This is a genomic window from Salinisphaera hydrothermalis C41B8 (genome assembly GCF_000732535.1).
GTDB classification, from domain to species: domain Bacteria; phylum Pseudomonadota; class Gammaproteobacteria; order Nevskiales; family Salinisphaeraceae; genus Salinisphaera; species Salinisphaera hydrothermalis.
Genome location: NZ_APNK01000003.1, coordinates 57365 through 115035, shown reverse-complemented (window position 1 = coordinate 115035; position 57671 = coordinate 57365). Strand labels below are relative to the sequence as shown.

52 protein-coding genes (1 of these 52 cut by a window edge) are annotated in these 57671 nt (G+C 63.2%); 20 read left to right on the top strand and 32 right to left on the bottom strand.

The features are described 5' to 3' along the window. From C41B8_RS03625 to C41B8_RS03580, 10 genes are all read left to right on the top strand, one after another. Positions 1-225 carry the 3' portion of a succinate dehydrogenase/fumarate reductase transmembrane subunit gene (locus C41B8_RS03625; RefSeq protein ID WP_037334210.1) on the top strand. It extends 114 nt beyond the left edge of the window, so 225 of the gene's 339 nt are visible here — the last part of the coding sequence; the start codon falls outside the window, past its left edge; the stop codon is at positions 223-225. Further along, on the top strand, positions 222-566 hold the full coding sequence (gene sdhC / locus C41B8_RS03620) for a succinate dehydrogenase, cytochrome b556 subunit (protein WP_037334208.1): 345 nt from the start codon (positions 222-224) through the stop codon (positions 564-566). The genes C41B8_RS03625 and sdhC overlap by 4 nt, the downstream gene beginning before the upstream one ends. A gap of 16 nt (positions 567-582) precedes the next feature. Then, positions 583-2358, top strand: coding sequence for an L-aspartate oxidase (locus C41B8_RS03615; RefSeq protein ID WP_037334205.1), 1776 nt, complete (start codon positions 583-585; stop codon positions 2356-2358). Between the two features lie 22 nt (positions 2359-2380). Next, complete coding sequence (argH, locus tag C41B8_RS03610) at positions 2381-3895, top strand: argininosuccinate lyase (RefSeq protein WP_037334202.1); 1515 nt, start codon at positions 2381-2383, stop codon at positions 3893-3895. Further along, complete coding sequence (locus C41B8_RS03605) at positions 3892-4827, top strand: hydroxyacid dehydrogenase (protein WP_037334199.1); 936 nt, start codon at positions 3892-3894, stop codon at positions 4825-4827. Before argH ends, C41B8_RS03605 begins: the two co-directional genes overlap by 4 nt. Continuing rightward, positions 4824-5831 (top strand): Ldh family oxidoreductase, encoded by a 1008-nt coding sequence (locus C41B8_RS03600; protein WP_037334196.1) that lies wholly within the window; start codon positions 4824-4826, stop codon positions 5829-5831. Before C41B8_RS03605 ends, C41B8_RS03600 begins: the two co-directional genes overlap by 4 nt. Before the next feature lie 97 nt (positions 5832-5928). Further along, complete coding sequence (locus C41B8_RS03595; RefSeq protein ID WP_037334193.1) at positions 5929-6903, top strand: tripartite tricarboxylate transporter substrate binding protein; 975 nt, start codon at positions 5929-5931, stop codon at positions 6901-6903. 56 nt (positions 6904-6959) lie between these two features. After that, entirely contained in the window at positions 6960-8477 is a 1518-nt protein-coding gene (locus C41B8_RS03590) for a tripartite tricarboxylate transporter permease (protein WP_037334192.1), read from the top strand. Further along, positions 8461-8955, top strand: a complete 495-nt coding sequence (locus C41B8_RS03585) for a tripartite tricarboxylate transporter TctB family protein (RefSeq protein ID WP_198025038.1) — start codon at positions 8461-8463, stop codon at positions 8953-8955. Before C41B8_RS03590 ends, C41B8_RS03585 begins: the two co-directional genes overlap by 17 nt. A 283-nt stretch (positions 8956-9238) precedes the next feature. Further along, positions 9239-10414, top strand: a complete 1176-nt coding sequence (locus tag C41B8_RS03580) for an enolase C-terminal domain-like protein (protein WP_037334186.1) — start codon at positions 9239-9241, stop codon at positions 10412-10414. Positions 10415-10432: 18 nt separating this feature from the next. On the opposite strand, the gene C41B8_RS03575 is transcribed toward C41B8_RS03580, so the two are convergent. The 3 genes from C41B8_RS03575 to C41B8_RS03565 all read right to left on the bottom strand — a co-directional run bounded on the left by C41B8_RS03575 (position 10433) and on the right by C41B8_RS03565 (position 12799). Further along, positions 10433-11314 carry an NAD(P)-dependent oxidoreductase gene (locus tag C41B8_RS03575; RefSeq protein ID WP_037334183.1) on the bottom strand — a complete coding sequence of 294 codons (882 nt, stop codon included), beginning with the start codon at positions 11312-11314 and terminating at the stop codon, positions 10433-10435. Between the two features lie 64 nt (positions 11315-11378). Further along, entirely contained in the window at positions 11379-12245 is an 867-nt protein-coding gene (locus C41B8_RS03570; protein ID WP_037334180.1) for an MBL fold metallo-hydrolase, read from the bottom strand. A 131-nt stretch (positions 12246-12376) separates the two neighbouring features. Continuing rightward, positions 12377-12799, bottom strand: a complete 423-nt coding sequence (locus tag C41B8_RS03565; protein WP_037334177.1) for a cupin domain-containing protein — start codon at positions 12797-12799, stop codon at positions 12377-12379. A gap of 200 nt (positions 12800-12999) precedes the next feature. On the opposite strand from C41B8_RS03565, the gene C41B8_RS03560 reads away from it, so the two are divergent. Then, the gene (locus tag C41B8_RS03560) at positions 13000-13767 is read left to right on the top strand and encodes an SDR family NAD(P)-dependent oxidoreductase (protein WP_037334499.1); all 768 of its coding nucleotides are present in this window, start codon (positions 13000-13002) and stop codon (positions 13765-13767) included. A gap of 46 nt (positions 13768-13813) precedes the next feature. Here the strand turns inward: C41B8_RS03560 and C41B8_RS03555 are convergent, their stop codons facing one another. Together C41B8_RS03555 and C41B8_RS03550 are read right to left on the bottom strand one after the other, a co-directional pair. Beyond that, positions 13814-14170 carry a hypothetical protein gene (locus C41B8_RS03555; protein WP_037334174.1) on the bottom strand — a complete coding sequence of 119 codons (357 nt, stop codon included), beginning with the start codon at positions 14168-14170 and terminating at the stop codon, positions 13814-13816. Positions 14171-14379: 209 nt separating this feature from the next. Then, positions 14380-15273 carry a LysR family transcriptional regulator gene (locus tag C41B8_RS03550; RefSeq protein ID WP_037334172.1) on the bottom strand — a complete coding sequence of 298 codons (894 nt, stop codon included), beginning with the start codon at positions 15271-15273 and terminating at the stop codon, positions 14380-14382. Positions 15274-15424: 151 nt separating this feature from the next. Between C41B8_RS03550 and C41B8_RS03545 the strand changes: the two genes are divergently transcribed. After that, entirely contained in the window at positions 15425-16183 is a 759-nt protein-coding gene (locus tag C41B8_RS03545) for an SDR family oxidoreductase (protein ID WP_037334169.1), read from the top strand. A 48-nt stretch (positions 16184-16231) separates the two neighbouring features. Here the strand turns inward: C41B8_RS03545 and C41B8_RS03540 are convergent, their stop codons facing one another. Continuing rightward, positions 16232-16975: a dienelactone hydrolase family protein gene (locus C41B8_RS03540; RefSeq protein WP_037334166.1), complete on the bottom strand. Its 744-nt coding sequence runs from the start codon at positions 16973-16975 to the stop codon at positions 16232-16234. A gap of 114 nt (positions 16976-17089) precedes the next feature. Further along, the gene (locus C41B8_RS03535) at positions 17090-17554 is read right to left on the bottom strand and encodes a DoxX family protein (protein WP_051882955.1); all 465 of its coding nucleotides are present in this window, start codon (positions 17552-17554) and stop codon (positions 17090-17092) included. A gap of 128 nt (positions 17555-17682) precedes the next feature. Here C41B8_RS03535 and C41B8_RS03530 point away from each other — a divergent pair, with 128 nt between their 5' ends. Next, the gene (locus C41B8_RS03530) at positions 17683-18594 is read left to right on the top strand and encodes a LysR substrate-binding domain-containing protein (protein WP_037334163.1); all 912 of its coding nucleotides are present in this window, start codon (positions 17683-17685) and stop codon (positions 18592-18594) included. Positions 18595-18609: 15 nt separating this feature from the next. On the opposite strand, the gene C41B8_RS03525 is transcribed toward C41B8_RS03530, so the two are convergent. Further along, positions 18610-19233: a LysE family translocator gene (locus C41B8_RS03525; RefSeq protein ID WP_037334160.1), complete on the bottom strand. Its 624-nt coding sequence runs from the start codon at positions 19231-19233 to the stop codon at positions 18610-18612. Positions 19234-19430: 197 nt separating this feature from the next. On the opposite strand from C41B8_RS03525, the gene C41B8_RS03520 reads away from it, so the two are divergent. Further along, complete coding sequence (locus C41B8_RS03520) at positions 19431-21164, top strand: glycerol-3-phosphate dehydrogenase/oxidase (RefSeq protein WP_037334158.1); 1734 nt, start codon at positions 19431-19433, stop codon at positions 21162-21164. Positions 21165-21447: 283 nt separating this feature from the next. Here the strand turns inward: C41B8_RS03520 and C41B8_RS03515 are convergent, their stop codons facing one another. From C41B8_RS03515 to C41B8_RS03455, 13 genes are all read right to left on the bottom strand, one after another. Continuing rightward, positions 21448-22209: a DUF3800 domain-containing protein gene (locus C41B8_RS03515; protein WP_037334155.1), complete on the bottom strand. Its 762-nt coding sequence runs from the start codon at positions 22207-22209 to the stop codon at positions 21448-21450. A gap of 3 nt (positions 22210-22212) precedes the next feature. Further along, entirely contained in the window at positions 22213-23481 is a 1269-nt protein-coding gene (locus C41B8_RS03510) for a restriction endonuclease subunit S (RefSeq protein WP_051882951.1), read from the bottom strand. Further along, positions 23471-25117, bottom strand: coding sequence for an HsdM family class I SAM-dependent methyltransferase (locus C41B8_RS03505; protein ID WP_037334152.1), 1647 nt, complete (start codon positions 25115-25117; stop codon positions 23471-23473). Before C41B8_RS03505 ends, C41B8_RS03510 begins: the two co-directional genes overlap by 11 nt. A 16-nt stretch (positions 25118-25133) precedes the next feature. Beyond that, the gene (locus C41B8_RS03500; protein WP_037334149.1) at positions 25134-28217 is read right to left on the bottom strand and encodes a type I restriction endonuclease subunit R; all 3084 of its coding nucleotides are present in this window, start codon (positions 28215-28217) and stop codon (positions 25134-25136) included. Positions 28218-28375: 158 nt separating this feature from the next. Next, positions 28376-29473: a Fic family protein gene (locus C41B8_RS03495; RefSeq protein ID WP_037334145.1), complete on the bottom strand. Its 1098-nt coding sequence runs from the start codon at positions 29471-29473 to the stop codon at positions 28376-28378. Between the two features lie 230 nt (positions 29474-29703). Further along, on the bottom strand, positions 29704-30318 hold the full coding sequence (locus C41B8_RS03490; protein ID WP_037334143.1) for a LutC/YkgG family protein: 615 nt from the start codon (positions 30316-30318) through the stop codon (positions 29704-29706). Continuing rightward, the gene (locus C41B8_RS03485) at positions 30315-31805 is read right to left on the bottom strand and encodes a lactate utilization protein B (protein WP_037334139.1); all 1491 of its coding nucleotides are present in this window, start codon (positions 31803-31805) and stop codon (positions 30315-30317) included. Before C41B8_RS03485 ends, C41B8_RS03490 begins: the two co-directional genes overlap by 4 nt. Then, positions 31802-32545, bottom strand: coding sequence for a (Fe-S)-binding protein (locus tag C41B8_RS03480; RefSeq protein WP_037334136.1), 744 nt, complete (start codon positions 32543-32545; stop codon positions 31802-31804). The genes C41B8_RS03485 and C41B8_RS03480 overlap by 4 nt, the downstream gene beginning before the upstream one ends. 154 nt (positions 32546-32699) lie before the next feature. After that, the gene (locus C41B8_RS03475) at positions 32700-35417 is read right to left on the bottom strand and encodes a M16 family metallopeptidase (protein WP_051882949.1); all 2718 of its coding nucleotides are present in this window, start codon (positions 35415-35417) and stop codon (positions 32700-32702) included. An 88-nt stretch (positions 35418-35505) separates the two neighbouring features. Next, a complete protein-coding gene (dsbG, locus tag C41B8_RS03470) occupies positions 35506-36270 on the bottom strand; it encodes a thiol:disulfide interchange protein DsbG (RefSeq protein ID WP_037334487.1) in 765 nt (254 codons plus the stop codon). A gap of 119 nt (positions 36271-36389) precedes the next feature. Further along, the gene (locus C41B8_RS03465; RefSeq protein WP_037334134.1) at positions 36390-37100 is read right to left on the bottom strand and encodes an SHOCT domain-containing protein; all 711 of its coding nucleotides are present in this window, start codon (positions 37098-37100) and stop codon (positions 36390-36392) included. Between the two features lie 98 nt (positions 37101-37198). After that, a complete protein-coding gene (locus C41B8_RS03460; RefSeq protein WP_232225985.1) occupies positions 37199-37948 on the bottom strand; it encodes an SDR family oxidoreductase in 750 nt (249 codons plus the stop codon). An 85-nt stretch (positions 37949-38033) separates the two neighbouring features. Further along, complete coding sequence (locus C41B8_RS03455) at positions 38034-38774, bottom strand: sulfite exporter TauE/SafE family protein (protein ID WP_037334130.1); 741 nt, start codon at positions 38772-38774, stop codon at positions 38034-38036. A 160-nt stretch (positions 38775-38934) separates the two neighbouring features. On the opposite strand from C41B8_RS03455, the gene C41B8_RS03450 reads away from it, so the two are divergent. Both C41B8_RS03450 and C41B8_RS03445 read left to right on the top strand, forming a co-directional pair. Next, a complete protein-coding gene (locus C41B8_RS03450) occupies positions 38935-40188 on the top strand; it encodes a Glu/Leu/Phe/Val family dehydrogenase (protein WP_037334129.1) in 1254 nt (417 codons plus the stop codon). A gap of 1069 nt (positions 40189-41257) precedes the next feature. Next, complete coding sequence (locus tag C41B8_RS03445; RefSeq protein ID WP_037334126.1) at positions 41258-42514, top strand: MFS transporter; 1257 nt, start codon at positions 41258-41260, stop codon at positions 42512-42514. A gap of 433 nt (positions 42515-42947) precedes the next feature. Here C41B8_RS03445 and C41B8_RS03440 read toward each other — a convergent pair whose 3' ends face one another. The 5 genes from C41B8_RS03440 to C41B8_RS03420 all read right to left on the bottom strand — a co-directional run bounded on the left by C41B8_RS03440 (position 42948) and on the right by C41B8_RS03420 (position 48792). After that, complete coding sequence (locus C41B8_RS03440; protein ID WP_037334123.1) at positions 42948-43946, bottom strand: PDR/VanB family oxidoreductase; 999 nt, start codon at positions 43944-43946, stop codon at positions 42948-42950. Positions 43947-43990: 44 nt separating this feature from the next. Then, positions 43991-44719 carry a GntR family transcriptional regulator gene (locus tag C41B8_RS03435; RefSeq protein ID WP_198025036.1) on the bottom strand — a complete coding sequence of 243 codons (729 nt, stop codon included), beginning with the start codon at positions 44717-44719 and terminating at the stop codon, positions 43991-43993. Positions 44720-44741: 22 nt separating this feature from the next. Then, entirely contained in the window at positions 44742-45824 is a 1083-nt protein-coding gene (locus tag C41B8_RS03430) for an aromatic ring-hydroxylating dioxygenase subunit alpha (protein ID WP_037334118.1), read from the bottom strand. 524 nt (positions 45825-46348) lie between these two features. After that, on the bottom strand, positions 46349-47866 hold the full coding sequence (locus C41B8_RS03425) for an AMP-binding protein (protein WP_037334115.1): 1518 nt from the start codon (positions 47864-47866) through the stop codon (positions 46349-46351). A 92-nt stretch (positions 47867-47958) separates the two neighbouring features. After that, the gene (locus C41B8_RS03420; protein WP_037334113.1) at positions 47959-48792 is read right to left on the bottom strand and encodes a p-hydroxycinnamoyl CoA hydratase/lyase; all 834 of its coding nucleotides are present in this window, start codon (positions 48790-48792) and stop codon (positions 47959-47961) included. 133 nt (positions 48793-48925) lie between these two features. On the opposite strand from C41B8_RS03420, the gene C41B8_RS03415 reads away from it, so the two are divergent. Continuing rightward, positions 48926-49426 (top strand): DUF3237 domain-containing protein, encoded by a 501-nt coding sequence (locus C41B8_RS03415; protein WP_051883028.1) that lies wholly within the window; start codon positions 48926-48928, stop codon positions 49424-49426. Next, the gene (locus C41B8_RS19330; RefSeq protein ID WP_051882947.1) at positions 49423-49902 is read left to right on the top strand and encodes a MarR family winged helix-turn-helix transcriptional regulator; all 480 of its coding nucleotides are present in this window, start codon (positions 49423-49425) and stop codon (positions 49900-49902) included. Before C41B8_RS03415 ends, C41B8_RS19330 begins: the two co-directional genes overlap by 4 nt. A gap of 166 nt (positions 49903-50068) precedes the next feature. Here the strand turns inward: C41B8_RS19330 and C41B8_RS03405 are convergent, their stop codons facing one another. Then, complete coding sequence (locus C41B8_RS03405) at positions 50069-51037, bottom strand: TerC family protein (protein ID WP_037334111.1); 969 nt, start codon at positions 51035-51037, stop codon at positions 50069-50071. Positions 51038-51192: 155 nt separating this feature from the next. Here C41B8_RS03405 and C41B8_RS03400 point away from each other — a divergent pair, with 155 nt between their 5' ends. Beyond that, a complete protein-coding gene (locus C41B8_RS03400) occupies positions 51193-51771 on the top strand; it encodes an LOG family protein (RefSeq protein ID WP_037334477.1) in 579 nt (192 codons plus the stop codon). Between the two features lie 3 nt (positions 51772-51774). Next, positions 51775-52404, top strand: a complete 630-nt coding sequence (locus tag C41B8_RS03395; protein ID WP_051882945.1) for an exonuclease domain-containing protein — start codon at positions 51775-51777, stop codon at positions 52402-52404. A 375-nt stretch (positions 52405-52779) separates the two neighbouring features. Here the strand turns inward: C41B8_RS03395 and C41B8_RS03390 are convergent, their stop codons facing one another. The 5 genes from C41B8_RS03390 to C41B8_RS03370 all read right to left on the bottom strand — a co-directional run bounded on the left by C41B8_RS03390 (position 52780) and on the right by C41B8_RS03370 (position 57628). Next, positions 52780-53895, bottom strand: a complete 1116-nt coding sequence (locus C41B8_RS03390; protein ID WP_037334109.1) for a 5-methyltetrahydropteroyltriglutamate--homocysteine S-methyltransferase — start codon at positions 53893-53895, stop codon at positions 52780-52782. Positions 53896-53917: 22 nt separating this feature from the next. Next, positions 53918-55105 (bottom strand): 4-hydroxybenzoate 3-monooxygenase, encoded by a 1188-nt coding sequence (pobA, locus tag C41B8_RS03385; RefSeq protein WP_037334106.1) that lies wholly within the window; start codon positions 55103-55105, stop codon positions 53918-53920. A 71-nt stretch (positions 55106-55176) separates the two neighbouring features. Further along, complete coding sequence (pcaG, locus tag C41B8_RS03380) at positions 55177-55827, bottom strand: protocatechuate 3,4-dioxygenase subunit alpha (protein WP_037334099.1); 651 nt, start codon at positions 55825-55827, stop codon at positions 55177-55179. Positions 55828-55836: 9 nt separating this feature from the next. Further along, positions 55837-56571, bottom strand: a complete 735-nt coding sequence (pcaH, locus tag C41B8_RS03375) for a protocatechuate 3,4-dioxygenase subunit beta (RefSeq protein ID WP_037334091.1) — start codon at positions 56569-56571, stop codon at positions 55837-55839. 115 nt (positions 56572-56686) lie between these two features. Continuing rightward, positions 56687-57628: a LysR substrate-binding domain-containing protein gene (locus C41B8_RS03370; RefSeq protein WP_051882943.1), complete on the bottom strand. Its 942-nt coding sequence runs from the start codon at positions 57626-57628 to the stop codon at positions 56687-56689. Positions 57629-57671 lie beyond the last annotated feature (43 nt).

Sequence of the window (57671 nt, the reverse complement as noted above, 5' to 3'; positions counted from 1 at the left end):
CTGAGCGCCGAAGAGATTCTCGCGCGCACGCGTGGATCGGTCGCTTGGCTCGTGTTCTACAGCGTGTTCGTGGTCGTCGCTGCCATTCATGGCTCGATCGGGCTGCGCAACATCGTGCGCGAGCACACCGCCTGGCGCGGCAACAGCCTGACCATCGCCGCGGCCGTGTTCTGTGTTCTGTCGTTATGGCTCGGCCTGCGCGCCGTGCAGGGGTTGTTCGCATGATCGCCGACGGGCCACGCCAGCATCTGCCGTACTGGGGGTTCGTCGCGCATCGCGTGTCGGGCCTGTTGCTCGCCTTGTTCCTGCCGGTGCATTTCTGGGCGCTCGGCCTGTCGCTGCGCGGGGCCGCCAGCCTGCAGGGCTTCATCGGCTGGACCGATCTGCCGCTGGTGCGGTTCGCCGAAACCGGGCTGGTCGTCCTGCTGGCCGTGCATCTGGCCAGCGGCCTGCGGATTCTGGCGCTCGAGATGCTGGGCTGGAGGGCGGCCCAGAAGAATCTGGTCGCGGTCAGTTTCGGGGTGGCGCTGGCCTGCGGGCTGGCTTATCTGCTGCGTGCGTTCTGAGTACGAAGGTAACGTCATGAAAGAGATCACGACCGATATTCTCGTACTCGGCAGCGGCGGCGCCGGGTTGTTGGCGGCGCTGCATGCCAAGCAGGCCGCACCCGATCTGTCGGTGACGATCGCGGTGAAGGGCCTGCTCGGCAAATGTGGCTGTACGCGCATGGTCCAGGGCGGCTACAACGTGGCACTCGCGCCAACCGACTCCACCGAGCGTCATTTCATGGACACGCTCAACGGCGGCAAGTGGCTCAACAACCAGGACGTTGCCTGGACGCTGGTCGAGCAGGCGCAGGTCCGGATCCGCGAACTGGAAAACGTCTACGGCTGTTTCTTTGATCGCAACGCCGACGGCACGGTGCATCAGAAAGCCTTTGCCGGCCAGACTTTCGATCGCACCGTGCACCGCGGCGATCTCACCGGCATCGAGATCATCAGTCGGCTGGCCGAGCAGACCTGGGCCACCGGGGTGGATCGCCTGGAAGAACACCGGGCGGTGGCCCTGATCAGAAACGAGTCCGGCGATGCGCTCGCCGGCGTGTTGATGATCGATATCCGCAGCGGCGAATACGTGTTCTGCCGGGCCCGGGCCGTCATGCTCGGCACCGGCGGCGGACCGACCATGTACAAATACCATACGCCGTCCGGCGACAAATCCTGCGACGGGCTGGCGATGGCGCTGGCCGCCGGGCTCGCCCTGCGCGACATGGAGATGGTGCAGTTCCATCCCACCGGCCTGCTGGCCGGCGAGCACACGCGCATGACTGGCACCGTGCTCGAGGAAGGGCTGCGCGGCGCCGGCGGCTATCTGTTCAACGGCGACGGCGAGCGCTTCATGGAGCGCTACGACGAACGCGGCGAGCGCGCCACCCGCGATATCGTCAGCCGCGGCATCTTCAGCGAGATCCAGGCGGGTCGGGCCACGCCGAACGGCGGCGCGTACATCTACATGGCGCATCTCGGGCCGGACAAGGTTCGCGCCCAGTTCAAGGGCATGGTCAAGCGCTGTGCCGACTGCGGTTTCGATCTGGCCGGCGAGCGCGTGGAAGTGATTCCGACCGCGCATTACATGATGGGCGGGGTGGTCTTCGACGAACGCTGTTTCACCTCGCTCCCCGGTCTGTTCGTGGCCGGCGAGGATGCCGGCGGCGTGCACGGCGCGAATCGGCTCGGCGGCAACGGCGTGGCCAACTCCACGGTGTTCGGCGGCATTGCCGGCGACACCATGGCCGCCTGGGTGGATCGTGCCGCGCCGTTGGCCGAGCCGAGCCAGGCCGAGCTCGAAGCGGCGGTCGCGCACTGCGAGCGCCCGTTCCAGCACAGCAGCGAATCGCTGCAGCCGATTCGCGAAGCGCTCTACGACCTGATGTGGGAGAAAGTCGGCATCGCGCGCGAAGAAACGGCCATGCACGCCGCGCTGGACGAGCTCGACGTGCTGGCCGGGCGCCTGCGCGGGGTGGGTGTGGACGCGTCCAGCCGCGCCTACAATGTGACCTGGCACGACTGGCTCAACCTGGCGAGCCTGATCACCGTAAGCCGGGCGATCACCGAGGCCGCGCTCGCCCGGCGTGAATCGCGCGGCGCGCATTTCCGAAGCGATTTCCCCGAGATGGACGAAGATCAGGCGAAGACGTTCACCGTGGTCCGCGCCGAGGGCGAACGCCTGGTCGCGGGCCGCGAGCCGGTGCAATACACGCGTCTCATGCCCGGCGAGAGCCTGCTCGTCGAGGACGCCACCGCCGACGAACCCATGCCGCTGGCCGATGCACCGGGACCCGGTACCAGTACGGCCTGATTCAAGATCATTGGAGGAGACCATGTCCGAAGACCGCCGTATTTCCCGCGAACGCCTTGAAGGCCACCCGGGCGAGATCTATACCCGCACGATCCTGAAGCCGAGCTACGACTTCATGCTCGAGCATTATTTCGAAGGGCTGATTCAGGCCAACAAGGCCTGGACCGTGATGCTCGCCGAGCGCGACATCATCCCGGAGGATACCGCCGCCGGGCTGCTCGACGCGATCCGTTCGCTGGAAGCCGACGGTCGCGACGGCATGGGCGAGTTCGATCCCCAGGTCGAGTATTTCTATTCGACCATGGAGCGCTATCTGATCGCCCGTGTCGGCGAGACGATTGCCGGCGACATCAACATCGGCCGGACCCGGCCCGAGCCGCTGGTGCGTATCGTCATGCGCGATCGCCTGATCGAGACCATGCGCGGCGTGCTGGCGCTGCGCGAACAGTTGCTCGCACTGGCCGAGGCGCATCGCGATACCGTCATGCCGCTCGGCACGCACATGCAGCATGCCCAGATCACCACGCTCGGCCATTATCTGGTGGGCATGATCAACGCCTTGGAGCGCGATCTGGACCGGCTGCTCGCGGCCTGGCACCGCTGCAACTTCTGTACCCTCGGCTGCGGCGCGCTGGCGGGCTCGTCCTACGATATCGACCGCGATCGCGTGGCCGAACTGCTCGGTTTCGAAGGGCTCATCGAGAACACCAACGACTGTGTGGGCGCCGGCGACTACATGCTCGAATCGGTGGCCGCGCTGGCCAACCTGATGACCACCGTCAGCCGGCTCTGCCAGGACTTCTATATCTGGCATACCCAGGAATTCGGCTACATCAGCATCGGCGACGATTATTCCGGCTCGTCGAGCATGATGCCGCAGAAGAAGAATCCCTATCCGTTCGAATATTCGCGTTTCACCGCCACCCATGTGATCGGCGAGATGACCGGGGCGTTCGCGAGCCTGCACAACGTCAACTACCAGGACACCAAGGACGTCGAGGAAGGCCTGGCGCCGCCGGTGTTCCGCGCGCTGAGCGAGACCACGGCGATTCTCGATCTGCTGACCGGCGTGTTCTCGACCGTCGAGGTCGACGCCGAGGCGATGAAGCGCCAGGCCGCCCGTCATTTCGCCAGCTGCACCGAGCTGGCGGCGGTCATCCATCGCGCCACGGATCTGTCGTTTCGCAGTGCCCATCGGATCGTCGGCAATCTCGTGCTGCGTGCGATCCGCCAGGGCAAGGACGCCACCCAGGTCGATGCCGCGCTGGTCAACGAGTCCGCACAGGATGTGCTGGGCCGGGACCTGCCGCTCGACGATGCCATGGTCAGCGGCGCGCTGGACCCGGAGAGCTTCGTTCAGTCGCATACCGTCAAGGGTGGGCCGGCGCGCGAGCCGCTGCAGGCCGCATTGGCCGAGGCCGGCGAACGCGCCCGGGCCGATCGAGAGCGCGTCGATGCCTTGGCCGACGGGCTCGATACGGCCGATACCACACTGAACACCGCCGTCGAACAATGGCTTCAAGGGAGAGTGGCGTGAGCGACATCATCATCACCGAATTCATGGACGAAGCGCCGCTTGCGGCACTGCGCGAACGGTATTCGGTGCGTTTCGAACCGACGCTGGTCGACGACCGGCCGGCCCTGCTGAACGCCGTGGCCCAAGCCCGGGCGATCATCGTGCGCAATCGCACGCAGGTGGATGGCGAACTGCTGCAGGCGGCGCCGCAGCTGCGCGCGGTCGGTCGGCTGGGCGTCGGGCTGGACAATATCGACCTGGACGCATGCAAGACACGCGATGTGCGCGTCCTGCCAGCCACCGGGGCCAACGATGTGGCCGTGGCGGAGTACGTGATCGCGGCGGCGCTGATGCTGCGCCGCGGCGCCTACGAACACCGGGCTTCGATGCAGGCGGGCGACTGGCCCCGTTCGGCGTTGATCGGGCTGGAAGTGTCCGGCGCCACAATGGGTCTGGTCGGTTTCGGCGGCATCGCGCGCAAGGTGGCCGTTCGCGCGAAAGCGCTCGGCATGCGTGTGATCGCCCACGATCCCAATCTGTCGCCGCACGACGAATGCTGGGCCGAATACGACGCCGAGCCGATGGATTTCAAGTCGCTGGTGGCCGAGTCGGATGTGATCAGCCTGCATGTGCCGCTCGTGGCCGGCACCCGGCACCTGATCGATGCGGCGGCGCTGGCACGCATGAAATCGAGTGCGGTGATCGTCAACAGTGCGCGCGGCGGTGTGATCGATGATGCCGCTCTCGCCGACGCTCTGGCCGAGGGCACGATCGCGGCAGCCGCGCTCGACGTGTTCGAGGACGAACCGCTGCCCGCGGGCTCGGTCTATGCCAGTCTCGACAATGTACTACTCACGCCGCATATCGCCGGGGTGACGGTGCAGTCGAACGTGCGTGTCAGCCAGGTGACGGTCGACAATGTGCTGGCTGCGCTCGAAGAGGCCACGGCATGAGCCTGGTCACTGCGCAAAAGGCGCGCGAACTGGCCAGCGCCGTGTTGTGCAACAACGCTGTCAGCCAGTCCAATGCTAATGCGGTCGCGCGTGCGCTGGTGGCCGCGGAACTGGATGGGCTGGCCTCGCACGGCCTGTCGCGGCTGTTGGCATATGCCGATCAGGCAATGGCGGGCAAGGTGGATGGCTACGCCAAGCCGCGGATCCGGCTCGACGCGCCGGCGGCGCTGTCGGTGGACGCGGGCCATGGTTTTGCCTTCCCGGCGATTGGCTTCGGCATCGAGCACGGCATGGCGCGGGCACGCGAGGCCGGCAGTTGCACGGTGGCCATCGGGCATTCGCATCACGCTGGCGTACTCGGCCACCACGTGGAAGCCGCGGCCGAAAACGGCTTCGTCGCCCTCGGTTTCTCCAACTCGCCGGCGGCGATGGCGCCGTGGGGCGGCTCGAAGGGGGTGTTCGGCACCAATCCGATTGCCTGTGCGGTACCACGCAGCGGCGCGCCGCCGATGGTGATCGATCTGTCGTTGAGCGGCGTGGCGCGCGGCAAGGTCATGCTCGCCAATCAGCGCGGCGAGTCGATCCCCGAAGGCTGGGCGCTCGACGAAGCCGGCAAGCCGACCACCGAGGCGGCAGCCGCGCTCGGCGGCACGATGGTGCCTGCCGGCGGGGCCAAGGGTGCGGCTTTGGCGCTGATGGTCGAGATTCTGTCGGCCACGCTCACCGGCTCGAGCTATGCCTTCGAGGCCAGCTCTTTTTTCAACGCCGACGGCCCGCCGCCCAATATCGGGCAATGCTTCTGGCTGATCGATCCCAGCCGCCTGGCGGGCGCGGAGTTTGCCGCGCGGCTCGAGGTGCTGTTTGCCGCTATTGCCAATCAGTCTGGCGCGCGTCTCCCTGGTGTGCGGCGCCACGAGCTGAGGGCCGCTAACGAGCAGAAGGGTGTCGAAATCGCCGATAGCCTGATCGCAGAGATCCGGCGGCGTGCGGGGCTACATGAATAGGTGATAACCCACGCCCCGGCCACAAAAGCTCCACTCAGAGAGCGGTCGCACTGCGAAATAATTTTAAACAACGCGAAAAAGCGAAACGGAGGAACACATGAGAAACAGAACCATGGTAGCCACCCTGGTGCTGGCGGGCACGCTCGTCGTGCCGAACCTGATCAAGGTCACACACGCGGCTGATGCCTCGAATTATCCATCGCGGCCCGTGCACTACGTCATTCCGTTCGGTCCGGGCGGCGAGTCGGACATCACGGCCCGACTGCAGCAGCCCATCTTCCAGAAGATGACCGGTCAGAACATGATCATCGAATACAAATCCGGTGGCGGTGGTGCCGTCGGCTGGTCGCAGCTCAATTCGATGAAGGGCGACGGCTATACGATCATGGGCACCAATCTGCCGCATATCATCGTCAAGCCGATGATGGGCAACGTCGGCTTCAAGACCAAGGACATCACTAATGTGTACATGTTCGAGTACACGCCGGACGCGATCCTCGTCGCCAAAGACAGCCCGTTCAAGACACTCGACGATCTGATCGCCTATGCCAAGAAACATCCCGGCATGCTTACGATGTCCGGTTCGGGCAGCGGTACGGCGAATCATCTGGCGAACGTGCGCTTTGACAACATCACCGGGGCCAAGACCACCTATATCCCTTTCAAGGGGACGGGGGCGGCCTACACTGCGTTGCGCGGCGGGCAGGTTAAGGCTGAGTGGGGTTATTCGACGGTGGCGGCCAACCATCCGGGCGAAGTTCGCATGCTGGCCGTCGCCACCGACAAGCGCATGGAGATCTTTCCCAAGGTGCCGACCTTCAAGGAAAAGAAGATCGATATGGTTGGCGGTGCCTATCGCGGTGTGGCGGTGCCCAAATCCACATCCGAGCCGATCCGCAAGAAGCTGTCGGATCTGATTGGCAAGATCAATGCCGATCCGCAATTCAAAAAGTCGCTTGCCAAGCGTGGCTTCGTCGAACTGAACGTGCCATACGACAAGATGGACGCGTTCATGAAAAAGCAGACGGCCAAGTATACCGAACTCGTTAAGAAAGCCGGCCTAGTGCACTGATACGCAGCCCGGTTCGGGATGCCGGGTCGGGCGGCTTTTTCGGAGTCTGAGTGACGATGAGTCATATCAACGACATCTTGGCCGCGTTGACGCCACTGCACTTGGCCCTGGCCGTGCTCGGCGTGGCCGCTGGCACCATTCTGGGTGCCATCCCCGGCCTGACGGCCACCATGGCGATCGCCGTGCTGGTTCCGCTGACGTTTTCGATGGATCCGACCACGGCACTGCTGCTGATGGGGGCGATCTACACGGGGGCGATCTATGGCGGGGCCTATGCAGCCATCCTGCTGAATACGCCGGGCACGCCCTCGGCGATCGCCACCACTTTCGACGGCTATCCGATGGCCAAGCGCGGCGATGGCGACCTGGCCGTCACCATCGCCTGTCTGTCCAGCGTATTCGGTGGGCTGGTGGGCGCGGCCGTACTGCTGTTCCTGGCGCCGCCGCTGGCGAATGTGGCGCTCGCGTTCGGGCCGGTCGAATACTTCTGGCTGGCGATCTTCGGCCTGACCCTGATCTCGGCGATCTCGTCCGGTGCTCTGCTGAAGGGGCTGATCGGCGCGAGCTTCGGTCTGCTGCTGTCCTGTGTGGGCGTGGCGCCGATCTCCGGCAGTCCGCGCTTCACCTTCGATTCGACCACGTTGCTCGGCGGGATCGATGTCGTCTCCGGGCTGATCGGGTTGTACTGCATTCCCGTGCTCATCAATCTGGTAGCCCGGCCGGAGCGTCATCTGGAAATCCAGGAGGCCTCACGTGGCTTTCGGCTGCCCGAGGCGATCCGGCTGTGTTTTTCCGGTGGGATCAACCTGATCCGCTCTTCGTTGATCGGGGCGTTCGTGGGTATTCTGCCGGGCGCCGGCGGGTCGATTTCCGGGCTGGTGTCGTATTCCGAGGCACGCCGTGCTTCGAAAACGCCCGAGCGCTTCGGTAAGGGCGAACCGCGTGGTATCCAGGCCAGCGAATCGGCCAACAACGCGACGGTCGGCGGCGGCATGGTGCCTACGTTGGTGCTCGGCATCCCGGGCACACCGCCGGATGCGGTGATTCTCGGCGCGCTGCTGGTGCAAGGCATCCAGCCGGGGCCGGCGATGTTCTCCGGGCACAGCTCGATCGTCTATACCTTCATCTACGGGCTGTTCATCGCCACGATTCTGATGCTGCCCATCGGCCTGCTGATCGGCCGCTATGCCTTCAAGTCGATCGTGACTTTCCCCAAGGCGGTGTTGGTGCCGATCGTGGCTTTCATGACCATCATCGGCACCTATGCGATCAATAATTCGATCTCGGACGTCATGGTGATGATCGTGCTGGGTATCGTGGGCTGGGTGCTCGAGCGTCTGGGCTTCCAGCCGTCGCCGATCGTGCTCGGCCTGATCCTCGGCCCGATCGCCGAACAGGGCTTCGTCCAGGGCTGGATGATCGGCGGCGCCACCGGCGACCCGTTGTCGATCTTTTTCTCCGGGCCACTCGCGATCGGGATTTTCGTGTTGATCCTGGCCTCGCTGTTCTACCCGATCATCGCCGGTCGTCTCACCCGGGGTGCCAAGGAGTCCGATGATGCCCGCAGTCTCTAAGCAAACCTCGCGCGACACCCGTGACCTGCGGGGGACCATCGGCGCCTTGATTTTCGTCGCGATCGGCGGCGTGTGTTGGTGGGATATCAGCCAGACGCCTTCGCCGCAGGCGTCGGTGTTCCCGCAGACCGTCATCGGGTTGATGGTGGTCTTCAGTGCCCTGCTCATCCTGAGGAATCTGCTGGGCTACGCCTCGCCCGAGCCGGCCGGCTCGCCCGGCTCGGTCACCCGGCGTGTACTGCTGATCGTGGTCATGATCGCCGCCACCCTGGCCATGCCGTATCTCGGCTTCGTCATCGCCGTGCTCGTGGCCTACATCGCGATCATGGCGATCGCGATGTACGAGCGCTGGACGTTGATGCGGCTATGCCTTTATCCCGCGTCCGGCGTGATCGTAGTGCTGGGTTTCTACTTCATCTTCAAATACGTGTTCCAGGTGCCGCTACCCGATCCGTCGGTGTTCGGCTCGCTGTTTTAGGGCCTGCTGATGTTTCGTACGAGTCCGCGCCAAGCGCTGTTTTGCGGCAAGACGAGGCGTAGTGCGCGCCGTGCAGTCACTCTGCACAAGCGTGCTAGAACGCTGGATTGCCGCAAAACAGCGCTTGTCCCGAAGGGTTGGGCCGCAAATTGCGCCCTGCGGCGTTGCAAGTCTGGGTCGTGGCACGCCACGACGCGGCGACTCACGCCTTGCAGGACACTATTTGCGGACGCCAACGCGGCGCTCGTACGAAACATCAACAGGCCCTAACCGAGGAGAATACATGCGCATTCTGGAAATCCGCGACGCGGTAGCGCCTATCGCATCGCCCATTCGCAACGCGTTCATCGATTTTTCCAAGATGACGATCAGCGTCATCGCGATCGTGACCGACGTGCAGCGAAACGGCGAGCCGGTGATCGGCTATGGCTTTCATTCCAACGGCCGTTATGCACAGCAGGGCATTCTCCGCTCGCGTCTGATCCCGCGGCTGCTGGAGGCCGACCCCGACAGTCTGCTGGATGAAACAGGCGGGAATTTCGATCCCAAGACCATCTGGCAGGCCTTCATGCACAACGAAAAGCCCGGCGGGCACGGCGATCGGGCCGTGGCGGCCGGGGCGCTGGATATGGCGGTGTGGGATGTCGTCGCCAAAGTGGCGGAGCAACCGCTGTGGCGGCTGTTGTCCGATCGCTACAACGACGGCCGGCACGACGAGGAGATCGTGGTCTACCCCGGCGGCGGCTATTACTATCCGGGCAAGGAAGTGACCGGTCTCAAGGACGAGATGCGGCACTACGACGAAGCCGGCTATCGCGTCGCGAAGATGAAGATCGGCGGTGCGGATATCGCCATCGACCAGGCGCGCATCGAAGGCGCGCTCGAGGTACTGGGCGAGGGCCAGCGCCTGGCTGTCGATGCCAATGGCAAGTTCGATCTGCCAACCGCGATCGACTATGCCCATATGCTCGAGCCCTACGATCTGTTCTGGTACGAAGAACCGGGCGATCCGATCGACTATGCGTTGCAGGCCGAACTGGCCGGCCACTACGAGGGGTCGATGGCCACCGGCGAGAACCTGTTCTCGACGCAGGATGTCTGCAATCTCATACGGTTTGGCGGCATGCGACCCGATCGTGACTGGATCCAGGCCGATCCCGCGCTGGCCTACGGCCTGACCGAATATCTCAACCTGATCGAGGCGACCGAGCAGCTCGGCTGGCCGCGCCGCCGGTTGATGCCGCACGGCGGCCATCAGCTGGCGCTGAACATCGCCGCGGGACTGCAGATCGGCGGCACCGAATCCTATCCGGCGGTATTCCAGCCCTACGGCGGCTTTGCCGACGATATTCCGATCATCGATGGGCGCGTCCGGCTGCCGGACGCGCCCGGTATCGGCATGGAGCGCAAACTGGTGATGTTCGAGGCTCTGCGAAAAGCGCTCGAACTGGCCGACTGAGCGGGTTGAGCCCGCCCGCTAATCGTCCAGATGCGCGCCGCGCCGGGAGACTTCGGCCAGCGCCGACAGATCCTGATCACCGGTGCCCGCCGCCATGGCTTCCGACAAGCGCTGGCGCGCGGCCGCGCCCATCGGCATCGGCACGTTTTCGGCCGCGGCGGCCGCCAGCGCCAGATCCATGTCCTTGGCGCCGAGCGCGAGCTTGAAGCCTTCCGGATTGTCGTAGTCGCGTGCCTTCATCGCCGGGGCATAGCCCTGGTACGCCGGACTGGCGAAGACCGACTGTGTGATGATTTCGAGGAAATCGCCGGGTTCGACGCCGTATTTGGCCGTCATCGAGGCGGCTTCGCCCATGGTTTCCACGGCTGCTACCAGCATGTAGTTGGTCGCCAGTTTGATGACGTTGGCGCGCTCGGCCTCTTCACCGGCGGGCCAAACCTTGGCGCCCATCGTCTCCAGCGCCGGGCGCGCGGTCTCGATGGCCGCGTTTGGCCCGGCGGCCAGCACCTGTAGCTTGGCCGCCTTGGCCATATCCGGCCGGCCGAGCACCGGCGCGGCGACGTAGGCCTTGCCCGCGTCGGCATGGCGCCGGGCCATGTCGCGCGCGGTGTTGATCGAAACGGTGGCCATGTTCACGTGCACGGTGTGCTCGCCGAGGGCCTCGATCAGGCCGTGTTCGTCGACCACGGCAGCCAGTGCCGCGTCGTCGGCGAGCATGGTGATGAGCACGTCGGCGGCGGCGCAGTCGGCCGGCGTGTCGGCCTGCTTGGCGCCCGCCTCGACCAGCGCCTTGCATTTGTCGGCGCTGCGGTTCCAGACGATGACGTCGAAATCCGCATTGACGAGATTGGTCGCCATGGCCCGTCCCATGGCGCCGAGTCCGATGAATCCGATCTTCATGATTTAATCCTGTGTCGCGGGGACGCGCCGCGCGCGTCCCGGGATGAATGAGGACGGCGCGTCTTCAGACCGTCGGCTGCCAGACATGCGGCAGAAAACGATAACCGTCGCCGTCGGCCTCGACATAGCCGATGCCGGGGAAATCCAGGTGATGTCCGCCCACCATTTCGCCGGATTCTGCCAGCTCGGCCATGATCGCGTGGCGGGTTTCGCGCGCCTGCGCGATGTCGGTGTCGAAAGCCACGCCGGCGTCCGGGCAGGGGAACTGGATCTGCGGCATGTGCACCACGTCGGTCCAGAGCAGGATGCGCTCGTGTCCCGACTCGATGCGATAGCCGGAATGATCCGGCGTATGCCCGGGCAGCGGCACGCGGGTGATGCCGGGCAAGACCTCGGTGCCTTCCAGATGCTGCATCTGCGAGCCGACCGCGGCGATCACCCGGTGTGCGGCCTGGAACTGGCCCTTCTGGGCGTCGGACACGTCGTCCGGAATCTCGCCGCCCCAGTAGTCCAGCTCGCCGGCCGGCACCAACACGGTGGCCTGCGGGAAGATGGCGTTGTCGTCGGCGTCGATCAGTCCGCCGACATGGTCGGGGTGGACATGCGTGATCAGCACCGTGTCGATATCGGCCGGCGCTACGCCGATCGTCGCCAGATTCTCCAGCAGATACGGCCCGGTATCGCCGGCCAGCCCGCCGAGCCCGGTGTCGATCAGGATCTTCCGATCGCCGGTATCCAGCAGATAGACATTGAGCGTGATGCGCGGGGGCGTCGGGCGCCGGCTTTGCTGGTGCAAGCGGCGGGCCTCGGCTTCATCGATGTTCTGCGGCAGCGCGAAGCTGGCTTCCATCTGGGCGTCGAGCAGCGTGGTGAGCATGAAATCGCCGATGCGCAGCTGATGCACATTGGCGGGTTGGGTCGATTGCGTCATCTCGAAAATCGATCGCGAAAGATTAGGTTGCCCACGGTACACCATGGGCAGTCTACGATCGGCAAACGCGGCGACGTCATGGCGTAGGGCTCGACCCAGGCGCTGCCGATCGCCGGGCGGGACGCCTGCGATCAGCTCGTCGCGACGTCCTGTTTTTCCAGCTCGGGCAGCAACACAACGCTTTCCTGCTCGTTCGGATCGGTACGGGCGATGACCGCGGTGGCGGTTTCGGTGTCGCTGGGGTTGTAGGGCAGATGTGGCATGTTGGCCGGGATATAGAAGAAATCCCCCGGCTCCACGACGGCACAATATTCGAGATTTTCGCCGTAGTAGCAATGCGAGACGCCGGTCAGCGCATAGATCGCGGTCTCGTGGGCCTCGTGCTTGTGCGCCTTGGCGCGCGCGCCCGGCGGGATGGTCACGATCTGCATGTGAATCCCCGTCGCGCCCACCGACTCGGCCGAAATGCCGACGTTGTAGTCCAGCGCCTGTTTGCCGGTGATGGTTTCGCCGGCGCGAACGACCCGGCAGGTCGGCTGATTGGATTCGCTCATGTTCTCCTCACTGGCGAGTGCCTGGGTTCGATTCTACGCCAGCCCATGCGCGGGTGGCACCGAGCTCGACGGATGTGGGCGATGCGTTTACGGCGGGCGCGGGGTACGCCGTTGGGTTGTTCTTCATACGGACTCGCACGAAACGGCAACAGGCCCTAAGCTCCGAATCGTCCACTCAACAGGGATCGGGAATGCGGGTCATGAGCAACGACGACACGCGCGATATTGAGCGCGCAAAAGGCATGGCGCTGGTCACCGGCGGTTCGCGGGGCATCGGTGCCGCGATCTGCCGCCGGCTTGCGGAGGAAGGTCATGCCGTGGCCGTGGGCTATGGCCGCAACGCCGAAGCGGCGCAGGCCGTGGTGGCCGATATCCGCGCGGCGGGCGGCAGGGCCGAGGCGTTTCATATCGATGTCAACGAGCTGGACGCGCTGGATGATCGGATAGCCGAGGCGGAGCGCGCGCTCGGCCGGCTGGCCGTGCTCGTCGCCAATGCCGGGATCACCGGCGATACCGCGCGCGTCGATGAGCAGAGCCTCGACAACATCGAATCGGTGTTCCGCGTGAATGCGCTGGCGCCGATCGTCTGTGCGAAGGCCGCGGTGCGGCGTTTGTCGACCCGACACGGCGGATCGGGCGGCTCGATCGTGATCATGTCCTCGGTGGCCGCGCGAACCGGCGGTGCCGGCGGGATGGCGACCTACGGCGCCAGCAAGGGCGCGATGGAAACCTTCATCCTCGGGCTCGGCAAGGAAGTCGCCGACGAAGGCATTCGCGTCAACGGTGTAGCTCCCGGGATCATCGATACCGACATGCCGCCGGACGAGCTGCGCGAGGCCGCCGAAAATGTCGTGCCCATGCGCCGGCTCGGCAAGCCCGAGGAAATCGCCGATGCCGTGGCTTGGCTGGTGTCCGAGCGCGCCTCGTTCGTGACCGGCGAATGCGTGACCGTGTCAGGCGGGCGATAGCGGCTGCCCGCGCCCGCTTGGGCGGCGGGGCGTGGGGCGGACAATATCAAGCTTGAGGCAGGCGCCGTGCGGTGTCCGACTTATACAGCCCCAGCAAGGTGGGGCGGATCGAGAGACGCACGGCCGGCCCGGCATGGCCGGTTTCCAGTTCGATCATGCGCTCGTAATAGAACTCGGCCTGCTCGATTTCGGCTTTGGCGTCGCGCAGGCGAGGCCGCTGGGGCGAACCGATTGCACTTGAGCCGATATTGCGACAGTGCGATTGATAAAGCTCACGGGCCTCGTCGTACGTCAATCGCGCGGCGTTTTCGCGCAATTGCTTTACCCGGGTCGCGCGGCGATGCCGAACCATGAGGAACCTCGACGCGATCAGAACGCCGATCACCACCAATACGCTTGTCATTACTGCCTCGGAGAACCCGCACAAAGCCGTCAATCGTGCGTAATAACGGCTCCGGGGCCGCATAGTTAATACTGTTCCGCGACAAAAGGCACGCTTTATTTTCGTTGCCGGATTGGCGTTAGTTGGGCGAGCGCCTCGGACGTACGGGTTGAGGGCGGTGAGCGCCGAATATCGCCGCTCATTTTCGGGGCGACTATGAGGCCGCCGGATCATATCTCCGGGCTCGCGAAGCACTCGGCCACCCAGTCCGCGAATACACGAACACGCGGCGAAAGTTGGCGGCGTTCGGGATAAAGCACCGACACCGGCGTCGGGTCAGGCGCGAATTCCGGCAACAGCTCTATCAGCCGGCCGGCGGCGAGATCGGCTTCGAAACGATAACGCGGAGCCTGCACCAGACCGAGGCCGAGCCGGGCCAGTTCGGCGGCGGTGTCGGCGCTGGCTACGGTCAGCCGCGTGCTGGGGCGCACTTCGACCACGCGCCCGGCGTCGCGGAATTCCAGCGGCAACACCTGCCCGGTGGCGGATGACACAAAACCGATCAACGCATGGGCCGCGAGTTCGGCCGGCCGTGTCGGTCGGGGGCGGTCGGCGAGATAGGCAGGGCTGGCCACGAGTGCTTCCGGCAGCAGGCCCACACGCCGGGCGATGAGGTCGGAATCCCGCGGTGTGCCGGCGCGTACGACGCAGTCCACGCCCTCGCGCACCAGATCCACCAGCCGATCGCCCTCGCCGATGTGCAGCTTGAGTTCCGGATAGCGCTGCAGAAATGCCGGCAAGCGTGGCAACAGGAAATGCCGGGCCAGCGTGCAGTGCAGATCGACCGTCAGCAGGCCGCGCGGGGTGGCATCGGCAGCTGCGCTTTCCGCGGCCTCGATCTCGGCCAGGATATCCGCGCAGCGTTGATAATAGGCTTCGCCTTCCGGCGTTGGCGCGACGTGTCGGGTCGTGCGTTGCAGCAGGCGCCGGCCGATCCGGCGTTCCAGCCCGGCGATGGCCTCGGAGGCCGCGGAGCGCGACATATCGAGATCGTTCGCGGCTGCGGTAAAGCTGCGCCGTTCCACGATCCGCACGAACAGCTGCATGACATCGATTCGGTCCATGTTCGTCCGGGCGTGCCTTGGGTGAGTAGGGCTGGGCGACCGTCGGTCGATTGTTCGTTCGCAGCGAACAGCATGGTCGCAGATGGGTCGATTATCCCGTGACCCAGCATGCCTAGAGTACGTCATGTCTTCATTTCAACGGGAGTTCGACATGACGGATACACAGACTAAGAACGAGGCGGCGAGGCGGGTGGCGCTGGTCACCGGCGGTTCGCGCGGCATTGGTGCGGCGACCGCGCGCCGCCTGGGCGCTGATGGTTTCGCGGTGCTGGTCAACTATGCCGGCCGGGCCGACAAGGCGGACGATGTCGTGGCCACGATTCGGCAGGCCGGTGGGCATGCCGTGGCGGTGCAGGGTGATGTGTCCGTGCCGGCCGACGTGGCGCGCCTGTTCGACGCGGCAGAGGCGGAATTCGGCGGGCTGGATGTGCTGGTCAATTCCGCTGGCGTGATCGAGCTGGCGCCGATCGGCGAGATGAGCGATGCCGATTTCGATCGCATCGTGGCCATCAATCTCAAGGGCACGTTCAACACCTTGCGCGAGGCCTCGCGGCGATTGCGGCCGGGCGGGCGGATCATCAATCTGTCGACCGGCGTGACCCGCCTGCTGCGGCCGGGCTACGGTGCCTATGCCGCGAGCAAGGCCGCGGTGGAGGCCTTGACCGGCGTGCTCACCAAGGAAATGCGCGGGCGCGATATTCGCGTCAACGCCGTGGCCCCGGGGCCGACCGCGACCGAGCTGTTCTTCGACGGCAAGTCGGACGCGCTAGTCGACGAAATCGCCCGCCTGTCGCCGCTTGAGCGGCTCGGCCAGCCGGACGAAATCGCGGCCGTGATCGCCATGCTGGCCAGCGATTCGGGCGCCTGGGTGAATGGCCAGACCATCCACGTCAACGGTGGCATGGTCTGATGGCCTTGGCTTGGCGGGCGGCGTGATTCACACCGCCTGTCGGCTGGCTCAGCGCAGCGTTTCCTCGAACAGCGTGGAGAGCCGCTTGTAATGCCGGGCATCGGCTGCCTCGTCATAGACCGGCGCATCGAAGGCGGTGAAGCCATGCCCGGCCCCGGCAAACAGCTCGGTCGTGAACGCCACGCCGGCCTTGGCCAGGGCCGCATCGAGCCGGCCGATCTGTTCCGGCGGCATGAGCTCGTCGCCGTCGGCATGGCCGAGAAATACCCGGGCTTTGATCATGTCCACCAGACCGAGCGGGCTGTGCTCGTCGTCCTCGGCGGCTAGCCGCGCTGAGTGGAAGCCGGCGGCGGCGACCACGCGCTCGGCGTGGCGTGCGGCCATGCGCAGAGCGAACGCCCCGGTCATGCAATAGCCGACCACGCCGATCTTCGCGCCGTCGAATTCGGCTTCGGCATCGATCGCGCCTATCAATGCCTCGAAATCGCGCGCCTGGGCGTCTGGCGTAAGATGGCCGGCATATTCGAACAGCGTCGGCCGCACGTCGCTATCGCGAAACGATTTGCCCTCGGGGACGACCGGCCCGGCCTGATCGCGATAATAGATATTCGGCATGAGCACGGCGTAGCCGTCATCGGCGATGGTCTGGGCCTTGTCGTGGTAGCAGGGCCGCAGGCCGCCAATGTCGGTAAACAACACGACGGCCGGCAGGGCGCCGTCGGCATCGTCGGGCGTGAAGATATGGGCGTCGATCGTGCCGTCGGCGGCTTGGATATTTAGGGCGCGGCTCATGGGCGAACTCCGAATGTCGTGAACGTCACTCCGGGTTCTAGGCTATGTGCCGGGATCGTGCAATGCCGTGCGGGTTGGTCGCCCGCACGGCGAGTGCAATCGAGGGCATTCGGTTCAGGCCGCGTGCGCCGTCCGCCGCGACGAGCCGGTTCGCCGACCAAGCCAGGCATCTACGGCGAATCGGCCCGGCCCGGCGACATACAGCGCCAGCAGGCCACCGATGATGGCGATGTTCTTATAAAAGTTGATTTGGTTGGCGTACTGCTCGGCGCCGGTCAGCGTCCAGTACGGATGGCCGATCAGCGCCGTGCCCAGCGTATAGAGCGCCATCAACAACGCCAGGGGACGGGTGGCCAGGCCCAAGGCAATGGCGAGCGCGACCGGCACTTCCATGATGACGGCGATGGCGGCGGCGAGCACGGGTACCGGCGCGCCGGTGTGCTGCATATAGGCCACCGTGCCGGCGAAACCGATCAGCTTGCCCCAGCCGAAAAGAAGGAACAGCCAGGCGATCAGTACGCGGGCGGCGAGTAGCAGCGGATCCTGGAAATAAGATTTGTGCAGCAGCGAGTCGAACATGACGAGCCTCGTCGTGGTGGGATGAATGGGGCCGGCAGCGCCGGCTCTTGTTGTTCAAGTTAGGCGCAGGACGCCCGGTCCGGAAGCCGGCATAATTTCAACACGGCGTTCTATTAGAGGAACGAGGCGTGCAGGATCTTGATGATCTGTTCTATTTCTCGAGCGTAGTCGAGCACGGCGGATTTTCGGCCGCGGCCCGGGTGCTCAAGCAACCCAAATCCAAGCTCAGCCGGCGCGTTGCCAGCCTCGAGGCGCGGCTGGGCGTACGGCTCGTGAACCGCGATACCCGCGGCATCTCGCTCACGCCGATCGGCGAAGCCTTCCATGCGCATTGCCGCACCATGCTTGACGCGGCGCGCTCGGCTTTTGAAACCGTCGAACAGAGCCAGGCCCAGCCGCGCGGCACGGTGCGCCTGAGCTGCCCGCCCGGACTGTTGCATCTGCGGCTCGCGCCGTTGATCTCGGGCTTTCTGGCGCGCTACCCGGAAGTGCATCTGGACATCGAGGCGGTTGGCCGACCGGTGGACCCAGTGCGCGAAGGGTTCGATCTGGCGCTGCGCGTGCGACCCACGCCGTTGGCCGACAGCGATCTCAACATGCGCGCGATTGCCGCGAGCCCACATCGGCTGGTCGGTGCCCCCGGGTTGGTCGCATCGTTGGCGGAGCTGGGCGCTCCATCGTCATCGGTCGACTGGCCGGCGCTCAGCGAAAGCCGCCCCGACGGGCGTTATGTCTGGACGCTGCAGGACGCCAACGGCGCACGCCGCGACATCGCCTGCCGGCCGCGGCTCGTCACCGACGACATGCCCACACTACGCCAGGCCGCGCTCGACGGTCTGGGCATCGTGCAACTGCCAATGCTGTTCGTGGGCGACGACCTCGCGGCCGGCCGACTGGTCGAAGTCATGCCCGGCTGGACGCCGCCGGAGAAACTGTTGCACGCCGTCTTTGCATCACGCCGCGGCCAATTGCCGGCCGTCCGGGCGCTGCTGGATTTTCTGGCGGAATCCGTCGGCGAGAGCGACTTTGTGGCGCCGTGACGCCGGATAACCGCATCAACGCGCGTTCGAGACCACTAGATCGAGCCCGAAGCCGGCAAGCACCGCGCCGACCAACCGATCGAAAACATGGCGCACGCGTTCGAAGGTGCGGCGTGCCCGCGGCCGGCTGAGCGCGACCGCCACAATGCTGTACCACATCGCCGATACGGCACCCATCAAACCGACCGCCGCCAGGGTGTCATAGACGGGCGCATGCGCCGGCATCGTGGTGGCGAACAGGCTGGAGACGAACACCGCTGTCTTCGGGTTAGCAAGGTTAGTGCCGAGTCCGGTGGCCCAAGCCGCCGTGCCCGAGGGCGCCCCACTTTGACGATCGGCATCGACAGCCGCTCGTCGCCCGGCCCCGGGGCGCAACAAGCGCAGCCCGAGCCAGATCAGATAAGCACCGCCGATGACTTTCAGGCCGGTGTAGGCCCACGGCGCGGCAATGAACAGGGCGCGAATCCCCAACGCGCCGGCCAGCCCCCAGACGAGTGTCGCCGTGGCGATGCCGGCCGTCGTCCACAGCGCTGGTCCTAACCCGTGGCGCGATGCATTGCGCACCACCAGAACAAAATTCGGACCGGGCGATATCGCGGCGAGCAGCCACAAGCCGGCGACAAGGGCTAGGAAAGACACTGGGCACAGTCTCTTGGTCGACTCTTACCCGCCAGTATGCCGCGTAATGGCGTTAAGCGATGAATGGGCGGGCATGGCCCTGGCGAATCGCTGCATCGAGAATGGTGTCTCCAAGGTATGGTAGGTAGACCCAAGCCGGTGAATCGCATCTGTCTTGGACGGACGCCGGCGTCGCTCATTCTGGAGTTCGACACACCATGCAGCTACGCGAAAGCAATATCGAAAGACTTGCCAGCGAAGATGTCTACGACGCGTTGATCGTCGGCGGCGGCATCAACGGTGCGGTGAGTGCGGCGGCGCTCGCCGGCAAGGGCGTCAAAACCGCGTTGATCGACCAGGGCGATTTTGCCGGCATGACCAGCATGTGGTCGTCCAACCTCATCTGGGGCGGCATCAAGTACATGGAGTCGTACGACTTCAAGCTCGTGCGCGAGCTGTGCGTCTCCCGCAACCACCTGATCAAGCACTATCCGTCCACCGTCCAGGAAATCCGCTTCCTGACCACGATCACCAAGGGCTTTCGCTGGCATCCGCTCGTGCTCTGGGCCGGCACCTGGCTGTACTGGTTCTTCGGCAACTGCTTCACCAGGATCCCGCGGCTGCCGTCGCTCAAGCAGGTGAATCAGGAAGAACCGGTCATCGATACCCAGCCGGCCGTCGGCTGCTTCGAATATTCCGATGCGTTTCTGCACGACAACGACGCCCGCTTTGTCTTCAACTTCGTGCGCCTGGCCATGAACAGCGGCTGCGCGGCCGCCAACTACGTCGAATCCACCGGCGCCACCCGCGAGAACGGCATCTGGACCGTCCAGCTGCGCGACGTGATGACCGGCCGCGAATTCACCGCGAAAACCCGAACGCTCATCAACGCCTGCGGCCCGCTGGCCGATCAATACAACCGGCTGACCGAGAAGAAAACCGAGCACAGCCACGTGCTGTCCAAGGGCATCCATCTCATTGTCGACCAGGTCACGCCGAACAAGCGCGTGCTGGCCTTCTTCGACCAGGACGGACGCCTTTTCTTCGCCATCCCGATGGGCAACCGCACCTGCATCGGCACCACCGACACGCGCACCGACGACCCGCACGCCGCGATCACCGACGAAGACATCGACTTCGTGCTGGACAACATCAACGCCCGGCTCGCGCTCGACAAACCGCTGGATCGCGACGACATCATCGCCACCCGCTGCGGCGTACGCCCGCTGGCCGTGGAGAACACCGGCGGCCAGGATCGCGACTTCCTGCAACTCTCCCGCAAGCACGAGATCGATTCCGATATCGAGCAGGGCTACATCAGCATCTTCGGCGGCAAGCTCACCGACTGCGTGAACGTCGGCAACGAAATCACCGATCTGGTTAAACAGATGGGCATCGAAGTCCGCTACCCGAAATATCGCTGGTACGGCGAGCCGGTGGATTCCGTGCGCGACGAATTCTTCCATCAGGCCCGCCTGATGAACCTCGACGACTACACCGATCCCGCCTCGTCCGAGCCACTATCCACCCGGCTGTGGCGCCGCTACGCTGGCCATGCCATCGGCATTCTGGAAAACATCCGTGAAGACCCGCGCCAGGCTGAAATCCTCATCGAAGGCACCGAATACATCCGCGCCGAAGTCCGCCAGGCCGCACGGCGCGAGATGATCACCAAGCTCGAGGACTTCCTGCGCCGCCGCTCCAAGATCAGCCTCGTCTCCCGCCAGGAAACCATCAAGAACTCTGCTGGTCTGCTCGAAGCTTGTGAAATTCTGTTCGGCGACGACGCGAAAAAGCGCTTCGACGAATACTTCCGCGAGCACCCGGTTACCAACGGCATCGCCAAAGACCCGTCCTCAGGCCAGGCTGCAGCCGATGATGCACCGGAGGCGACCGAAGCGGCCGACTCAGCCCGCGAGCGCGAGCATGGGTTTGAGACGTTGAACTGGTGATCGTCTAAAAACACTGGGAGCTTTAGTAAAGCCGTTTTACTGGTTTTGCGATCAATAAGCTGGGTACGCTTTCTCGTTATTGAGCGCGCTACAAGCGCTCGTTGGCGTCGGTTGGCTAATAACGTGTTGTGGTTTAACGCCTTGAGCTTTGATCGTTGCGTTGTTGCGTTCTCGCAGCTAGTATCCACTATCAAATGGATCGGGGGTGCCCGGTCGGCGTCTATGCCTCGGTGGGTTCACCGGGGCTTTTCGCTTTCTGGAGTTGCAATTCTCTGCTCGGCGATTAGTCGGGCAGCCGCTTCAGACCGACGCCTTCATACCCTTCGCCAACGTGTTGTCGGCCGCCTTCGCAGTAGAACTTGCGGGTGAGTATGTCGAATGCTCGGTTTTGCTGCTCAGGCCGCAGCACGCGCAGGCCGATCGGTCGAGCCACGAGGTCCGATAGCTGCAAGCCGGACGAATTGACCTGCTTGCTCGCGAACTCGACAACGAAGGGCAGCTCGCGGTTCAAGCCGTTGGCACCGTCACAGATACGCCGGAATTCCAGCTCCAGATCGCGATCTTCTTTTTTACCGCGGCATTCAACTATGACGTGCGTGTCTCGATCCGACTGGCCCTTCTCATCTATGAACCCGGCCAGCTGTTCCAGTCCGTATCGCAAGGCGTAGTGATAGGGATTGTCCACTGCCACTTCGCCACGCGTCTTGAATGCGGGTTTGTCGATCACGCAGGCAATAAGAATGAAGTTGCTTTCATCGATCAGCGTTGTGAGCTCGTCCATGAAGGCATGGCGCTCGGTTACGCTGCGAAAGATATTGAAGTCGCCTTTTTCCTTGCGAATATCGCGCTCGTGAAGCACGACGATATCGTGGCCGAAATGCTTGAATTTGAACTTCTGTAACGCAGAAACCACGGTCTCCGAATAGTACCGCTTGTGGAAGATACAAAAGGCCAGCACGAAGACCGGATAGTTCGGATCGATCGCCGTCAGGCTGTGATCGCCGCTCTCGTCGACATAGATGATGTAATCGCTGAACGCCACAATGACTTAGCCCACTCGAACCTGGCCATTCATGAGCATCGGGAGTAGCCAGTCGCGTAGCTGGGTAAGTTTTTGATTCTCCGCTACTCCTGCAGCCATACGTTCAAAGGCGGGCCGCAGTTTTTTACTGAAATCCTTTACCAGCGAGTCTGGTGGTTCCACTAGCGGCGTCAGATGGATATCGCTCGAGATGATCGACTTAAAAATCGAGCCTGTCGACTTCACTTTAAGATAATTCACAAGCGTCTTTGCATGCTCGTAAACAAAAGGGAAGCACTCTAAATCGGCGGGTCGGAGCGCGTAACATGATTGGTTCATTGCCATTGGCCGGCCAGCGATCACAATCTTGCCCACAGAACCCCGTGCGGTAATGAAAACGGTTCCTCTAGGGAAGGCTCTTGTACTGCACCTGTCCAAGCCCAACTGCGTAATAGAATGTTCAGTTTCGTGGCGGAACACATCGCTACCGGCGTCACTCGGCGTAAAAAACGGGAAGCCTACGCCCCAATAGTCGTTGTTGTTCTTGCTAGGGGTGCCGCCACCCAGCACATCCGCAACACTCGAAATGTCGCGTGCTTTCCAGCCCTTTGGTACGTTGCGTTTGAGATCTTCGTTCCATTCCATCGCGCCGCCGCTGCTTTTATAGGGGCGGCCGTTCTCGTCGGGAAAATCAAACTGCACGAACCAGTAGTCGTAGATGGTTTTGGCCAACGCCTCCAGCTTGGCGTTGATGCGCTGGTTGAGTTCGATTTTTTCATCCAGAGCAGCAAGAACTGATGCAATTTTATCTTGATACCACTTTTTCGGAATCTTAAATTCAAGATTCGTCAAATACTCAATGTTTATATTATCTTGTATGCTTCCAGTTACAGATTTCTGTATCGCATTACGGATATACCTAAATACGTAATGCATGAATATTTCGCTTGACTCGTCAGCATTAGCTGTAAAGCCGACGACGCTATCTGGGAAACACATGGGATACTCAAGCAAAGCCGTCTCTGCGATATTTGCTGCAATCGTGATGCAGAGCGTTCCTTCTGGCCATAACTTGCTTTGAGCAAGCCCAACCCTGTTGTATTCAGCGATATGGTCCGAGATTTTGAGGTTAGCCGCTCTAATCTCGCCGGTCTGAATCAGTGGATACCCGCCATCAGCATAAAGGGCAGGATCATTTCTTGGTCGGTGTCTAGACTTACCTCTACTGAAAGTGCCCAAGTCTGAAAGCGCTTTTTCATCCCAATCGGCGTTATGAATGGATTGATTAAGATTCATGAATCAGCTTGGATAGATTGTCTTTGATGCTTACATCTAATGCGGCGCCGTCTTTGAATAACTTTTCCAAGGTTGATTCGTATTCAAGTAGTCGCTCTTTAAACTCCTGGGGCGATAGATCAGAGTACTCAACCTTTGGGATAAAAAACTGGCCCGCACTTAAAGAATAATTCTTCGCAGCAATGTCTTCATAGCTAACAACTACGGACAAATCATTGGTGGCTTCACGCGCGTTGAATGTCGCAATAATCCGCTGCTCTTCCTCTCCGCTCAACACCGTCTTCTGATTCTTGCCTTCCTTGACCTTGGTGCCGAGGTTTGAGGCATCAATCAACACCACGTCGTCACGGCGGGACTTGTCGATGAACAGAATAGAGACGTTGGTACCGGTGGTCGCAAAGATATTGCTGGGCATGGAGACCACCCCGGCGATCATCTTCTCGTCTACCAGCTTCTTGCGAATCCGCTTGTCGATCCCGGCCTGTGCCGTAATGAAGCCGGTAGGCACGACCACGGCGGCTTTGCCGCCCGGTTTGAGGCTGGCCAGGATGTGCTGCAGGAACAGCAGATAGATGGCCATCTTGTCTTTTGCTTTTTTCGGCACGTTGGGAATGCCGGCAAAGAAACGAGGCTTGTTGGCGTCGGTATCCAGATCGTCCCGGAAGTCGGAGAAATCCATCTTGAACGGCGGATTGGAGACGATGTAGTCGAACTGCTGGAGCTGGCTGGGCGAATCCTTGCGGCGATGGCCGGGGCGCAGAATGGTATTGCCCTGCACGATATGCGGGATGCTGTGGACCAGTTTGTTGAGCACCAGGTTGAGCCGAATCAGGGCCGAGGATTTCTGCGAAATATCCTGTGCCCAGATGCTGCAGTTGTTTTCGCCGATCGCATGGGCCAGTGCCATGAGTAGCGTGCCGGAGCCCGATGATGGGTCATAGCAGCTGACGTTGCGGACCTCGCCGCGCTGGTCGGTCGGCACCAGAATTTCGGCCATGATGGTGGCGACCGCGTGTGGCGTGTAGTACTCGGCGTATTTGCCGCCGTTGTCCTTGTTGTAGTCCGAGATCAGGTATTCGAACAGAGCGGCATAGAAATCGTACTTCTGTTGGAATAGTCGCTCGAAGCTGACGCCCACCAGCTTGTTGACGAGCGCGCGGCAGAAGTCGTCGCGGCGGCTGGTATCGGAGATGAACTCGCTGAGACGATCGAATAGCGTGATTTTTGCGCCACCGCCCGCGTGAACGGCGAAGATGTCGTTATTGGCGGCGGCGATGTCGCGCAGCGTGTCGTCGAAGTCGTGCGCGAAATCCGCCCTGTTCTGGCGGTGGAACAAGGCGGGCAGCAGTTGTTCGGCGGTGATGACCGGCACGTCGGCGCCGAGCTGCATGGTCAGCATGTCGCGCTCGTTCTCGGGCTTGTCTTGCCACCGGGCAATCCAGTCGTCCGCTTGGGCTAGCTCGGGATCGAGCGCTTTCAGCTCGTAGGCGAACTTGTCGCAAAGCAGCTTATACAGAAAGCACTGGACTATAATCTTGTATTCGTTGCCATCGTTACCGAGGCCGTAGCTGGCACATACGGCCTTAAGACCATCGATGAGATCGCGGGTTTGTTGTTGAAAAGAGAGTTCGGACATTGGCCTTTTCTATGGGCTAGAACGGTAGCTTGCCTTGCGACTCGTCGAGATATTCGCGGGCAAGTAATCGATTGATGCGCCGACAGGTGTCGGCATCCGGGCCGGTTGGCCCGACACGTTGGAACTCGCGGATGATGACCGGCATGAGCTGTTTTTCAAAGTAGCGTTCGTTGCCCAACAGTGCGCTATTGCCGAGCACGGCGGTGTCCGTGGAGTGCTTGATGCCGGACAGGGCATCGTGTAACTGGATTTCGCTGGCGCCCAGCGCACCGTTTTCCAGCAAGCGCTTGTGTACGCGCATCAGCTTGGCGTCGCCTGCGTAGCGGTTCTGGAGGTTGCGGTCTTTGGCATTCAGGGCTTTGGCTTTTTGTTCTACAGCCGTGAGTGCCTTGATGTTCGCTTGCATCTCTTGCTGGCTCACTTCGCTGAGCTTTTTGTTCTTGAAGAGCCGTTCCAACTCCTGACGTAGCGAAATCCAGGCCGGGTCTTGGGGATCCTGAGTCTGGGCGAGTGTTTCGCGCGTGCGTCGCAACGTATCTTTCAACTCGTCGGCCAGCTTGAGTTCACTCTCGCCGACCTTCTCGAACTTGAAGATGACATCTTCCAGCGCTTCGTTGAGCAGGCTTCGCGTATCGTGCGCCTCGGCCATCTGGTGCTTGAGATTAAGATTGGCGAGGGCGTTCTGTGCCTCGGTGTGCAGCCTCTGCAGACGAGCGAAATCGAGCAGGTCGCGAAGCGCATCCTGGCCGGTCAGGCGAATGATGTTGTGTAGTTCCCGGGCGTCGCCAAGCGCCTTGACGACGGCGAGCAGTTCGCTGCGATCGGTCAACTCGCCAACTTGCTGGGAAAACAGTTCGTCGTCGTCCAGCGCGTAGCGAAACAGCGTACTGCGAATACGCTCGACGTCCGCTGCGATTTCGTCTGCCGACTTGAACAGCTGGCTGTAGTGTTTGTATTCGTCGCCCAGCTCGGCGTTGAGTTCTTCGAAATACGCTTGGTTGGTCTTGTTGAACTCTTGCTCGATGTTGGCAAAGTCCACCACGTAGCCGTAGGTGAAAGCCCCGTAGCGACGGTTCACACGCGTCAGTGCCTGCAGCAGGTTGTGGTCCTTGATGATGCGGCCGAGGTAGAGTTTTTTCAGTCGTGGCGCGTCGAAGCCGGTGATGAGCATGTTGTAGACGAACAGCAGGTCGGTCTTGCCGGCCTTGTAATCGCGGACCTTGTCCTTGCGCTCTTGCTTGGTTCCTTCGTCATGCAGGATGAGCGCGGCAGACAGCCGTGCATGTCCGCCGCCGCGCTCTTCGGCGGCAAGCGGGAGGTCGACGGGTTTTGAATGCGTCGTAAGGGTCTTGCGTTCGGTGCGGTCTCGAAAGCGCTCGGAGAATTGGGCAAAGAGTTCGCGCGCTTGTTCGGACGAGTCGCAGATCACCATGCCGCCGATGCTGGCGTCGCCGTGCAGCACGCGCGATTTCTGAAAATCGTCGAGGATGTAATCGAGCATTGGCTCGACGAACCGCGGGTGTGCGTAGAGGGCTCTTCGCTCGATTCCGCCCTGTTGTATCTGAATATTCTCGAGCGCTTGCTGCAACTGCAGCTTATAGCTTGTCTCTATGGCCTCGCGGATAAGGCGCAGCGTGTATCCATCGGCAATGGATTGGTTGTAGTAGTAGGTATGTAGATAGTCGCCGAACAGCGCGCGTGAGTTTGCGTCCTTGCCGATAAGCGGTGTGCCGGTCAGGCCGATCTTGATGGCGTCCCGATCCGATTGCTCCAGGTTGGCGAGGAAGCTGCCCCTGGGGTTATAGCTGCGGTGCACTTCGTCGAGGAAGTAAACGCGCTGTACGTTGAGGTTGTAGTCGTCGGCCGTGGCTACGTTGGGATCGTCGGCAAATTTCTGGATATTGACCAGCGTGATTTCAAGTTTGCCGCGGTCGTTCTGCATCACGCCTGGCTGTTTGATATCTCGAGCGAACGCTTCGCGCGACTCGATGAGATAGACATTCAAGCCGCGCATGACGAATTCGCTTTTCGCCTGCTCCAGCAGGTCCAATCGGTCCACTATGAAATAGAACCGCGGAATGATGCCGCGAGCCTGGAAGTGATCGGTCAGGAAAGCGACGTTGTAGTAGGCGAGCGCCGTCTTGCCGCTTCCCTGCGTGTGCCAGATGATGCCTTTGCGAGCGCCGTTGTCTAGTTCTCTTGCTATGGCGTGTGTAGCAAAAAGCTGCGGGTAACGCATGACGTGTTTTTGCTTTTCGCCTTCCACATCCACGTAAGCGAAGGCATAGCGCAAGAGGAATGCGAGCCGGTTGCGGCCCAGCAGAGATGTGCAGATTCGGTTTGTGGGCGTATCCGCCGACTTGTTACGTGCGTATTCCGGTCCGGCTTTAATAGCGACATGGTTGGTGTCGATTAATATTTCGTGCTCTGCGGCTTCATCAAGCGGCGCCACTGCGGCCGCGAGCTCTTCTTCCTGTTCTTCGCGGAAGTAGTTGAAATGCGCTTTGCCGTAGGTGGAGGTCGCGTAGAACGCGCCTTGTATCGGCTCAATCGATGACGGGTCGTACTCCATGTTGTTGGAGAAGATCATCAATTGGGTCAGGTTGAAGAAGTGCCGAAAATTGCGATTGGCATGGCGCCGGTTCATGCGAGCGCGTTCCTGTAGCACGCCGCCACGGTTCATGCGTTTTTTTACCTCGATGATTACGAGCGGCATGCCGTTGATCAACAGCGTGATATCTGGCCGAAACGATTCGTCACCGTTCTCGTAGGGAAGCTCCGTAACGCAATGAAAGCTGTTGTTATCGAAGTTTTCGAAATCGAGCAGCCGGATGCCGGAGCGGCGCGTAAGCATGCGATAGAAAGCCTCGCCAACATCCTCGTTCTGCAGGGCGAGTGTGATCTCTTCTAGTTCGCGTCGAATCTCGGCTGCGGAACATTCAGGGTTTATCCAAGCGATGGCTCGCTCGAAAAGACCGGGGAAAATATTGGTGCGTACGTCGGGTTGTGCGTCTTTTAGCGACAGATATTGGTAGCCCAGCCGCGTGAGATGCGTTAACGCAGGGATCTTGACTCGTGTGTCCTCGTTGAAAGCCGCCATACAGGTCTCTGTCTGAATTGTTCTTATTCTCGATCAGCCTAACTCGGCACGAGTAAGTGGTAAGCCCGCGTTGTCTCCGGGTGTACTAGCCATAGAAACGATGTGCGCGCCAAGCTCTACCAGCGAGTAGCTTTCTATTTTAAATTGCGTGCTGGTGATTAGAAGCTCACGGGGACGCCGTCCGTCATCCGCTCGCCTGTCAGGATATCGTTTAGTGCAATGTTGATGTAGAAGTTCGCACGTCCGACCCGCTCTTTGCGGAGAAAGCCGTCGTCGACGAGCGTATCCAGATACTTCGTCGCGGTGATACGGGAAACCCGAAGCTCGTCTTCCACGAAAGCGATCTTCGTATACGGGTGCATGAACAGGTTGTTGATGAGGTCTTGGCTATAGAATTTGTGGCGTTCGCGAATCTGGTGCTTGTAATGCTGGAGCGCCTGCCTGATCGCCTGAATGGTTTCGATGGTCTCGCCGGCAGTCTGTTCGACTGCGGCGAGCATGTATTCCACCCAGGCCTCCCAGGCGTTATCGTCTCGAACGGCCTGCAGCCGACGGTAGTATTCGTCTTTCGTGCGTACGATGTGTCGGCTCATGTAGAGCACGGGAATGCCCAGTAGCGCTCGCTTTACTAGATAGAGCACATTGATAATGCGGCCGGTTCGGCCGTTGCCGTCATAGAACGGGTGAATGCTCTCGAACTGGTAATGAATCAGCGCCATTTTGACTAGAGGATCGGCATCGAACAGCGCATCATTGTTGATGAAGGATTCGAGATCGGCCATGAGAGCCGGCACCTGCTCCGGTGAGGGCGGGGTGTAGACGGTTTCCCCATACGCGTTTTGTAATAGCGTGCCGGGCACACGTCTGAAGCCCGCTTCGTTACGTTCGAGCGTTGCCTGTATTTTCAGGATATGACGGTTGGTCAGCAGTTCGTCTTTACGAACAGCGTCGTAACCGGCGAAAAGCGCTTCTCTATAACGGTGCACTTCCTTCGCCTGCAATGACCCCGTTGGCTCGGTTGCATCATCGCGGAAGAGTTCGTCGTGTGTCGTGATGATGTTTTCGATCGCGGAACTATCCTTGGCTTCCTGGATGCCAAGCGTATTGATCAGGATCGATTGGTTCGGAATCGTCGATGCGACGCCTTTGAGCTCGGCGAGTTTGCGGCTCGTTGCGTTAAGCCGCTTGAGGATCGCGGTCGTTTCGAAACGATCGGCACTAAGCTCTCGTAAAGGTGGAAGCGGAGGCACGGCCATAGCTGTACAAAATGTATAGTTTTCGCCGATAAATATACACGTTCGATGTAACGTGTATAGATTGAGGCCTGAATTTATGCAGGTCGCTTTTCGTAAAGGAGCACATTTGCCCTGCGCCAGCTGCGTGAACCACCGAGAATTTCTCGGTAGTTGCGGTCACACTGGTCTCGCGAACACCTAAGGAATGCTAGTTGTTCATAGGAGCGGTGACGGTACGCCGACTTGCCGGTCTATACGGTTGGAGTTGGAATCACCGTCAACGACCGCACCCCCTGCGCCCCGCGTACCAGCACGCCTTCGATATCCGCCGTCGCTGACGGGCCGGTGTGGAAGACGGTGTAGCGGGCGTTTTTGTAGTCGTCGCGCTGGTAGGCGCGGTGGAGGTTGGTTTCGATGGTCGCCGGGTCGAGCAGGACGACGAGGTGTTGGGCGAGGTAGGCGACGGCGTTGACGGTGAGTTCGGCTTCGGTGAAGCAGACGGTGCCGGTTTCGGCGACGCCGAACCGGGCGCGGAGGACGGCGACGTCGACGTCGTGCAGGGAGGCCGGGGTGTCGTCGGCGTGGACGCGGCGGTTGCCCTTAATCTCGCGGACGTTCGAGGCGATGAGGCTGTTCGCATCGAGTTTGTCGGCCAGCGCGCGGCGCATGGTGGCCTCCAGCGACTCGTTCGCTTCCGGCTCGGCCCAGGCGCCGCCCATTTTTTCCAGCACCTCGATGAAGCGGGCTTGCAGGCCGGCCGCGTCGCTCGGGTAGTGGTCGTCGTAGTTCGGAACGGCCGGAGCGGGCGCGGTGAACTTCGGCTTGTTGGCGCGGATGTCGGCCAGGATGTCGTTGCGGCCTCTCATTCGCGGTCTCCGGCAGTGGGATCTTCTTTGTTCAGACGGTGCTGGCGATACCAGTCGTGGAAGCTGCCTTCGGCGGGCACGTCGGGCAGATCACGGACCTGGCCCCAGGCGTTGAGCTTGTTGTAGAGCGCCCAGTCGGGCAGGTGTTTGAGGGCCGAATGGGCGGATTTGATCGCGGCGCGATAGGCACGCGGGGAAGCCAGCGTGCGTCCGGCGGCGGCGAGCGTGGATTTCTTGGTCCACGGGATCATGTCGTCTTCGGCCAGGACCTGGCGCCATTCGAAGATCTGTTCGTGGATATTGATCTTGACCGGGCAGACGTTGGTGCAACTGCCGTTCAAGGTGCTGGCAAACGGCAGGTTGGAATAGCGATACGCGTCGATCGACGGGTCGAGAATCAGGCCGAGCGGGCCGGTATAGGTGGCGCCATAGCTCAGGCCGCCGGAGCGTCGGAACACCGGGCAGGTGTTCATGCAGGCCCCGCAGCGGATGCATTTCAGCGACGACCAGAAACGCTCGTCCGCCAGGCGCTTGGAGCGGCCGTTATCGACCAGCACGATATGCATCTCGCCGCCGGGTTTGGGCGCGCGGAAGTGCGAGGTGTACTGGGTGATCGGCGAGCCGAGCGCGGAGCGCGACAGCAGGCGGATGAACACGCCGAGGTCGGACAGTTTCGGTACGATCTTTTCGATGCCGATGGAGGCGACGTGCAGGTTCGGCACGTTGGCCGAGAGATCGGCGTTGCCTTCGTTGGTACAGACCACGAAGCCGCCGGTTTCGGCGACGGCGAAGTTCGCACCCGTCATGCCGGCGTCGGCATCCAGGATCAGCGGCCGGGTGGCCTGGCGCTGTTGTTCGGTGAGGTAATGCGCGTCGTCGTTGTCGGGGTCCGAGCCGAGCGTTTTGGCGAACACCTGCGAGACGTCCGAGCGCATCTTGTGCACGGCCGGCACCACGACATGGCTCGGGTCTTCGGCGTCCAGCTGCTGGATGCGTTCGCCGAGGTCGGTTTCGACGATGTCGATGCCCACGCCTTCCATGTAGTGGCGGAAGCCGCATTCCTCCATCAGCATCGACTTGGACTTGATCACTTTCTTCACGCCGTGATCGGCAAAGATCTCGTGCACGATGCGGTTGTGATCGGCGGCGTCGCCTGCCCAGTGGACATGCACCCCGTTCGCGGCGGCGTTGTCGGCGAACTGTTCCAGATACTCGTCGAGATGGGTCAGTGCATGCGTCTTGATCTGGCTGGCCAGGTCGCGCAGTTCTTCCCATTCCGGAATCGTTTCGGCCGCGGCGTCGCGGCGCTGGCGCATGGCCCAGACGCGTTCGTCGTGCGACTGCGCGTGAATCGGCGATTGCAGGAATTCACGTGCCGCGCTGGCGTGGTTCACCCGCTGGCCGGGGCGGGCCTTGGCCGGTTTCGGCTGGGCTTCGCGCACGGCTTCTGCCGAGTTCTGCGTCTGGCTCGGGTCGGGCGTACTCATGCCGCGCTCCCGTTGAGCACTTCGGCAATGTGCTTGAATTGGATCGGCGCGCCGATGCGTTTGGCACAGCCTTGCTGATGCATCAGGCAGGACGTATCGGCCGAGACGATGTATTCGGCGCCGGCCCGGCCATGATCGGCGATCTTGTCGCGACCCATACGGCCCGAGACTTCGGGTTCGGTGACCGAGAAGGTGCCGCCGAAACCACAACACTCATCCGGCCGCGAGGGGCTCACCAGTTCGATGCCCTCGACCTTATGCAACAAGGCGCGCGGCTTGGAAAAATCCGGCCCGCGCAGTTCGCTCGGTTTGCCGTGGCCGAGGTTGCGCAGCGTATTGCAGGAATCGTGGTAGCCGACCCGGTGCGGGAATTTCGCCCAGGGGAAGGCCTCTACCTTGAGCACGTCGTGCAGATATTCGACCAGCTCGAACGTGTTCTCGCGCACGTGCTTGACGGCCGCAGTCTGTTCGACGGCGGTGAGGTTGTCGCGGATCTGGTGCACGCAGGAGCCGGACGGCGCCACGATCACGTCGTAATCCGCGAAGTTGTCCACGAACAGCTGCTCGGTAGCGGCCGCTTCGGCATGGCAGCCCGAGTTGACCATGGGCTGGCCGCAACAGGTCTGGTCGAACGGATAATCGACGTCGCAGCCGAAGCGCTCCAGCAGTTCCAGCGTCGCAATGCCGACCTGGGGATAGAACGCGTCGATGAAGCAGGGGACGAACAGGCCGATGCGCATGGGCCACCTTTGCCGAGTGCCGGGAGCACCAGACTAGCGCGTCTGGTGCATACGGCAATGGCTTTAGCCGATTGGCGCGATGCAATCCTCGACCGAGCCGATGCGCGGTGGCGACCGACCGGCCACGGCAGACGCCGTGGCCGGCCGCCATGCGCTATTTCGGCTTCGGCCCCTGGACCACGCGCACCAGATCGTCCGGCCGGAACCACTTCTTCACGGCCGCCTGAATTTGCTTGGCGTCGATGGACTGATAGGCCTTGGCCGCCCGATACGGCTCGTTGAGCGGCTGGTTCAGCTCGACCCGCGAGAGCAGGCCGTAGCCGACCGAGTCCGCGCCGGCTTCGCCGAGCGGTACCTGGCGGATCAGCCCGGCGCGCACGCGATGCAGTTCGTCGTTCGAGATCGGCACCTGGGCCAGATGCACCAGGGCCTGGCGGACCAGCTTATCGGCTTCCTTCACCTTGTCCGGATCGCTGCCGTACTGGAACGTGAGCTGGGTGCGCGTACGCGATGCGTCGAGCCCGGAGGACACGTAATAGACCAGCCCGCGCTGTACACGCAGTTCACGATACAGCCGGCTGGCAAAAGCGCCGCCGGTGAGCACCTGATTGGCCATCTTGAGGGCCCGGAAATCCGGTGCGTTGACCGTCAGGCCGAGGGATTCGGCCAGCTGCACCGTATCCTGCGACTGCGACTTGTCTGGCACGTGATGGAAGCTGGCCTTGTTGTCCGGCACCTTCGGCAGGTTCACGTCGGGCTTGTTGCCCTGGGCTTTCCAGTCGCCAAACGCGCCGGTCACGGCTTTTTTGGCCTCGGCCGGGGTGATGTCGCCGACCACCACGATCGTGCTCAGATCCGGACGGAACACCTTGTGGTAGTAGTCGGTCACGTCCGCATAGCTCAGCCCCGAGATGGACTTGGGCGTGGCAAACCGCAGCGACGGATCGCCCTTGGGCAGGATGCCGCGGCGCATGGCCTGGTCGGCCTTGAAGTCCGGGCTGGCGATGGTGCCGGCCTGCGAGGCCGCCGCGCGTTGCTTGAGGATTTCGAACGCGTGCTTGGGCAGCGCCGGGTGCAGCTCGTTCTCGGCCAGCAGGTCGAGCCCACGGTCGAAATGCTCGGGCAGCACGGTGAGCGAGAAGTCGGTGCCGGCCGAGGCCTGGGCGCCGATGGCGTCGAGCGCGGCCTGATACGCCTTGCGGTCGTGCTTCGTGGTGCCGAAGTCCAGCAGCTGCGACAGCACGTCGCTCACGCCTTCCTGATGTTTCGGCGTTTCCAGATCGGGCGCGTTGCGGATATGTCCGTAGACATGCACCGCGTGGAACGAGTCCGAATCCACGGTAATCAGCTTCATGCCGTTGTCGAGCGTGGTTTCGACCGGCTTGAGTGACGGTTCGGGCGTCGTGATCTTGGCCAGCGGTTTCGCCGCCCATTCCGGCAGTTTCACGTGGTTGACGTTCTTCGGCGCGAACGATTCGCTGCCGCCGTAGCCGCCGCCGGTCTGCGGTGCGCCCGAGCCTTCGGGCGTGAGGATCGCGAGCACGCTCTGATCCGGCTGGATCAGCTGCGTGAGCATCTGGTTCACGTCCTTGGCGGTGACGTTCTTGATTGCGGCGAGCTGATCGGCCGGCGACTGCAGGTGATCGACCGCCACGGCCTGGGTCCAGCGATGGGCCAGGCCCGAAATCGAATCACGCGCGGCCATATCCTGGGTGATCAACTGGCGCTTGGCCGCCGCGACCTGATCCGGGCTGATGCCCTTCTTGGCGATGCCGCCGAGGATCGAGCGCATCTGCTTGACCAGTGCATCGGCATCCGCGCCCTTCGGAAACACCACATAGCTCACGCCGATCGAGCCGAGGGCGGCAGGCAAGGTGGTGTACTGGGCGGCCAGGCTCTTGCCGCTGGCGACCATCTGGGTATACAGCGGGCCACGCGGGTTGTTGAGCACGCTGGCCAGCACCTCGGTGGTGGCCATGGCCTGGGCGTCGCGGCTGCCCGGGGCGCGTGAGCCGATCAACGCAAAGCCATAGCCGCTGTCGGTCGGCATGTGGATGGTCTTGGATTCGACCTTGCCGGGCTTGACCGGCTTGCGCTGCGGCAGCTTCTGCGAGGGAATGCCGCCGAACAGCTGCTTGGCCTGGGCCAGAACCTGATCGGCATCGACGTTGCCGGCCACCACCAGCACGGCGTTGTTCGGCGCATACCACTGGTTGTGGAAATGCTTGAGCATCTTGGCCGTCGTCTTGTTGAACGACGCGCGCGTGCCCAGCGCATCATGCGAATACGGCGTGCCCTTGTAGAGCGCCTCGCGCATGCGCTTGATCGCGACCTGGATCGGCGACGACATGTCCTGGCTGACTTCCTGCTCGATCGCGCCGCGTTCCTGTTTCCAGTCGGCGGGCTTGTCGAGCACGCTCTTCATGCGTACCGATTCGAGATGCAGGGCCACGTCGGTGAACTGCGACGGCACCGTGTAGTAATAGGTGGTCGAGTCGTTGGTGGTAAACGCGTTGGACTGGCCGCCGAGCGCCGCGCCGATACCGGCGATCTGCTGCGCGGACAGGCCCTTCGCGCCGCGGAACATCATGTGCTCCTGGGCGTGCGCCATGCCGGGAAAGCCTTTCGGCGCTTCGCGCGAGCCGACCTTGTAGGTGAGCATTGTGGTTGCGACCGGCGCCATGCGATCCGGGACCACAATCACCTGCAGGCCGTTGTCGAGCGTTTCGCGCACGACTTTGTCGGACGGCTTGGCATGGCCGGCCGCCTTGGCCGGCGGCTGCGCGCTCGGCGCGGATGAATCGGCCCAGGCGGCCGGCGCGCCGGCCAGAACGACGGCCGCGGCAGCGACCGGTAGAACGCGTTTCAACATCAATGCTTTCCCTCGAAGACCGATGGCACGGCCATCCAAATGGTTACGGTGTAACATGTTCGATCCGCGGCACAACGAACATTCGCCATCACGGCCGCGGGCCGAGAATATCGGTGAGCGCATCGCCCTGGGGCATGCCCTGGTGGATATGAATATGGCCCTGAGCGTCGCGCGTGACGATGCCGGGCGTGCCCCGGATCGCCAGCGCGGTCATGAGCGCATCGTTGGCGGACAGTTCATCGGCCAGTTTGGACGGAATATTCGCGAGCGGCTTGATGCCGCCGGTGCGGTAGTGCGCCTCGTGACGGCGAAATGCCGCGACCGGGTCCTTCGCGGCCAGAATCGCCGCCGCCTTGCCGGGGCTCGATGGCTTGAGCACGCCCACGAGAATGGTACGCAGCTGTACCTTGCCCGCTTTCACCCACGGCCGCGCTTTCTCGAAGAAGCGATGACAATAGGGGCAGTTCGGATCGGTGAAGACATAAATCGTGCGCGGCGCGTCGTCGGCGCCGTCGGCGATCCAGGTGGCCGCTTTCAGCTGCGCCCAGGCCGATTGCTGCTGGGGTTTGTTGATGATGGCATCGAGCGCTTTCTGGCTGAGGTTGTTGCCGTGCTCGTCGAGCATGGTGCCCACGATCACATGATGACCGTCCGGGGTGAGATACAGCGCGACCGGCGTATGCCCGGCACGGGCCGCATAGCCCGTGAGCCCGCCCGGCGCGTCGAAGCGCTTGACGATGGTCAGGCCCTTGTCCGCCATCTGCTGGATCGGGGCCGGCCAGTCGGCAGCGCTGGCCGCGCCGGCGCCCAGTAGCGCAAGCAATGCGAAAAGACAGCGAAAACGGACAGCCATGGACAGCACGGTTCGGGGATCGGCCAACCAGCCTAAGCGGCGTTTTTCGTTCGCGTCCAGTCGTTTTCACCGCGGGCTTGCGAGCGTAACCGGACGCGAGCCAGTGCGGTGCGCAGACCTCAGAGGCGCGACAGCAGCTCGGTCTTCTTGGCGCGAAACTCCTCGTCGGTGAGCAGGCCGCGATCGCGCAGTTCGCCGAGCCGTTCGATGGCCGTGAACACATCGTCGCCGTTTGATCGGGCCGTGGGCGAAGCGGCGGTCGTGGCGCGGTGGGTCGGCGCTGCCGGATCGGCGACCGGCGTCAACGAGGCCAGATCGATCGGGCCATTCTGGCTGGTGAAGCTGATATTGCCCGAGGTGTTGCCCTGCTGTTGCGACACGCCGGAAATACGGTGATCCCCGGTGTCGAAGACCTGTAACTGGCCGTGGCGCATCAGCGCCAGGCGTCGGGTATCGGCGAACCACGCGTAGTGCAGATCGCCCTGGCTGCCGGTCGCGCTCGGCGTGCCGAGCGAGTCCGGCCAGGTTGGCGTCGCCGTTTGCGAGCCGTGTTCGATCAGCGGGCCGCTGGCGTCGTGGGCGCGGGCGATCTCACTACACAGCGCGTCGACCCGGGCGCGCAGACTGTGATTGAGCGGCTCGCCGAGCATGATCATCCCGCCCTGCATCCATTGGCCCTGGCCGCCGAACTCGGGGTGATCGAAGGAGGCCATGCGGCCCCAGCCGGCGTCGATCGCGCGGATCATGTGGCGCACGGCCTCGATGCTGAAGCCGTGCTGATGACTCAGATCTTGGGCGATTTGTTCGGTATGCGGTTTCAGGCGAGACATGGCGCGTCCCCGGGAATGTCGATGACATCAGTGTAGGGCCGACCGGGCGCGCCGCGCTGAACGCGCGGTGCGCCTCGCCTGGTTTTTTTGGGACGCGCTCAGACGCCGCCGTCGACGTCCAGAAAGGCGCCGGTCGTGAATTCGGCCTCGGTCAGATAGAGGATCGCCTCGGCGATGTCTTCCGGCGTGCCGATCCGGCCGAGCGGAATCTTGGCCGGCGCTTGCTGGGGCTTGTCCGGCTGGCCGCCGCTGGCATGGATTTCGGTATCGATCACGCCCGGGCGCACGGCGTTGACGCGAATCTTTTCGCCCGCGACTTCCCGTGCCAGGCCCTCGGTGAAGGTATCGATCGCGCCTTTCGAGGCGCCGTAGTCGATGTAGGTGCCCGCACCGCCACCGCCGCCGGCATGGCTGGCGGCAGACGACACGTTGACGATCACGCCACCGGCGCCGCCGTGCTCGGTGCCCATGCGCCGGATCGCCTCGCGCGCGCAGAGGAACGGGCCCACGACGTTGATCTTCATCATGCGCTCGATGCGTTCCGCGCTCATATCGGCCACCGGCGATGGCTCGTCGACGATACCCGCATTGTTGACCAGCGCGGTGACCGGGCCGAGATGCTCGTCGACCGCCTGGAACAAGGCCACGACATCGGCCTCGTTCGATACATCGGCCTGAACCGCGATCGCCCGGCCGCCGTCTTTTTCGATGGCCGAGACCACGGCCTCGGCCGCTTCGCGATTGCCGCGGTAGTTCACCGCGACGGCATAGCCGTATTTGGCCGCCATGAGCGACGTCGCCGCGCCAATGCCCCGGCTGCCGCCGGTGACGATCATCACTTTGTCCATGCAAAACATCCGATTTGAACGATGCTCGTCATCCTAGGGGCTGTTGAGGTTTCGTGCGAGCGCGAGCCGGCGGCCCGCGCGAAAGCTACGCACCGCGCCCGAACATCAGCGCGGTCATCACAACGCCGATCACCACGATGCCGATGCGATGCCAGCGCGGGTCGATGGCATGCCCGGTTGCCGCACCCAGCCAGCCGCCGATCAAGGCGCCGCCGGCCATCAGCGCGGCCAGCGGCCAGTGCACGAGCCCGAAGGCGGCATAAACGAGCACGGATATCGCGGTCAGCACGGCCGAGGTCACGGCCTTCATCGCGACCGACGACAACAACCGCGTCTGGCCCAGCAGGCCGAGCACGGCAATCATGATGATGCCCACGCCACCGTTGAAGTAGCCGCCATAGGCGCAGGTGAGATACAGCGCGGGAATGGCAATGCTGCGCGGTGCCCGCCGGCCCCGGGTCGCCCGCTTGATCCAGGGCCCGGCGGCGAAGATGAGCGTGGCCACCGCCATCAGCCAGGGCACGATTGCCGCGAAAGCCCGGTCGCCCGTGGCCAGCAGCAGGGCCGCGCCGCTCACCCCGCCGGCCGCGGCGATCGCGATCATGGTGGGCAGGTTCAGCCCGGCCGGCGCTTCGACTTCGCGGCGCAGGCGCGTCAGCGTGGTTACATAGCCCGGCAGCACTGCCGTGGCACTGGTGGCGTTTGCGGCGGTGGCCGGCAGGCCATGGAAAAGCAACGCCGGCAGTGTGATGAAGCTGCCTCCGCCGGCCAGGGCATTGATGGCGCCCGCGGCCAGGGCCGCGGCAAAGAGCATGATCCAGTCCATGAGCGTCCGGACGATTATTAATTCGGCATCAAAACAGCTGACTCCATCAGCTGTTTTTAACGCCATAAAAAACGAACGCCACCGCAAAATTACGGATTACGTCGCCGACGTGCCGCGCGGCAGCCTTGGGGCATTAATTTTGCACAAGGCAATTCACATCATGCCCAGTCTGTTCGACGGTGCCAGCGCACGCATCGAAGCCGCGCTCGAGCATATCGAGATTTCACAGGATGTGGCGCAGCGCCTGGCCCAGCCGGACGCCGCGCTGAAAGTCAGCGTGCCGCTGCGTCACGACGATGGTCGTCTGACCGTGTTCTCCGGCTATCGCGTGCGCTACGACAGCACGCTCGGCCCCGCCAAGGGCGGTATTCGCTTCCACCCCGACGTGAACGCCGACGAGGTCTCGACGCTCGCGTTCTGGATGACCATGAAGTGCGCCGTCATGGGCCTGCCGTTCGGCGGCGGCAAGGGCGGGGTCGCGGTCGATCCCAAGCAGCTGTCGCCGGCCGAGCTGGAACGGCTGTCGCGGGCCTATATCGACCAGATCGCCGATTTCATCGGGCCGGACAGCGATATTCCGGCGCCGGACGTCAATACCAACCCGCGCGTGATGGGCTGGATGGCGGATCAATACCGCATCATTGCCCGGGCGCATACACCCGCCGTGATCACCGGCAAACCGGTAGAAATGGGCGGGTCACTCGGGCGCACGACGGCGACCGGCGACGGCGCGTTTCATGTGCTGTCCACCATGATGCAGCGTTGGGAACGCGACGCCGAAGGCACCACCGTGGCGGTCCAGGGCTTCGGCAACGCCGGTCAGCGCTTTGCCAAGCTCGCCGCCGATGCCGGCTACAAAGTGGTCGCGGTAAGCGATTCTTCCGGCGGCCTCTACAACGCCGACGGGCTGGATGTCGATGCCGTTACTCGCATCAAGAACGAGCAGGGCTCGGTGAGCGAGGCCGAGGGCGAGACGCTGTCGAACGCCGATCTCGTCACCCTGGATGTCGATGTACTGGCACCGGCCGCGCTGGAATCAGTGATCACCGCCGACAATGCCGATGAGGTGGCGGCCGGTGTGATCGTGGAGATCGCCAACGGCCCGATCGCCAGCGAGGCCGATCGCACGCTGATCGACAACGGCGTGGTCGTATTGCCCGACATCCTCGCCAACGCCGGCGGCGTGACCGTGAGCTATTTCGAGTGGGTCCAGAATCGCCAGGCTTGGTACTGGGATGCCGATACCGTCGCCGAGCGCCTCGAGAGCCGTATGGTCGACGCCACCCGCGCCGTGGCCGACCGCGCCGAAGAGGACGACGTCGATCTGCGTACGGCCGCCTATATACGGGCGTTGGAAAAGATCGAGAAAGCGACGGCCGCGACCGGAACGAGCGAATTCTTCGGTCGACGATAGTCGACTGTTTTCCGGGTCTAGGGCGTGTTGAGGTTTCGCGCGAGTCCGCGCCAAGCGCTGTTTTGCGGCAAGACGAGGCGTAGCGAGCGTGGCGTAGTCGTTCTACGCGAGCGAACTACAACGCTGTATTGCCGCAAAACAGCGCTTGTCCCTTCGGGTTGGGCCGCAAATCCCGCCCGGCGGCGTTGCGAGTCTGGGTCGTGACTCGCCACGACGCGGCGACTCGCGCCTTGCCGGACACGATTTGCGGACGCCAACGCGGCGCTCGGACGAAACCTCAACACGCCCTAGCGAGCCCGTTTCCATCATGGCCGGCCCAGGCCGGCCATGATCAGGCCCGAATGGGTTGGACGGCGCCGGCCGGAGGATTCGGTTGAAGCGGCGTCGTTCGAAGCTCATCTGAAAACCATCGGTTTGCCGCCGACCACTCGAGGGTTCGAGCGGTCGTGTATCCGCTGAACGCCGGATAACTGCCGAGGCTGTAACCGAACACGATGCAACGGACACACCCCGTCGCGGCGTTCTGTTCCAAGCCTTGCCCAAACAGCGTGTGGCAGACCTTAAACGTGTCTGGTTGGGGCATGCCGCGGCCCCAGCTTGCGGCATTCCGGAGCCCGTCAATCGCGGGCCGGGACTGCAATGCCATCCGATCGCGTCTTTGCGATGGCGCGAGTACCCCGCATCCGCGGTGCACGGGGTTGTAGCCAAGCGCCATTGGCGCGTCGTTCGTAGCCAACGCGACATGGAAGCCGGTCACCCGTTCATGGGTCTGAGCAGCGCATGCCTCGCTGGGATGAATAGCTGCCAAGTCACGATCGTGGGCCATGCCGACATGGGTTTTATCGGCTTAGGAGCTGTTGCGCGCGAACGTCCGGTCGGCCGAGTCAGGGCGGCTGAATCGATGCGTCTATCTTGTCGTCCTGGGCCGTGTGAACAGCGGTGCTTTCGAAGTTGGTGACTCGGCGCGATTACGACCTTTTGCGTGTACAGCATGCCAACCGGAGCGCGTATATTTTGTTCCCATAGCGTACGAATGTGCGCCTTGTGAACAAAAAGAGGCATCGTTGATATGCGCACCCGACACGATTCGCGATATGAAACCTTCATCGTCGGCCTGATGTTTCTAACCTGGGGCACGGTGTTTCTGGATCGCATGGCCGAGCTGTATCTGGCGCCTTTCATCGCCAAGGACTTTCATCTCAATGCCGGTCAAATCGGGGAGCTCGCCTCGATCCTGGCGATCACTTGGGCTTTTTCCTCGTTCGTGCTCGGTGCGGTGTCCGATCGCGTCGGCCGCAAGCCCGTGCTGGTGCCGGCGGTGTTCGCCTTCGCCGGTCTGTCATGGCTGTGCGGTGCGGCTCGTAATTTTTTCGACATGCTCCTGCTTCGTGGCGCGATCGGGGTGGCGGAGGGCCCGTGCTGGTCAATCGTCAATACATTGGTCGAAAAGGGATCGCACCCGAAGCGGCGCGGGCGCAATACCGGCATCGTGGTGTCTGCCGCGGCGTTGATCGGTTTCGCCGTCGCCCCGGTTCTGACCACCCAGATCGCATCGCGCTTCGGCTGGCGCTGGGCGTTCGTGGTCGCCGGTGCTCCGGGCGTGATCCTGGCCGTGGTGATCTGGCTGTTTGTGCGCGAGCCGCGTGATAAGACGCCGGAACAAGCCAGCGAAGCGCCGGTTGCCAAGCCCGGCGTACGTGATTTCCTGGCCTTGTTGAAGTACCGCAATATCCAATTGGCGGCGATTGGTAACTGCGGCTTTGTAGCCTGGCTGATCCTCTACAATACGTTCTGTCCGCTATACATTGTGCATGTGGCCGGCGAACCGGCGACGACGGCCGGCTTTCTGATGGGGGCGGCCGGCCTCGGCAGTTTCTTTATCGGCTGCCTCGTGGCGACAGTGTCCGATGTGATCGGACGGCGCGCGACACTGTTGATATCCGGTCCGTTGTGCACGGTTCTGCCGCTGATTCTGCTTTGGCCGCCGATGTACGCTCACCTCTGGCTGTTGGCCGCTGTGCTGTTCGTTTCGCAGGCGGGGCAGGCGGTGGCGGCCATCGTGATGGTGCTGGTGCCGACCGAGACCGCGCCGCCGACCATGGCCGCGGCCGCGATCGGCATCGTGACCCTGTTCGGCGAGATTGTCGGCGGCGCGATTGCCCCGACTGCGGCTGGCGAAATGGCCGACAGCTTTCCGTCTCTCGGTCTGGCAATTCCGCTGCTGATGGCCGCCGCCGGCTCGATGCTGGTATTCGTGGTCGCCCTGTTCATGCGAGAAACCGCTGACGTGAAGAATCAGGTCGCCAGGGATCCGGCCGCAGCCTAAAGACCGAGTGCGGGCGCTGGTCGCCAGCGACCAGTGCCCGTCAATGCATCCTGCGGCGGCCGCCGGTGTTCCTGGCCGCCGGGTCGTATCAAGCACACGTCAGCATCGCTAGCGCCAAGTTTGCGGATAGCCGCGGCCGTGGCCTGAGCCAGCTTGGTATTGTCGGCTGATGGGCGGCTACATGACCTTGCGGGTCGTTCGCGGTGGCGATGTTAGCAGGCCAGTTGAAGCCCACTTGCACGGGCTTGCCCTTGTCGGGCGAGTCACCGCGACACTTGAACGGAAATTGTTGGTAGGCCCGCGACGAGGGCGAGCACATCGTCTGCTGTTATTCAGCGGAGCGGGTACCGGTCGATCAGGGACGAACCGGCCTCCCGGCGGTCGGCCGAGGCATCGCCGAGGGGAACACCGCCGGCGCCCCGGCAAATCCGGCTCAGTCCGGGTGCCCGGTATCGACCGCGTGGCGCGACGTATCGATCACGATGTGGCCATCGTGCACGCGCGACACACAGGCGCACATTCGGGTGCCGGCGGCCTTCTGGCGCGGGCTGTAGAACACGTCGCGATGATCCAGCTCGCCGCTGTGTTCGACCACGTCGATCGTGCACAAGCCGCATTCGCCGTGTTCGCAGTCGTAGAGGACGTCGTTCACGCCGTGAGCCTGCAGCGCGTCGAGCAGGGACTGGTCGCGGGCGACGGTGAACTCCAGATCGCGGTTGGCGACGCGTACGTCAAAGGGCGTGTCCGGCAGGCGTCCACTGCTGGCGAAGGTCTCGAAACGGAATCGTTCGGCCGGCCGGTTCTGTTCCAGCCAGACGCTCAGAAATGCTTCGCGTAGCGATTGCGGGCCACAGATGTACAGTTCGGCCTCGGGGTGGAGGTCTTGGATGACCGCGGCCGGGTCCAGCCGCTGGCCTTCGCCAGTGACGTACAGTTCCAGCCGGTCGCCGAGCTCGGCGGCGAGTTCGTCGACGAAGGCCATCTCCTCGCGGGTGCGCGCGGTATATAGAAGCCGGACGTCATGCGCGCTCTGCACCAGCGCCCGCGCCATGCCGTAGAGCGGGGTGATGCCGATGCCACCGGCGATCAGTACGACTTTCGGGGCTCGATAGGACAAGGGGAAGCGATCCTTGGGATCGCTGATGCGCAATCGGTCGCCCGGTTCAAGCGACCATAGATAGCGCGAGCCGCCGTGGCCGTCCGGCCGATCCTTGACCGCGATGCGGTAGGCTCCCGCTTCGGCGGCATCGCCGATCAACGAGAACGATCGATACTGCGGCCGGTCCTCGACGAGGACCTCGACATCGATATGGCTGCCCGGCGCGTGGGCCTGCAGGCCGTCGTCGGGGCGGATATCGAACAGCCGAATGCCGTCGGCCACGTCATGGGTGGCCACGATATGGGCCGGATTGAAATGCTGATGGGTTGCCATGGGCGTGTTCCTGTAACGAGGGTTCGCTCGGTCCTGTGCCATCTTCAGAACGCGCCGGCGTCCTTGATCAGCTGCAGGCCGGGCAGGTTCGGTACGGCCGGATCCTGCTCGAGCACGATTTCGAGGTTGCGCTTGGCCAGGCGCGCGTGTTCGCGGGCCAGATCCTCGGCACGGCTGGATTCGCCGGCCTCGATGGCCTCGTACAGCCGGTGGTGCTGGTACTGGGCGATATGCAGGATCTGGTGCGATTCGGGCAGGCCGGCCTGGGCCATGACGAACGCGCTGGGCGAGGCGAACGGCAGAGCGACGGTCCGCGCCAGGGCCTCGCGCATCACCGGGCTGGCGGCAAGATCCAGCAAGGTGTCGTGGAACGTGGCGTTGGCATTCATGTAGCGCGAAAAATCGTCCTCGCTGAGTGTTTCGCCGGACAGGATGTCGTCGAGTTCCGTCAGGGCGCGCGCCAGCCCGGCCAGAGCCCGGCGCGTCGGCCGATTCTCGGCGGCGCGTCGGGCCGCGAGGCCTTCGAGGGTGCCGCGCAGTTCGATGGCGTCGAACACGTCCTGCTTGTTGAAGACCCGGATCTTGTAGCCGCCGGAGGGCAGGGCTTCGATCAACCCTTCATGCTCGAGCTTGACCAGCGCCACGCGGATCGGAGTGCGCGAAACCGCGATTCGCTCGACCAGTTTGGGTTCCGACAGACGCTCGTCGACGTCGAGTTCGCCGCCGAGGATCATCTGACGCAGGCGCAGCAGGGCCTTGGTGCTTTGTTGCATGGTCGAATCCTGTGCTTTCGGCTCAGCCGGCCGCCGCTTCGAGACGCCGGATCGGCGCATCAGGCTCGGCGGCGATGCGCTGTTCGATCAGGCGGCGAGCCCAGAGGGCGCCGGCGTCGATGTTCAAGTGATAGAACGGCATCCGGCTGTGGCGCTCGATCGCCGCCTGCTGCGCTTCCAGCACTTCGACATCCTGTTCGTAGACCCCCGATTCGCCGTTGACGTGGGCGGTATGCAGCGCCTCGGTCCATTCAGGGTCGTCGATGTGGTGGTCGCGCACGAAGTTCCAGAAGTAGTGGCAGCTGGTTTCGGTTTCCGGGGTGATCGCGGCCAGAAAATAGCCGGTCACGCCCTGGGAGCGATCGCCCTCCGGCGCGCCGGTGCCGATCTCGGCCACACCGACATCGCCGACCACGGTCGACGGGGCCTCGAAACGGATCTGATGCCAGCGATCGACGGCCACGTCGCGCCCGAGCTGCCAGGCCCAGAACGGCGGGGCATCGTGATTGAGCATCCAGCGGGACATGGTCACGAAGCGGTCGTCGTGTTCGATTTCGAACGGCGTGCGGGTAATGGAGTCGTGGCCGATGCTGCCCGCGTGCACGAAAGTCTCGTGGGTCAGATCCATGAGATTGTCGACCAACAGCCGATAGTTGCAGCCAAGGCTGTAGAAGGTGCCGCCGCGGCCGGCCAGCTGCGGATCGTCGTTCCAATGGAAATCGGGCACGAGCTCGGGATCGGCCAGGGCCGGGTTGCCGGGCCAGACCCAGACCAGGGCATGCCGCTCGACGGTGGGGAAATGACGCACGCAGGCCGACGGGTTCACGGTTTCCTGCGAGGGCATGTAGACACAGCGCCCGTCGCTGTCGAACTTGAGGCCGTGATAGCCACACATCACGCGATCGCCATCGAGCTTGCCCATCGACAGCGGCAGCAGCCGATGCCAGCAGGCGTCTTCCAGGGCCGTGACCTCGCCATCGCTCTTGCGATACAGCACCAGATCGGTGTCGCAGACGGTACGGGCCGACAGGTCGTGTTCGATTTCATGGCTCCAGGCCGCGGCATACCAGGCGTTGCGGGGATAACTGCGTTCCGTCGTCGGCATCGTCGATCTCCTCCGGACTCGGTTCCGGCTTGGTATTCAAGTTGTATACATATAATCGATAACAAAAGCGTCGTGATGCAAAAAATCCGTAATTTCGCCGCTCATATAAATCAATAGCTTATCGTTTTTCGCGGTCAGCTTTTCGTCTCATAGGCTAAAGTCGTAGCGGCTTTTATAGTTTTTAAGTAGTTTTAATATATTGTTTTATTTGAATAATGATGGACGTGTGCGGGATGGGGTCAGAAAGCCAAGGCTGGCGACATCGGTGCCGCTCGACTCGTGAAGCGCTACGCCCGATTCGGGCGGCTGATTCTATGGATTGTATACAGGCCCAGGGAGGGCATGGCGTGACGGCGTGGGCGGCCGGCAACGTCTCGTGGGAATAGGCGCTGGTTCAGCGCTGCGGGCTGTGCCCCGCGTATGCCGGCAAGTAACTGTGGGGTGCGCGGTACGCCGCCGCCATGCCCGGTGTCAAGCGAACCGGGCATGGCCCAATGATCGTGGGGGCGGGCGGTTTCCGGCGCTCAGCCGGGGGACGAGTCCGGGCCGTGCCCGGGGGTCTTCAACACTTGTTTCATGAGCTTGCCGGCCGCGTTGCGGGGCAGTTCTTCGACGATGACGAAACGCTTCGGAGTCTTGTAACCCGCCAGCCGTTGTTGGCAATGCTGTGCCAGCGTGTCGGGGTCGGCTGGCGATCCGGCCCGGAGCACGACATAGGCATGGCCGATTTCCCCCCAGCCGGGATCGGCCACGCCGACCACGGCCGCCTCGACCACGTCGGGGTGATCCATCAGGGCGTTTTCGACCTCCGCAGGAAAGACGTTTTCCCCGCCGGAAATGAACATGTCCTTCTTGCGATCCTTGAGGGTGATATGCCCGCGCACGTCGGCCTGGCCGATGTCGCCGGTGCGCAGCCAGCCATCGGCGGTCAACGCCTTGGCGGTCTCTTCGGGGCGGTTCCAGTAACCCGGGGTGACATTGGCACCCCGTACCAGAATCTCGCCGGGCTCCCCGGCGGCTACGTCATTGTCGTGTTCATCGACCAGTCGGACCTCCAGAAAGGGCGCGGGCAAGCCAACGCTGCCCGCGGTTTCGGCCATGAGCTGGCGGTTCAGCGGCACATGCATGATCGTGCCGGCCTCCGTCATGCCGAAACCGTTCGAGACCTTGATGCCGCGTTCGAGCCACCCGTTCACTTCGGCGGGAGAAATCGGCGAGCCGCCGGTGAATAGCGCTTGCAGATGCTGCCAGCGCGACGGCTCGAAATTGGCCTGCTCGGCGAGCATGCTGGCCATTTTGGGCACGCAGAAATAATGCGTGACGCCGATGTCGGCATCGGCGAGCAGGCGATTGGTGCGCTCGGGATCGAAGCCCGGTGAGATGTGCAGGGCGCCACCGAACATGAGCGTCGCGCGCATGCTGGGTAACAGCCCGATCACGTGAAACATCGGGGCATCGCACAAAAATACGCTGTTCCAGGCGACCCGGCCGGGCACGCCGAAATTGAGTGCGGTGGCGCGGATGTTGTCCCCGGTGATCATGACGCCCTTCGGGCGGCCGGACGTACCCGATGTGTAGAGGATGATCTTGGTTTCGTCGTTCGGTGGGCGTGGCCCGTGCTCGGCGGGTTCGCAGGCGGCGATCTCGCGCGCCAGATCGGCGACGTGGACCGCGTAACCGGACGAAGGCGTTGGCAGTCGATCGAATCGGTCGGTGGCAACCAGTGCGGGCCGGCAGTCGTCGAGGATGGCGTTCAACTCAAGCGTGGACAGACGATAGTTGAGTGGCACGAAGATGGCGCCCAGCCGTTCCGCGGCCAGGTTCAGCAGCAAGAGATCGGCGCCGTTATTGGCGACCGTGGCGACACGGTCGCCGTGTACGATGCCGTATCGATCCGCCAGCAGGGCGACCGTTCGCTGAATATCGCGATCGAATTCGTCGTAGCGCCAGCGCCGCCCGGTGGCGACGTCATGACATGCCAAGCGCTCCGGCTGGCCATACGCATGCAATGCGACCGGATCCGGCAGATTCCATCGTGACATAAGCGGTCTTCCTTGGCGGGAGCGACGGTGATTCGACGGGCCGGTGCGATCGCCCGCCGAATGCGCCTGTGAGCCGTGGGTGCGCGGCGGCGTCAGCGTTTGTAACTCTGCAGCCCCGGCTTGATCGTCTTGTCGTCGAGGAACTGTTTAAGCCCCTGTTCGCGACCGTGCTCCGGGTCCCGATGATTCGACTGGTCGATCTTGGCGTACAGATAATCCTCGTTCTGCTCCCAGGTCAGTTCGCGACAGCGTTTGAACCCGTTCTTGGCGTAACGCAGCGCCACCGGATTCTTGTCGACCAGCATGCCGGCCAGTTCGGTCACGGCGTCGCGCAATTGGTCGGTTGGTACGGCGCGATTGATCAGCCCCATGCTCGCGGCTTCGGCGCCCGTGAATGTCTGGCCGGTCATGATGTAGTACAGCGCCTCGCGATGGCCGATCGTGTCGGCCAGGGCCTTGCTCACCAGATTGCCCGGCGGGATGCCCCAGTTGATTTCCGACAGGCCGAATACCGCCTGCTCATCGGCGATTGCGAGATCGCAGGCGACCAGCGGGGAAAAGCCGCCGCCGAAGCACCAGCCGTTGACCATGGCGATGGTCGGCTTGGCGTAGAAGCGCAGCAGTTTCCACTGCCACTGCGAGCAGTCGCGACGGATGCGCTCCTGCACGATCTCCGGCTGGGAATCGATCTCACGGAAGTATTCCTTGAGATCCATGCCGGCGGTCCAGGACTCGCCCGCGCCGGTCAGCACGACGACCCGAGCGTCTTCGTCGAGTTCGAGCGTCTCGAGCACATCGATCATCTCGCGATTGAGCGTCGGATTCATGGCATTGCGCTTGTCGGGACGGTTCAGCGTCACCCACGCAATACCGGTGGCATCCACCTCGACGAGCACCGTGGTCCAACGGTCGGCGTAATCGGTCATGCAACTTCTCCTGATGGTGTGGCGTCATCATTCCATGCGAGAAAGTTATTGAACATAACTAAAACGTCGTAGAATGGGCAGGCGTCGATGGACTCGCTACGCTGTGGCTCTTTTGCTCGATTCGGAGGTCGATATGACCGAGCCCCAGGCGCCGGCGCTTACGTTCATTTGCCGTTTACAGGTGTCGCTGGGCGAGCCGGTGGATTTTGGCGTGAACGCACTTGGCCGCCGGCGATATGTGCCGATTACCGGCGGCACGGTGAGTGGTCCCTATCTATCGGGCCGCGTGCTGCCGGGCGGAGGCGATTGGCAGACCATCCGGCCGGACGGCGTCGTGGATCTGAGAGCGCAATACGCGTTTGAACTCGACTGCGGTACGTATATCGAGATGGATAACAGCGGACTGCGATATGCACCGCCCGACGTTGCCGCCGAACTCGCGGCGGGGCGGGCTGTGTCGCCTTCGGACTACTACTTTCAGACATGCGCGCGTCTGAATGCGGCGGCCGGGCCGTATGATTGGCTAACGCGCACACTTTTCGTCGCCGGCGCCGAGCGTCATGCCGATCAAGTCGACGTCGAGCTGTTCGCGCTCGGGCTTTTGAGTTGCGATAAAAGAGAGGGCCAGTCGTGAAGCACGCCAGCGCGCAAGCGAACACCGCGAACTTTGCCGAGCCGGCCCGGCACGGTCTGGACGACGGCGGGCTGCGAATGCGCCTGGGCTATCAGCTCAGACGCGCCGATTTGGCCATGCAGCAGGCCTTTGCCCGCGAGATCGGCGAGACTTTCAATCTCCGGCAGGTGGAATTTTCGGTTCTGGCTCTGCTCGCCACCAATGACGCGGTGCGTCACAAACAGATCAGCGAAGTCCTCGGCGTGGCGCCGTCGAACATGGTCGGCGTGATGAGCGGGCTGGAGCAACGCCAGCTCATTAAGTGTCGGCCGGATCCCTCGGACGGCCGCTCGCGTTTCTGGTTGCTGACCGAGCCAGGGCGAAAGCTCGAACGCGAGGTCGCGCAGGCGATCTCGGAGATGGAGCATCGATTCGTGCTGGAAAGGGGCGCGGGGGACGCTGCCCTGCTCGTTCAGGCATTGGACCGCCTCTGGTGACATCGGCAAACCACGCGCCCGACGCCGGCAGGCAATCCGGCGTTATCGTTCGTGCCCGTGGCCGGGCCACGCCAAGCTCACCATGCCTTGTCTTGCCACCCCGGGGCGGGCGCGGCGGTGTATCTCACGACGGCACGCCCTGTGCCTGACCGCGCACCACCCGCGATCAACCCCGCGCCGACCGGATCAGGCTCGCCACTGTGGTGATGACGAGCACGCCGACGATAATCGACAACGACAGCCAGATCGGAATTTCCGGGATGGCAGACACATGCTGCCCGCCATTGATGAACGGCAGTTCGTTGCCGTGCAGTGCCTCGATGATCAGCTTAATGCCGATGAAACCGAGGATGACGGCCAGCCCCAGCGATAGATAGACCAGCCGGTTGAGCAGGCCGCCGAGCAGGAAGTAGAGCTGAATCAGCCCGAGCAGGGCAAAGGCATTGGCCGTGAAGACGATGTAGGGCTCCTTGGTAAGCCCGTAGATCGCCGGGATCGAATCCAGCGCAAACAGGATGTCGGTGGCGCCGATGGCGATCATCACGATCAGCATGGGCGTCATCATGCGTTGTCCGTTGCGCACGATCGTCAGTTTGGATTCGTTGTATTCGTCCGTGGCCGGCAAATATTTCTGGGCGAGCCGCACCAGCAGGTTGGGTTCGTATTCCTCGCTTTCCTCGTGCGACGACGTGGCCAGCGTGTACGCCGTGTACAGCAGGAACAGCCCGAAGATATAGAACACCCAGGAGAAGTGTTCGATCGCCGCCGCGCCCAGGGCAATGAAGATCGCGCGCAGGATCAGCGCGATGATCACGCCCACCAGCAGCACCTTCTGCTGATAGGCCTTAGGCACGTCGAATGCCGCCATGATGATGACGAAGACGAATAGGTTGTCGACCGACAGGCTCTTCTCGGTCACGTAGCCCGCGAGATATTCCACGCCGTGGTCGTGGCCCCAGACGAACCACAGGCCCGCGCCGAAGATCAGTGCGATCACGACATAGAAGATTGACCAGCCGCCGGCCTCTTTCATCGAGGGCTCGTGCGGCGTGCGCACATGGGCGAAGAAGTCGAAGATAAGCAGGGCCGCGATACCCGCGATGGTGGCAGCCCAGACCCAGACGGGTACGTCCATAACCGGATCTCTGTAAAGCGTAATCCAGCGCGCCAACCGCGCGCGTGTCGAGCTTACGTGAGCGCCCTGGCGTTTGCAGTCACGGTTTCTTAATGTCGGGCGATCTCGCCGCCCGGGGATTCTCGCCGTGCCGTTGGCGGTTTATGCTCTGGGCCATGAACGCTGACCGACCCGAAACTGATCGCTGGATCTGTGTGTACTGCGGCTCGCGGGAGGGCACCGACCCGCGTTACCGCCAAGCCGCCGAAGCCCTCGGCACTGTCCTGGCGACGACCGGCATCGGCCTCGTCTACGGCGGCGCGCGCGTCGGGCTGATGGGCGCGATTGCCGACGCAGCGCTGGCCGCTGGCGGCCGCGTTCTCGGCGTGATCCCCCGGGGCCTGGCCAAGCGCGAAGTCGCTCACGACGGGCTCACCGAATTACGCGTAGTCGAGACCATGCATCAGCGCAAACTTGCCATGATCGAGGCGGCCGATGGCTTCATCGCCATGCCCGGCGGTTTTGGCACGCTGGAAGAGCTGTTCGAAGTGCTCACCTGGCACCAGATCGGCTGGCACGATAAACCCGCCGGGCTGCTCGATGTCGCTGGCTTCTACCAGCCGCTGCTCCATTGTATGCAGCATATGCGCGATCAGGGGTTCGTGGGCGATGAGCACGTCGCGCGCATTGCCGTGGCGGAAACCGCCAACGCCCTGGTCGAGCAGATGGCGGCGAAACTGGCCGGTACGGCCTGAACCATGGCGCGCCCGATCGCCGCGCCGGACGGGCTGCGTCTCGACCCGAATGCTTTCGTGGCCGTCGATGTGGAGACCGCGAATGGCGATGCCGGAAGTATCTGCCAGATCGGTTTCGCCCGGTTCGCCGAGGGGCAACTGGTCGAGAACTGGTCCTGGCTGGTACATCCGCAGACGTATTTTTCGGCCGGCAATATTGCCATCCACGGCATCCGCCCCGGTGACGTCACGCACGCGCCGGACTGGGCGGCGATCCACGATCGCGTGGCCGACGTCATGGCCGGCCAGATCGTCGTTTCCCACACGGCGTTCGATGTCACGGCGATCACGCGGGCCTGTCTTGCCCACGGTTGCCCCGTCATCGATGCCCAGTGGCTCGACTCGGTGCGTGTCGCACGACGGGCGTTTCCGGAACTCAAGACCCGGGGCGGCCATGGTCTGGCCAGCCTGAAACGCCATCTCAAACTCGACTTCGCCCATCACGACGCCGGCGAGGACGCCCGGGCCGCCGGGCAAGTGGTCGCCGCCGCGGTGCGCGCCACCGGCCTGAGCGTGACCGACTGGCTGACTGAGGCTCACCGCCCGGCGCAGGCGGTCATTGCCGAATACGAGGCCGCGCGGCAGTTGATCTAGGGCGTGTCGTCACGAGAGACGCCACCGCATGCAACGCCGCTTGGCGCCGTGGGCGGGCCTCACCCGCAGGGCCCGTGCCCGTGAGGCGGCAATACAGCGTTGTCGCTCTCTCGCGTAGATCCACTACGCCACGTTCGCTACGTCTCGTCTTGCCGCAAAACAGCGCTTGGCGCGGACTCGCACGAAACCTCAACAGACCCTAGCGCGGCCTCGGCAAGCTTTCGCGCAAACAGCCCTGCATCGGATTGCTATTCGGGGCCTCACCTTCCTTGGCCAGGTCGACTGTAGTCGAGCTCCGGTTTTGGGGCCTATGCCAATAGGCGCTTAATCGGTGTTCGGCGTGATCCGGATGCAGGGTCTGGTGAGTGCCGCGAATCAGGAGTCGCCCCAGACCTGGCGCGAGGTCTCGACCACGCGTTCGAGCTTGGCCCACTGGTCGTCCTCGGTGAGCGCATTGCCTTCGACGGTGCTGGAGAAACCGCACTGCGGACTCAGGCAGAGCTGCTCGAGATCGACATAGGCCGCGGCTTCGTCGATGCGTTTGGCCAGGGCGTCCATCGGTTCCAGTTCTGGCGTCTTGGACGAGACCAGCCCGAGCACGACGTTCTTGTTGTTCGGGACATGCCGCAACGGCGCGAAGTCCCCGGAGCGCTCGTCGTCGTATTCGAGGAAATAAGTATCCACGGCCAGTTCGTTGAACAGCACTTCCGCGACCGGCTCGTAGCCCCCCTGGGCGAACCAGGTGCTGCGGTAGTTGCCACGGCACAGATGGATGCCGACCGTCAGATCGTCCGGGCGCCCGGCCAGGGCGGCGTTGATCAGCTCGGCGTACTGCTTCGGCAGGGTATTGGGATCCTCGCCGCGCTCTTTGGCGGCCGCCCGCATGTCCGGATCGCAGAGATAGGCCAGGTTGGTGTCGTCGAGCTGGATATAGCGACAGCCGGCTCGATACAGCGCATCGATCTCGTCGCGGTAGCAGGCGGCCAGGTCGTCGAAGAAGGCATCCATTTCCGGATACGCTTCGATATCGATCGCAGCTCGGCCGCCCCGGAAGTGCACCATGGTCGGCGACGGGATCGAGACCTTGGGCGTGGCGTGAGCCTGCGAGGCCAGGAATTGGTAGTCGGCGACCTGGATCGGGCGGGCGTGGGACAGCTTGCCGGTCACCGACAACTGCGGCGGGGTGAAACCGTCATCGGAGGCCTTGGCGCTCTTGTTGGCCGCGATGCCGCCGGTCACAGTCACGCCGTCGAGCTGCTTCAGGAAATCGAGATGAAAATAGGCGCGTCGGAATTCGCCGTCGGTGACGTCGTTCAGACCGACCGACTCCTGCTTGCGCACGGCATCGGCAATGGCGCGGTCCTCGACTTTGCGCAGCGCGTCGGCGTCGATGTCGCCGCTGGCGTGGCGCTGTCGCGCCTCGAGTACGGCCTGCGGGCGCAGCAGGCTGCCGACGTGTTCGGCGCGAAAGGGCGGGTTGCTATGGCGCATGGTGGCTCCTGTCGTAAAAGGTCTACCCTGCCAGTTCGGCGAACGGCAGACCGACATAGTTTTCGGCGATCGTAGCGCGACCGGCCTCCGAACCGAGGTAATAACCGAGTTCGGCCTGCTGCATGCGGGTATCGAAGTCCTCGGTCGCCGAGAACTTGTGCAGATTGGTGGTCATCCACCAGGAGAACCGCTCGGTCTTCCAGACCCGCGACAGACAGGTGGCGGAATAGCGTTCGAGTAGATCCGTCCGGCCGCGATCGTAGATGGCGCGGAATAGCCGATACGCCGTGTTGACGTCCGAAATCGCCAGGTTGAGGCCCTTGGCGCCGGTCGGCGGCACGATATGCGCGGCGTCGCCGAGCAGGATCAGCCGGCCATGCTGCATCGGCTCCGCGACGAAACTGCGCAACGGCGCCACCGATTTCTCGATCGAGGGGCCGGTGACCAGATTTTCGGCAACCGCCTCGGGCAGGCGGCGCTTGAGTTCGGCCCAGAAGGCCTCGTCGCTCCAGTTGTCCGGCGATTCGGTATCCGGCACCTGGATGTAGTAGCGGCTGCGCGTGGGCGAACGCATGCTGCACATGGCAAAGCCGCGGTCGTGGGTCGCATAGATCAGCTCGTCGGAGACCGGCGGGGTGTCCGACAGGACGCCGAGCCAGCCCAGCGGGTACTCGCGCTCGAAAATCCGTAGCCGGTCCTCGGGAATACAGGTGCGGGAGACGCCGTGAAAGCCGTCGCAGCCGGCGACGTAGGCACAGTCCAGCCGGTATTTCTGCCCTTTATGGTTGAACGTCACGTACGGGCTGTCGGTATCGATCGCGTGCGGCTTGACCTTGTCGGCTTCGTAGAAGGTCGTCGCGCCGATCGCCTCCCGAGCGTTCATCAAATCGCGGGTGACTTCGGTCTGGCCGTAGACCGTCACGTGCTTGCCGCCGGTGAGCCCGGCGAGGTCGATGCGTACGCGCTCGCCGTTGAAGGCGATATCGAAACCGTCGTGGATCAGGCCGTGGGCGTTGAGATTGTCATCCACGCCGGCTTCGCGCAGCAGATCGACCGTTCCCTGTTCGAGCACACCCGCGCGAATGCGGCTGAGGACGTAGTCGCCCGATCGGCGTTCGAGGATCACGTTGTCGATGCCGGCCACGGCCAGCAGCTGGCCGAGCAGCAGCCCGGACGGGCCGGCGCCGATAATGGCGACCTGTGTTTTCATGGCGTCTCCGTAAAAATAGGCGGCATCGCGACGGGGCGAGTGATGCGTAGAGCGGACCTGATCGGGCGTATCTAGAAGTCGAAGAACACGGTTTCGTCGCGCCCCTGAAGACGGATCACGAACTCGTAGACCGGTTCGCCGTTCTCGCTGTCTTCGACGCGCTTCGCGATCAGCGTGGGGCGGCGCTCGGCGGGCACGCGGCTGAGAAACGGGCAGGTCGCGTTGGCTTCGCCTTCGTCGTCGAAAACCATCCGGGTGTGCAGATGGATGTTGATGCCGCGGGCGAAGATCATGAGATTGATATGCGGCGCCATCTCGGGGCCGTCGGGGTGGGGCAGGCGGCCCGGCTTGAGGGTGGTGAACGACCACCAGCCGTCTTGGTCCACGCCCATGCCGGGCGCGGCCCGGCCGAAGCTGTTGAAGGCGTTGTCGAAGGAGAAGTCCGTGACGTAACGCCCGTTCGCATCGGCCTGCCAGGTCTCGACCAGCACGTCGTCGACCGGTATGTCGTTGCCGTCGAGGACCAAGCCGCGGAGATGGATGCGTTGGCCTTCGGCGTTGGTGCCTGCCATGACGTTGGCGATTTCGTGATCGCGTTCGGGCAGGCCGGCCACGTTGAGGGCCAGGCCGATATGAACATACGGCCCGGCGGTCTGGGACGGCGATTCCGGCAGGAACACGCTGTCCGGATCCAGGGGCTGGCGAAGGGTGTACTGCGGCATGGCGGGCTCCTAGAAGTTCTCGAAAAAGGTCTGCAGCGCGCCGCGGGTGACGATGTCGAAGCGGTACACAAGGCAGTCGAAGGAGCGCGAGCGGGCCATATCCAGCCGCGAGGTCAGCGTCTCGACCGCCTCGGCGTCTTTGATCGTGTTCACGATCGGGCAGTGGGGAATCAGCGGATCGCCCTCGAAATACAGCTGGGTGATCAGCCGGGTCGAGATCGACGGTCCCATGACCGAGATATGGATATGCGCCGGCCGCCAGGAGTTGGGATCGTTCGGCCACGGATAGGGGCCGGGCTTGACGGTACGAAAGCGATACCAGCCGCCCTCGTCGGTCACGGTGCGGCCGACACCGCCGAAGTTGGGATCCAGCGGCGCGGCGTAGCGGTCTTTCTTGTGCCGGTAGCGGCCGCCGGCGTTGGCCTGCCACATCTCCACCAGAGTGTGGGGCACGGGTTTGCCGAACTGGTCGATCACCCGGCCATAGACCTGGATGCGCTCGCCCACCGGCAGGCCGTCGCGTTCGGTGCCTTCCCGATAGTTGTTGAGCAGGTCGTTGTCGTAGGGGCCGAGTGTCAGGCGCTGGAAGTCCGGGCCCGAAATCTCCGAGGCGCTCGGGGTCTGGATCGCCATAAGCGCCTGGCGCGGTGATCGGGCGACCGAGGTCTTGTAGCCCGGTGCGTAGGCCGGCGGGTGCCAGTTCCGGTCGCGCATCACGAAGGCGGTGTGCTCGTTGGCTGCCATGGGGTCGTTCCTCTCCTCCGGGGTGGCCGATACACGTCGGCCGTAGAGGTTTGAAACTGCCGCGGCGGGCGGGGCGCGCCAATTGAAAAGTACGCCCTCGGGTATATCGGTTTGGTTATGCCGACAGGTGGTTGGCCCAGTCGACGCCGGGATACTCGGCGGCCGTCGATCGCAGGCAATCGCAGAACTGACGGGCCGCGCGCGACATCGGCTGACTGCTGTTCACGGCGAATCCGACCGACCCGCCGCGAATCTCCACCGGCGAAGCAATTACGACCATTTGATGAGAGCTGACGGCGGCTCTGGCAGTGTCGGCCGGGGTCACCCAGGCGGCGTCACTGCGCAGAACATAGGCCTGGGAGAGAGGCAGTGAGAGGGTCTCGATCGCGTGCGGCGGGTCGATCGATCGTTCCACCCAGTAGCGCTCGACCTGCTCGCGCAGCGTCGTGCCACGAGGCGGGATCACCCATGGGTAATGGGTAAAGGCGTCGAGGGTTGGCGCGCTGCCGGCGTCGAGCGCCGGGTGTCCCTCTCGCACCACCACGATCATGGGCTCGTAGTACAGATGCTCGAAACTCAGGTCGCGGATCTCCTGGGCCTCGCTCATACGCCCGATCACCAGATCGAGTTCGCCGAGCCGCAGCCGTGTAAGCAGGGCCGCACTGGTGCCCGTATCCACCTCGACGCGAAGGTCGGGCTGCGCGCGGTGCAGCGCAAGCAGGGTTTCCGGTAACAGGCCGCCTTCGACATTGGACAAGGCGCCGATACGGATCACCGTTTCCGGGGCCTCGCTGCGCACCGCCTCGATGCCTTCATCGATCGAGCGCAAGGCCGGGGCGGTATAGCGCAGCAGCGTGCGCCCGGCCGGCGTCAGCGTCACGCCGCGCGGGCCGCGTTCGAACAGCACCACGCCCAGATTCGTTTCCAGTTCGCGAATCGTCTTCGACATGCCGGGCTGGGTGATGGACAGCGCCTCGGCGGCCGAGGCGAACTGACCATGTCGGGCGACTTCGGCGAAAGCCGCCAGATGGCGCAGTTTGATCGGCGAATGGATCATGATGTCCGGTTGAGCTCGGTCGAGTGACTGTCCGTCGCACGGC

Coding starts and splice junctions, on each gene's coding strand:
- C41B8_RS03425 (WP_037334115.1), bottom strand. CDS start 47,866: ATGTCACGATGGAATCTGCCGGATCCGGTCGCATTGCATGCGTATGGC.
- argH (WP_037334202.1), top strand. CDS start 2,381: ATGTCCGAAGACCGCCGTATTTCCCGCGAACGCCTTGAAGGCCACCCG.
- pobA (WP_037334106.1), bottom strand. CDS start 55,105: ATGAAAACACAGGTCGCCATTATCGGCGCCGGCCCGTCCGGGCTGCTG.
- C41B8_RS03490 (WP_037334143.1), bottom strand. CDS start 30,318: ATGAGAGGCCGCAACGACATCCTGGCCGACATCCGCGCCAACAAGCCG.
- C41B8_RS03540 (WP_037334166.1), bottom strand. CDS start 16,975: ATGAGCCGCGCCCTAAATATCCAAGCCGCCGACGGCACGATCGACGCC.
- C41B8_RS03505 (WP_037334152.1), bottom strand. CDS start 25,117: ATGTCCGAACTCTCTTTTCAACAACAAACCCGCGATCTCATCGATGGT.
- pcaG (WP_037334099.1), bottom strand. CDS start 55,827: ATGCCGCAGTACACCCTTCGCCAGCCCCTGGATCCGGACAGCGTGTTC.
- C41B8_RS03600 (WP_037334196.1), top strand. CDS start 4,824: ATGAGCCTGGTCACTGCGCAAAAGGCGCGCGAACTGGCCAGCGCCGTG.
- C41B8_RS03455 (WP_037334130.1), bottom strand. CDS start 38,774: ATGGACTGGATCATGCTCTTTGCCGCGGCCCTGGCCGCGGGCGCCATC.
- C41B8_RS03415 (WP_051883028.1), top strand. CDS start 48,926: ATGACCGAGCCCCAGGCGCCGGCGCTTACGTTCATTTGCCGTTTACAG.
- dsbG (WP_037334487.1), bottom strand. CDS start 36,270: ATGGCTGTCCGTTTTCGCTGTCTTTTCGCATTGCTTGCGCTACTGGGC.
- C41B8_RS03370 (WP_051882943.1), bottom strand. CDS start 57,628: ATGATCCATTCGCCGATCAAACTGCGCCATCTGGCGGCTTTCGCCGAA.
- C41B8_RS03395 (WP_051882945.1), top strand. CDS start 51,775: ATGGCGCGCCCGATCGCCGCGCCGGACGGGCTGCGTCTCGACCCGAAT.
- C41B8_RS03475 (WP_051882949.1), bottom strand. CDS start 35,417: ATGTTGAAACGCGTTCTACCGGTCGCTGCCGCGGCCGTCGTTCTGGCC.
- C41B8_RS03445 (WP_037334126.1), top strand. CDS start 41,258: ATGCGCACCCGACACGATTCGCGATATGAAACCTTCATCGTCGGCCTG.
- C41B8_RS03565 (WP_037334177.1), bottom strand. CDS start 12,799: ATGAGCGAATCCAATCAGCCGACCTGCCGGGTCGTTCGCGCCGGCGAA.
- C41B8_RS03510 (WP_051882951.1), bottom strand. CDS start 23,481: ATGAATCTTAATCAATCCATTCATAACGCCGATTGGGATGAAAAAGCG.
- C41B8_RS03440 (WP_037334123.1), bottom strand. CDS start 43,946: ATGGCAACCCATCAGCATTTCAATCCGGCCCATATCGTGGCCACCCAT.
- C41B8_RS03390 (WP_037334109.1), bottom strand. CDS start 53,895: ATGCGCCATAGCAACCCGCCCTTTCGCGCCGAACACGTCGGCAGCCTG.
- C41B8_RS03400 (WP_037334477.1), top strand. CDS start 51,193: ATGAACGCTGACCGACCCGAAACTGATCGCTGGATCTGTGTGTACTGC.
- C41B8_RS03405 (WP_037334111.1), bottom strand. CDS start 51,037: ATGGACGTACCCGTCTGGGTCTGGGCTGCCACCATCGCGGGTATCGCG.
- C41B8_RS03570 (WP_037334180.1), bottom strand. CDS start 12,245: ATGACGCAATCGACCCAACCCGCCAATGTGCATCAGCTGCGCATCGGC.
- C41B8_RS03485 (WP_037334139.1), bottom strand. CDS start 31,805: ATGAGTACGCCCGACCCGAGCCAGACGCAGAACTCGGCAGAAGCCGTG.
- C41B8_RS03555 (WP_037334174.1), bottom strand. CDS start 14,170: ATGACAAGCGTATTGGTGGTGATCGGCGTTCTGATCGCGTCGAGGTTC.
- C41B8_RS03535 (WP_051882955.1), bottom strand. CDS start 17,554: ATGTTCGACTCGCTGCTGCACAAATCTTATTTCCAGGATCCGCTGCTA.
- C41B8_RS03585 (WP_198025038.1), top strand. CDS start 8,461: ATGCCCGCAGTCTCTAAGCAAACCTCGCGCGACACCCGTGACCTGCGG.
- C41B8_RS03495 (WP_037334145.1), bottom strand. CDS start 29,473: ATGGCCGTGCCTCCGCTTCCACCTTTACGAGAGCTTAGTGCCGATCGT.
- C41B8_RS03480 (WP_037334136.1), bottom strand. CDS start 32,545: ATGCGCATCGGCCTGTTCGTCCCCTGCTTCATCGACGCGTTCTATCCC.
- C41B8_RS03500 (WP_037334149.1), bottom strand. CDS start 28,217: ATGGCGGCTTTCAACGAGGACACACGAGTCAAGATCCCTGCGTTAACG.
- C41B8_RS03435 (WP_198025036.1), bottom strand. CDS start 44,719: ATGCAACAAAGCACCAAGGCCCTGCTGCGCCTGCGTCAGATGATCCTC.
- C41B8_RS03465 (WP_037334134.1), bottom strand. CDS start 37,100: ATGTCTCGCCTGAAACCGCATACCGAACAAATCGCCCAAGATCTGAGT.
- C41B8_RS03545 (WP_037334169.1), top strand. CDS start 15,425: ATGACGGATACACAGACTAAGAACGAGGCGGCGAGGCGGGTGGCGCTG.
- C41B8_RS03450 (WP_037334129.1), top strand. CDS start 38,935: ATGCCCAGTCTGTTCGACGGTGCCAGCGCACGCATCGAAGCCGCGCTC.
- C41B8_RS03420 (WP_037334113.1), bottom strand. CDS start 48,792: ATGACCGATTACGCCGACCGTTGGACCACGGTGCTCGTCGAGGTGGAT.
- C41B8_RS03520 (WP_037334158.1), top strand. CDS start 19,431: ATGCAGCTACGCGAAAGCAATATCGAAAGACTTGCCAGCGAAGATGTC.
- sdhC (WP_037334208.1), top strand. CDS start 222: ATGATCGCCGACGGGCCACGCCAGCATCTGCCGTACTGGGGGTTCGTC.
- C41B8_RS03550 (WP_037334172.1), bottom strand. CDS start 15,273: ATGGACCGAATCGATGTCATGCAGCTGTTCGTGCGGATCGTGGAACGG.
- C41B8_RS03615 (WP_037334205.1), top strand. CDS start 583: ATGAAAGAGATCACGACCGATATTCTCGTACTCGGCAGCGGCGGCGCC.
- C41B8_RS03595 (WP_037334193.1), top strand. CDS start 5,929: ATGAGAAACAGAACCATGGTAGCCACCCTGGTGCTGGCGGGCACGCTC.
- C41B8_RS03460 (WP_232225985.1), bottom strand. CDS start 37,948: ATGGACAAAGTGATGATCGTCACCGGCGGCAGCCGGGGCATTGGCGCG.
- C41B8_RS03590 (WP_037334192.1), top strand. CDS start 6,960: ATGAGTCATATCAACGACATCTTGGCCGCGTTGACGCCACTGCACTTG.
- C41B8_RS03560 (WP_037334499.1), top strand. CDS start 13,000: ATGAGCAACGACGACACGCGCGATATTGAGCGCGCAAAAGGCATGGCG.
- C41B8_RS03430 (WP_037334118.1), bottom strand. CDS start 45,824: ATGCCGACGACGGAACGCAGTTATCCCCGCAACGCCTGGTATGCCGCG.
- C41B8_RS03575 (WP_037334183.1), bottom strand. CDS start 11,314: ATGAAGATCGGATTCATCGGACTCGGCGCCATGGGACGGGCCATGGCG.
- pcaH (WP_037334091.1), bottom strand. CDS start 56,571: ATGGCAGCCAACGAGCACACCGCCTTCGTGATGCGCGACCGGAACTGG.
- C41B8_RS03580 (WP_037334186.1), top strand. CDS start 9,239: ATGCGCATTCTGGAAATCCGCGACGCGGTAGCGCCTATCGCATCGCCC.